Annotated in this window: 59 protein-coding genes and 2 pseudogenes (1 of these 61 running past the window's edge); 31 read left to right on the forward strand and 30 right to left on the reverse strand. The window is 71.3% G+C overall.

Annotated elements, in window-relative coordinates; translation table 11 throughout:
• Positions 1–22: 22 nt before the first annotated feature.
• From C464_RS13445 to C464_RS13455, 3 genes and pseudogenes are all read right to left on the reverse strand, one after another.
• Positions 23–796: pseudogene (locus tag C464_RS13445) on the reverse strand (rhomboid family intramembrane serine protease); the annotation flags it as partial.
• A gap of 519 nt (positions 797–1,315) precedes the next feature.
• The gene (locus C464_RS13450; protein ID WP_006114297.1) at positions 1,316–2,023 is read right to left on the reverse strand and encodes a type I 3-dehydroquinate dehydratase; all 708 of its coding nucleotides are present in this window, start codon (positions 2,021–2,023) and stop codon (positions 1,316–1,318) included.
• Positions 2,024–2,101: 78 nt separating this feature from the next.
• Positions 2,102–3,076 carry a transcription initiation factor IIB gene (locus C464_RS13455; RefSeq protein ID WP_006114298.1) on the reverse strand — a complete coding sequence of 325 codons (975 nt, stop codon included), beginning with the start codon at positions 3,074–3,076 and terminating at the stop codon, positions 2,102–2,104.
• Between the two features lie 258 nt (positions 3,077–3,334).
• Between C464_RS13455 and C464_RS13460 the strand changes: the two genes are divergently transcribed.
• The 3 genes from C464_RS13460 (at position 3,335) to C464_RS13470 (ending at position 5,129) form a co-directional block, all read left to right on the forward strand.
• The gene (locus C464_RS13460; RefSeq protein ID WP_006114299.1) at positions 3,335–4,132 is read left to right on the forward strand and encodes a cobalamin-binding protein; all 798 of its coding nucleotides are present in this window, start codon (positions 3,335–3,337) and stop codon (positions 4,130–4,132) included.
• Positions 4,129–4,722: a DUF84 family protein gene (locus C464_RS13465; RefSeq protein ID WP_006114300.1), complete on the forward strand. Its 594-nt coding sequence runs from the start codon at positions 4,129–4,131 to the stop codon at positions 4,720–4,722. Before C464_RS13460 ends, C464_RS13465 begins: the two co-directional genes overlap by 4 nt.
• Positions 4,723–4,874: 152 nt before the next feature.
• A complete protein-coding gene (locus C464_RS13470) occupies positions 4,875–5,129 on the forward strand; it encodes a DUF7123 family protein (protein ID WP_006114301.1) in 255 nt (84 codons plus the stop codon).
• Positions 5,130–5,145: 16 nt separating this feature from the next.
• On the opposite strand, the gene C464_RS13475 is transcribed toward C464_RS13470, so the two are convergent.
• The 4 genes from C464_RS13475 to C464_RS13490 all read right to left on the reverse strand — a co-directional run bounded on the left by C464_RS13475 (position 5,146) and on the right by C464_RS13490 (position 9,731).
• Positions 5,146–5,757: a winged helix-turn-helix transcriptional regulator gene (locus C464_RS13475; RefSeq protein ID WP_006114302.1), complete on the reverse strand. Its 612-nt coding sequence runs from the start codon at positions 5,755–5,757 to the stop codon at positions 5,146–5,148.
• Between the two features lie 89 nt (positions 5,758–5,846).
• Entirely contained in the window at positions 5,847–7,058 is a 1,212-nt protein-coding gene (locus C464_RS13480) for an SPFH domain-containing protein (protein WP_006114303.1), read from the reverse strand.
• Between the two features lie 122 nt (positions 7,059–7,180).
• Complete coding sequence (locus C464_RS13485; RefSeq protein WP_049911240.1) at positions 7,181–7,594, reverse strand: SRPBCC family protein; 414 nt, start codon at positions 7,592–7,594, stop codon at positions 7,181–7,183.
• Positions 7,595–7,730: 136 nt separating this feature from the next.
• Positions 7,731–9,731: a bacterio-opsin activator domain-containing protein gene (locus C464_RS13490; RefSeq protein WP_049911186.1), complete on the reverse strand. Its 2,001-nt coding sequence runs from the start codon at positions 9,729–9,731 to the stop codon at positions 7,731–7,733.
• Positions 9,732–9,934: 203 nt separating this feature from the next.
• Here C464_RS13490 and C464_RS13495 point away from each other — a divergent pair, with 203 nt between their 5' ends.
• Positions 9,935–11,995 carry an AAA family ATPase gene (locus C464_RS13495; protein ID WP_006114306.1) on the forward strand — a complete coding sequence of 687 codons (2,061 nt, stop codon included), beginning with the start codon at positions 9,935–9,937 and terminating at the stop codon, positions 11,993–11,995.
• Positions 11,996–12,114: 119 nt separating this feature from the next.
• Here the strand turns inward: C464_RS13495 and C464_RS13500 are convergent, their stop codons facing one another.
• Both C464_RS13500 and C464_RS13505 read right to left on the reverse strand, forming a co-directional pair.
• A complete protein-coding gene (locus C464_RS13500; RefSeq protein ID WP_193366020.1) occupies positions 12,115–12,330 on the reverse strand; it encodes a hypothetical protein in 216 nt (71 codons plus the stop codon).
• Between the two features lie 66 nt (positions 12,331–12,396).
• Complete coding sequence (locus C464_RS13505) at positions 12,397–13,176, reverse strand: bacteriorhodopsin (RefSeq protein ID WP_080510461.1); 780 nt, start codon at positions 13,174–13,176, stop codon at positions 12,397–12,399.
• A gap of 178 nt (positions 13,177–13,354) precedes the next feature.
• Here C464_RS13505 and C464_RS13510 point away from each other — a divergent pair, with 178 nt between their 5' ends.
• The 3 genes from C464_RS13510 (at position 13,355) to C464_RS13520 (ending at position 15,814) form a co-directional block, all read left to right on the forward strand.
• Positions 13,355–13,735, forward strand: a complete 381-nt coding sequence (locus C464_RS13510; protein ID WP_006114309.1) for a SlyX family protein — start codon at positions 13,355–13,357, stop codon at positions 13,733–13,735.
• 183 nt (positions 13,736–13,918) lie between these two features.
• The gene (locus C464_RS13515; RefSeq protein ID WP_049911188.1) at positions 13,919–14,971 is read left to right on the forward strand and encodes a Brp/Blh family beta-carotene 15,15'-dioxygenase; all 1,053 of its coding nucleotides are present in this window, start codon (positions 13,919–13,921) and stop codon (positions 14,969–14,971) included.
• A 102-nt stretch (positions 14,972–15,073) separates the two neighbouring features.
• Positions 15,074–15,814: a protein sorting system archaetidylserine synthase gene (locus C464_RS13520; protein WP_006114311.1), complete on the forward strand. Its 741-nt coding sequence runs from the start codon at positions 15,074–15,076 to the stop codon at positions 15,812–15,814.
• 180 nt (positions 15,815–15,994) lie between these two features.
• On the opposite strand, the gene psmB is transcribed toward C464_RS13520, so the two are convergent.
• Complete coding sequence (gene psmB, locus C464_RS13525) at positions 15,995–16,726, reverse strand: archaeal proteasome endopeptidase complex subunit beta (protein ID WP_006114312.1); 732 nt, start codon at positions 16,724–16,726, stop codon at positions 15,995–15,997.
• Between the two features lie 220 nt (positions 16,727–16,946).
• Positions 16,947–17,114 carry a hypothetical protein gene (locus C464_RS19295; RefSeq protein ID WP_006114313.1) on the reverse strand — a complete coding sequence of 56 codons (168 nt, stop codon included), beginning with the start codon at positions 17,112–17,114 and terminating at the stop codon, positions 16,947–16,949.
• 319 nt (positions 17,115–17,433) lie between these two features.
• On the opposite strand from C464_RS19295, the gene C464_RS13530 reads away from it, so the two are divergent.
• Positions 17,434–18,114, forward strand: a complete 681-nt coding sequence (locus tag C464_RS13530) for a uracil-DNA glycosylase family protein (protein ID WP_006114314.1) — start codon at positions 17,434–17,436, stop codon at positions 18,112–18,114.
• A 259-nt stretch (positions 18,115–18,373) separates the two neighbouring features.
• Here the strand turns inward: C464_RS13530 and C464_RS13535 are convergent, their stop codons facing one another.
• The 4 genes from C464_RS13535 to C464_RS13550 all read right to left on the reverse strand — a co-directional run bounded on the left by C464_RS13535 (position 18,374) and on the right by C464_RS13550 (position 22,552).
• The gene (locus tag C464_RS13535) at positions 18,374–19,600 is read right to left on the reverse strand and encodes an asparagine synthase C-terminal domain-containing protein (RefSeq protein ID WP_006114315.1); all 1,227 of its coding nucleotides are present in this window, start codon (positions 19,598–19,600) and stop codon (positions 18,374–18,376) included.
• A 5-nt stretch (positions 19,601–19,605) separates the two neighbouring features.
• Positions 19,606–20,289 carry a PHP domain-containing protein gene (locus C464_RS13540; protein ID WP_049911242.1) on the reverse strand — a complete coding sequence of 228 codons (684 nt, stop codon included), beginning with the start codon at positions 20,287–20,289 and terminating at the stop codon, positions 19,606–19,608.
• 428 nt (positions 20,290–20,717) lie between these two features.
• Complete coding sequence (locus tag C464_RS13545) at positions 20,718–20,990, reverse strand: DUF7513 family protein (protein ID WP_006114317.1); 273 nt, start codon at positions 20,988–20,990, stop codon at positions 20,718–20,720.
• On the reverse strand, positions 20,987–22,552 hold the full coding sequence (locus C464_RS13550) for a Na+/H+ antiporter NhaC family protein (RefSeq protein WP_006114318.1): 1,566 nt from the start codon (positions 22,550–22,552) through the stop codon (positions 20,987–20,989). Before C464_RS13550 ends, C464_RS13545 begins: the two co-directional genes overlap by 4 nt.
• A gap of 354 nt (positions 22,553–22,906) precedes the next feature.
• Between C464_RS13550 and C464_RS13555 the strand changes: the two genes are divergently transcribed.
• From C464_RS13555 to C464_RS13570, 4 genes are read left to right on the forward strand one after another with little or no spacing between them, the layout of a single operon-like run.
• Complete coding sequence (locus C464_RS13555; RefSeq protein WP_006114319.1) at positions 22,907–23,374, forward strand: 30S ribosomal protein S15; 468 nt, start codon at positions 22,907–22,909, stop codon at positions 23,372–23,374.
• Between the two features lie 38 nt (positions 23,375–23,412).
• Positions 23,413–24,609 (forward strand): hypothetical protein, encoded by a 1,197-nt coding sequence (locus C464_RS13560; RefSeq protein ID WP_006114320.1) that lies wholly within the window; start codon positions 23,413–23,415, stop codon positions 24,607–24,609.
• A 1-nt stretch (position 24,610) separates the two neighbouring features.
• Positions 24,611–24,955, forward strand: a complete 345-nt coding sequence (locus C464_RS13565) for a KEOPS complex subunit Pcc1 (protein WP_006114321.1) — start codon at positions 24,611–24,613, stop codon at positions 24,953–24,955.
• Positions 24,952–25,593: a 30S ribosomal protein S3ae gene (locus tag C464_RS13570; RefSeq protein WP_006114322.1), complete on the forward strand. Its 642-nt coding sequence runs from the start codon at positions 24,952–24,954 to the stop codon at positions 25,591–25,593. Before C464_RS13565 ends, C464_RS13570 begins: the two co-directional genes overlap by 4 nt.
• Before the next feature lie 65 nt (positions 25,594–25,658).
• Here C464_RS13570 and C464_RS13575 read toward each other — a convergent pair whose 3' ends face one another.
• Together C464_RS13575 and C464_RS13580 are read right to left on the reverse strand one after the other, a co-directional pair.
• On the reverse strand, positions 25,659–26,036 hold the full coding sequence (locus tag C464_RS13575) for a GNAT family N-acetyltransferase (protein WP_006114323.1): 378 nt from the start codon (positions 26,034–26,036) through the stop codon (positions 25,659–25,661).
• Positions 26,033–26,602 (reverse strand): GNAT family N-acetyltransferase, encoded by a 570-nt coding sequence (locus C464_RS13580; RefSeq protein WP_006114324.1) that lies wholly within the window; start codon positions 26,600–26,602, stop codon positions 26,033–26,035. The genes C464_RS13575 and C464_RS13580 overlap by 4 nt, the downstream gene beginning before the upstream one ends.
• A gap of 113 nt (positions 26,603–26,715) precedes the next feature.
• Here C464_RS13580 and C464_RS13585 point away from each other — a divergent pair, with 113 nt between their 5' ends.
• Both C464_RS13585 and C464_RS13590 read left to right on the forward strand, forming a co-directional pair.
• A complete protein-coding gene (locus C464_RS13585; protein WP_004596453.1) occupies positions 26,716–26,994 on the forward strand; it encodes a DNA-directed RNA polymerase subunit L in 279 nt (92 codons plus the stop codon).
• Between the two features lie 111 nt (positions 26,995–27,105).
• Positions 27,106–28,134, forward strand: a complete 1,029-nt coding sequence (locus tag C464_RS13590) for a glycosyltransferase family 4 protein (protein ID WP_006114325.1) — start codon at positions 27,106–27,108, stop codon at positions 28,132–28,134.
• Between the two features lie 53 nt (positions 28,135–28,187).
• Here the strand turns inward: C464_RS13590 and C464_RS13595 are convergent, their stop codons facing one another.
• Complete coding sequence (locus C464_RS13595) at positions 28,188–28,511, reverse strand: DUF7510 family protein (protein ID WP_006114326.1); 324 nt, start codon at positions 28,509–28,511, stop codon at positions 28,188–28,190.
• Positions 28,512–28,636: 125 nt separating this feature from the next.
• Here C464_RS13595 and C464_RS13600 point away from each other — a divergent pair, with 125 nt between their 5' ends.
• The 4 genes from C464_RS13600 to C464_RS13615 all read left to right on the forward strand — a co-directional run bounded on the left by C464_RS13600 (position 28,637) and on the right by C464_RS13615 (position 33,041).
• Positions 28,637–29,908: a Single-stranded DNA binding protein gene (locus C464_RS13600; RefSeq protein WP_006114327.1), complete on the forward strand. Its 1,272-nt coding sequence runs from the start codon at positions 28,637–28,639 to the stop codon at positions 29,906–29,908.
• The gene (locus tag C464_RS13605) at positions 29,905–31,626 is read left to right on the forward strand and encodes a hypothetical protein (protein ID WP_006114328.1); all 1,722 of its coding nucleotides are present in this window, start codon (positions 29,905–29,907) and stop codon (positions 31,624–31,626) included. Before C464_RS13600 ends, C464_RS13605 begins: the two co-directional genes overlap by 4 nt.
• Positions 31,626–32,387 carry a metallophosphoesterase gene (locus C464_RS13610; RefSeq protein WP_006114329.1) on the forward strand — a complete coding sequence of 254 codons (762 nt, stop codon included), beginning with the start codon at positions 31,626–31,628 and terminating at the stop codon, positions 32,385–32,387. The genes C464_RS13605 and C464_RS13610 overlap by 1 nt, the downstream gene beginning before the upstream one ends.
• A 78-nt stretch (positions 32,388–32,465) precedes the next feature.
• Positions 32,466–33,041 (forward strand): putative phosphothreonine lyase domain-containing protein, encoded by a 576-nt coding sequence (locus tag C464_RS13615; protein WP_006114330.1) that lies wholly within the window; start codon positions 32,466–32,468, stop codon positions 33,039–33,041.
• A 27-nt stretch (positions 33,042–33,068) separates the two neighbouring features.
• On the opposite strand, the gene C464_RS13620 is transcribed toward C464_RS13615, so the two are convergent.
• The 5 genes from C464_RS13620 to mutL form a co-directional block, all read right to left on the reverse strand.
• Positions 33,069–33,536 carry a PhlB family protein gene (locus tag C464_RS13620; protein WP_006114331.1) on the reverse strand — a complete coding sequence of 156 codons (468 nt, stop codon included), beginning with the start codon at positions 33,534–33,536 and terminating at the stop codon, positions 33,069–33,071.
• Positions 33,533–34,693 (reverse strand): thiolase family protein, encoded by a 1,161-nt coding sequence (locus C464_RS13625; protein WP_006114332.1) that lies wholly within the window; start codon positions 34,691–34,693, stop codon positions 33,533–33,535. Before C464_RS13625 ends, C464_RS13620 begins: the two co-directional genes overlap by 4 nt.
• Positions 34,694–34,763: 70 nt before the next feature.
• Complete coding sequence (locus C464_RS13630; protein WP_006114333.1) at positions 34,764–35,507, reverse strand: bacteriorhodopsin; 744 nt, start codon at positions 35,505–35,507, stop codon at positions 34,764–34,766.
• A complete protein-coding gene (locus C464_RS13635) occupies positions 35,504–37,051 on the reverse strand; it encodes a methyl-accepting chemotaxis protein (RefSeq protein ID WP_239640236.1) in 1,548 nt (515 codons plus the stop codon). The genes C464_RS13630 and C464_RS13635 overlap by 4 nt, the downstream gene beginning before the upstream one ends.
• 116 nt (positions 37,052–37,167) lie before the next feature.
• On the reverse strand, positions 37,168–39,465 hold the full coding sequence (gene mutL / locus C464_RS13640) for a DNA mismatch repair endonuclease MutL (RefSeq protein ID WP_006114335.1): 2,298 nt from the start codon (positions 39,463–39,465) through the stop codon (positions 37,168–37,170).
• A gap of 395 nt (positions 39,466–39,860) precedes the next feature.
• Between mutL and C464_RS19925 the strand changes: the two are divergent.
• Positions 39,861–40,142, forward strand: a pseudogene (locus C464_RS19925) (sugar ABC transporter permease); the annotation flags it as partial.
• 68 nt (positions 40,143–40,210) lie between these two features.
• On the opposite strand, the gene C464_RS13645 reads toward C464_RS19925, so the two are convergent.
• Complete coding sequence (locus C464_RS13645) at positions 40,211–41,242, reverse strand: glutathione S-transferase family protein (RefSeq protein ID WP_006114338.1); 1,032 nt, start codon at positions 41,240–41,242, stop codon at positions 40,211–40,213.
• A gap of 359 nt (positions 41,243–41,601) precedes the next feature.
• Here C464_RS13645 and C464_RS13650 point away from each other — a divergent pair, with 359 nt between their 5' ends.
• Complete coding sequence (locus tag C464_RS13650; protein WP_006114340.1) at positions 41,602–42,885, forward strand: NAD(P)/FAD-dependent oxidoreductase; 1,284 nt, start codon at positions 41,602–41,604, stop codon at positions 42,883–42,885.
• 41 nt (positions 42,886–42,926) lie between these two features.
• Here the strand turns inward: C464_RS13650 and C464_RS13655 are convergent, their stop codons facing one another.
• The 3 genes from C464_RS13655 to C464_RS13660 form a co-directional block, all read right to left on the reverse strand.
• Positions 42,927–43,343 carry an Hsp20/alpha crystallin family protein gene (locus tag C464_RS13655; RefSeq protein ID WP_006114341.1) on the reverse strand — a complete coding sequence of 139 codons (417 nt, stop codon included), beginning with the start codon at positions 43,341–43,343 and terminating at the stop codon, positions 42,927–42,929.
• A gap of 3 nt (positions 43,344–43,346) precedes the next feature.
• Positions 43,347–43,502, reverse strand: a complete 156-nt coding sequence (locus tag C464_RS19300; protein ID WP_006114342.1) for a DUF7559 family protein — start codon at positions 43,500–43,502, stop codon at positions 43,347–43,349.
• A 77-nt stretch (positions 43,503–43,579) separates the two neighbouring features.
• The gene (locus C464_RS13660) at positions 43,580–43,975 is read right to left on the reverse strand and encodes a hypothetical protein (RefSeq protein ID WP_006114343.1); all 396 of its coding nucleotides are present in this window, start codon (positions 43,973–43,975) and stop codon (positions 43,580–43,582) included.
• 111 nt (positions 43,976–44,086) lie between these two features.
• On the opposite strand from C464_RS13660, the gene C464_RS13665 reads away from it, so the two are divergent.
• Positions 44,087–45,940 (forward strand): radical SAM protein, encoded by a 1,854-nt coding sequence (locus C464_RS13665; RefSeq protein WP_006114344.1) that lies wholly within the window; start codon positions 44,087–44,089, stop codon positions 45,938–45,940.
• Positions 45,941–45,943: 3 nt separating this feature from the next.
• Positions 45,944–46,843, forward strand: a complete 900-nt coding sequence (locus C464_RS13670) for an MBL fold metallo-hydrolase (protein WP_006114345.1) — start codon at positions 45,944–45,946, stop codon at positions 46,841–46,843.
• 36 nt (positions 46,844–46,879) lie between these two features.
• Here the strand turns inward: C464_RS13670 and C464_RS13675 are convergent, their stop codons facing one another.
• Positions 46,880–47,500 carry an HAD family hydrolase gene (locus tag C464_RS13675; RefSeq protein ID WP_006114346.1) on the reverse strand — a complete coding sequence of 207 codons (621 nt, stop codon included), beginning with the start codon at positions 47,498–47,500 and terminating at the stop codon, positions 46,880–46,882.
• Between the two features lie 86 nt (positions 47,501–47,586).
• Complete coding sequence (locus C464_RS13680; RefSeq protein ID WP_006114347.1) at positions 47,587–48,069, reverse strand: DUF7321 family protein; 483 nt, start codon at positions 48,067–48,069, stop codon at positions 47,587–47,589.
• A gap of 139 nt (positions 48,070–48,208) precedes the next feature.
• On the opposite strand from C464_RS13680, the gene C464_RS13685 reads away from it, so the two are divergent.
• From C464_RS13685 to C464_RS13725, 9 genes are all read left to right on the forward strand, one after another.
• Entirely contained in the window at positions 48,209–49,054 is an 846-nt protein-coding gene (locus C464_RS13685; RefSeq protein WP_006114348.1) for a DUF7319 domain-containing protein, read from the forward strand.
• Positions 49,055–49,149: 95 nt separating this feature from the next.
• Positions 49,150–49,800, forward strand: a complete 651-nt coding sequence (locus C464_RS13690; protein ID WP_006114349.1) for a halocyanin domain-containing protein — start codon at positions 49,150–49,152, stop codon at positions 49,798–49,800.
• On the forward strand, positions 49,797–50,186 hold the full coding sequence (locus tag C464_RS13695) for a DUF7318 family protein (protein WP_006114350.1): 390 nt from the start codon (positions 49,797–49,799) through the stop codon (positions 50,184–50,186). The genes C464_RS13690 and C464_RS13695 overlap by 4 nt, the downstream gene beginning before the upstream one ends.
• A gap of 7 nt (positions 50,187–50,193) precedes the next feature.
• Positions 50,194–51,003: a cytochrome b gene (locus tag C464_RS13700; RefSeq protein ID WP_049911193.1), complete on the forward strand. Its 810-nt coding sequence runs from the start codon at positions 50,194–50,196 to the stop codon at positions 51,001–51,003.
• A gap of 4 nt (positions 51,004–51,007) precedes the next feature.
• Positions 51,008–51,796 (forward strand): cytochrome b family protein, encoded by a 789-nt coding sequence (locus tag C464_RS13705; RefSeq protein WP_006114352.1) that lies wholly within the window; start codon positions 51,008–51,010, stop codon positions 51,794–51,796.
• Positions 51,797–51,870: 74 nt separating this feature from the next.
• Positions 51,871–52,302 carry a DUF7315 family membrane protein gene (locus C464_RS13710; protein ID WP_006114353.1) on the forward strand — a complete coding sequence of 144 codons (432 nt, stop codon included), beginning with the start codon at positions 51,871–51,873 and terminating at the stop codon, positions 52,300–52,302.
• A gap of 4 nt (positions 52,303–52,306) precedes the next feature.
• Complete coding sequence (locus tag C464_RS13715) at positions 52,307–52,585, forward strand: DUF7314 family protein (RefSeq protein WP_006114354.1); 279 nt, start codon at positions 52,307–52,309, stop codon at positions 52,583–52,585.
• Between the two features lie 113 nt (positions 52,586–52,698).
• Complete coding sequence (locus C464_RS13720; RefSeq protein ID WP_006114355.1) at positions 52,699–53,445, forward strand: NAD(+)/NADH kinase; 747 nt, start codon at positions 52,699–52,701, stop codon at positions 53,443–53,445.
• A 143-nt stretch (positions 53,446–53,588) separates the two neighbouring features.
• Entirely contained in the window at positions 53,589–54,032 is a 444-nt protein-coding gene (locus tag C464_RS13725) for a DUF7313 family protein (protein ID WP_006114356.1), read from the forward strand.
• A 45-nt stretch (positions 54,033–54,077) separates the two neighbouring features.
• Here C464_RS13725 and C464_RS13730 read toward each other — a convergent pair whose 3' ends face one another.
• On the reverse strand, positions 54,078–54,917 hold the 3' portion of the coding sequence (locus tag C464_RS13730) for a M28 family peptidase (RefSeq protein ID WP_006114357.1). The gene runs 483 nt beyond the window's last position; only the last 840 of its 1,323 coding nucleotides appear in the window; its start codon lies beyond the right edge, outside the window — the gene reads right to left on this strand; the stop codon is at positions 54,078–54,080.

Here is a 54,917-nt window from a genome sequence, read left to right on the forward strand (position 1 = left end):
GCCATCAGAGATGTGTATAAGAGACAGCCGCGGAGACGAGCGCGATCCCCCACGTCAGGTACTTGATCTTCATCGGGACGACGAAGAAGAGGAGCACCTGCATGTTCGGCCGCCAGACGGTGAGCACGCCGAGGATCGCGAAGCCGGCGCCGCTGGCCCCGAGCACGCCGGTCGACGCCGCGCCCGCGGCGAGCGCGAACAGGATGTGGCCGAGCCCGGCGATCATCCCCGACAGGAAGAAGAACCCGGCGAAGCGCTTCGACCCCACCGCCCGCTCGACGAGCGGGCCGAAGAAGAACAGGACGACGCTGTTGCCGATGATGTGGTAGAGACTGATCGGCGAGTGAGAGAGGACGGCGGTCACCCACGTCCAGACCCGCTGGAGCTCGTTCGCCCGCAGCACGAACAGCTGGTCGTGAAGCGCCGGGCTCACGCCCCAGTACACGACCAACTGCGCGAGGAACGTGACCCACATCGCCAGCAGGATCGTGTACGTCGCGTTCCCCCGGAAGTAGCTCACCAGCCCGCCCGTGCTGGTCTCGCGGTCGACCCGGCGCTTGACGCGGTCGACGACCCCGCCGCCGCCGCCTCGGGCCTCCGCGCCGCCGCCCGCGGACCCGCCCTCGACGCTCTCGTTGAAGCCGCTGTCGAAGACCCCGCCGGGGTCGTCCCACTCGGCGAGCCCCGGACAGTTGTGGTTCTCGGGCAGTCGGTGTTCGGCGCAGAACGTCTGGCCGCACCGTTTACACTGGTACGGGAGGTTCTCGTACTCCCCGCACACGTCGCACGTCGCCATTGCCGACACTTACGCGGGCGGTGGTAAAGCGGTTTGGCTCCATACGTGAGAACGCACCGGGGAGCCGGCGGGGGTCGCGGTAGTTTATATATCGCATTCGACAGCACGGCGACGGCGGATCGCGAATCGTCAGGCGCTCGGTTCTTCATCGCTGCTTCCGCGGAGACCGCCGTCTAAGCCCCAGCCGCTCGTTAATAAATAGTCGGCGACAGATCGACCGCGAACACCGCCAAAGCCCCAGCCGCGAAGCCGCTGTACACTCGCTGTGCTCCTCGCTCGCTTCGCTCACTCACTGCGGTGCTTGCGTCGTCTGTGGCGGCTTCGCGACTGCCCCTTCGAGTCCCACCCGACCGCGCCTCACGCCTCCCCAGCCTCGCCGTTCGCTCCCTTCGGTCACTCACGGCGTCCCTCGCGCGTGCTCCTCGCGGCCGCCTTCGGCGGCCACTCGCCGGCACGCGCCACCGCACCGAGCTAGTTTATAAATGGTTGCCGCAGTCGCGGCCAATTATGTATACATCGTCACTCGCCCGTCTCGCCGTCTCGAAGCCCGTCGACGAGGTTTCGAAGCGTCGCGAGCGGGTACTGCCCCGGCGCGGTCGCGTTCGCGGGGTGGACGGGCGCGTAGCCGATCTTCGAGCCGTAGACCGGGGTGACCGCGCGGGTGTGACGCCCCGGCTCGCACATACACATCGTCGCGACCCGGTGGCCCGCCGCGGTCGCCTCGTGGGTCGCCTCGATCATCGCGAGCGCGTCGCCCGGCGCGGTCGCGGTCGTCGCCAGCTTCCCGACGTCGCCCTCGCTCGCGGCGTCGGCGAGCAGGTCGACGAGCGCGGCGGGCTCCGGGGTGGACTCGAAGTCATGGACCGACGCCACCACCGCGACCCCCGCCTCGCGCGCCGCGTCGCGCAGCGCCGCCGCGTGCGACTCCTCCGCGGGATCCGGGTGCGCCCCGCGCAGCGCGGCGAGTTCGACGTCGACCGCGGCGACCGCGTCGCGGCCGATCGCGTCCGAGAGCGCGTCGTACCGCCCGAGCCCTCCGGCCTCACCGCCCTCCCACGACGCCCGGTTCGTGACGAGCAGCGGGAGGTCGCCCTCGTACGCGTCGAGCTGGGCGAGCGGATCGGTGGCGAGGTCCAGTCGGAACTCCACCGCGTCGGCGTGGTCGCGAGCCGCGGGCTCCTCGGAGAGGTCGGCCGTGCTCGCGGCGAGAACGAACTCCTCGAACATACGCGGGCGTTCCGCGGGTGAGAACTTAGGTGTGTGCCTCCGGGGCGGACCGACCGAGCGGCGGACCCGCGGGTCGCGTCAGGCGACGAGGCCGTCCTCGGCCTCCAGCAGCTCGTGGTATCGGTTGCGGATAGTGACCTCGCTGATGTCGGCCACCTCCGAGACCGCGGCCTGCGTCGTCTTCTCGTTCGTGAGCAGGGCGGCGGCGTAGACGGCGGCCGCGGCGAGGCCCACCGGCGACTTGCCGGAGTGGACGCCCTTCTCCTTGGCGTTGCGGAGGAGGCTCTTCGCGCGCATCTCGGACTCCTCGGAGAGCTCCAGGTCGGAGGCGAACCGGGGGACGTACTGCTCGGGGTCGGCCGGCTTCACTTCGAGCTTCAGCTCGCGGACGACGTAGCGGTAGGTCCGCGCGATCTCCGCCTTCTCGACGCGCGACACGTCGGCGATCTCGTCGAGACTGCGCGGGACGCCGGCCATCCGGGCGGCGGCGTACACGCAGGAGGTGGAGACTCCCTCGATGGAGCGGCCGGGGAGGAGGTCCTCGTCGAGCGCGCGGCGGTAGATGACCGACGCCGTCTCGCGGACGTTGTCCGGGAGCCCCTGCGCGCTGGCCATCCGGTCGATCTCGCCGAGCGCCTGCTTCAGGTTCCGCTCCTTGGAGTCGCGGGTGCGGAACCGCTCGTTCCACTTGCGGAGCCGCTGCATCTTCTGGCGCTGGCGCGCGCCGAGCGACCGGCCGTACGCGTCCTTGTCGCGCCAGTCGATGTTCGTCGAGAGCCCCTTGTCGTGCATCGTGTTGGTCGTCGGGGCGCCGACGCGGCTCTTCTCGTCCTTCTCGCGGGAGTCGAACGCGCGCCACTCCGGGCCGCGGTCGACCGAGTCCGCCTCGACGACGAGCCCGCAGTCGCTACAGACCGTCTCCCCGTGTTCCTCGTCGTTGATGACGTGGCCGCCGCACTCCGGGCAGCTGAGTGTCTCGTCAGTGTTCTCCGATTCCTCCTCGTTCGTCTCCGTTCGGGAGCGACTCCCCCGTGTGTGTAGTCGTTCACTCATAGCTCGGTTGCCCCCGGAAACTGAAACTGCCCGAGAGCGATCTTACGTTACCGTCGGCGGAACACAACTTAAAACGACCGGAACGTGTCGCCCGGATCTCGACAAAAGAACACGATCTATCACGTGTTTTCGCCGGTCTCTCGATCGGCGCTCCCTCGCCCGCCGGCGCTGCGTTCGGCCCCGTCGGCGTTCGCCTCCCTCCCCCGCCTCGCCCCCGGGACCGAAACGGTTGAGACGGTCGCGGCCGGATCGGACGCCATGTCCGCCCCCCGCGTCGTCTCGCTCGCGCCGAGCGCGACCGCGACCGTCGCCGCGCTCGGCGCGGCCGACCGCTTCGTCGGCGTCACCGCCCACTGCGACCTCCCGGACGGTTCCGCCGCCGGGTCGGCGCACGGCCCGGACGCCCCGACCGCCGTCGGCGGCTGGCTGAACCCCGACCTCGACCGCGTCGCCGCCCTCGACCCCGACGTCGTCCTGACGAGCGACGCGCTACAGGCCGACCTAGCCACCGACTGCCGCGACCGCGGCTTCGACGTCGCGCACCGCGAGCCCGCGACCCTCGACGACGCCCTGGACGGGTTCGCGGCCCGCGGGAGCGACGTGGGCCGGCCCGACGCGGGCGAGCGACTCGCGGCCGACGCCCGCGACCGACTCGACCGGATCGCCGAGCGCGTCGCCGGCCGCCCCCGACCGACCGTCTACTGCGAGGAGTGGTCCGACCCGCCGATGGCGGCCGGCAACTGGGTCCCCGACGCGGTCCGCGCCGCGGGCGGCCGCTACCCGTTCGTCGACCCGGGGGAGCGCTCCCGCGAGGTCGACCCCGCCGCCGTCGAGCGGGCCGACCCGGACCGCGTCGTCGTCCACGTCTGCGGGCACGGTGACCGCGTCGACCCCGCCGGCGTCGCCGAGCGGGACTGGATCGACGCCCCGGTGAGCGTGGTCGACGACTCGCTCCTGAACCAGCCGAGCCCCGCCCTGATCGACGGCGTCGAGCGGCTGGCGCGCTTGCTCCATCCCGAGGCGTTTTCGGCCGCGGCCGACGACGCCCGCACATGACGACCCTGCGAGTCGGCGTCGGCAGCGGCAACCCGGTGAAGCGGCGCGCGGTCGAACTGGCGCTCGGCGCGGCGGCGGACGACGACCTCCCCGGCGGCCCGACCGGGGTCGCGGTCGAGTCGATCCCCGTCGACTCCGGCGTGAGCGAGCAGCCGACGGGCCACGCGGAGACGGTCGCGGGGGCTGAGAACCGAGCGACGGCCGTCCTCGGAGCCCGACGAGGCGACGCGGACGGCGACGGGGGGTCCGGCGGCGACGCGTCGTACGACCTCGGCGTCGGGATCGAGGGCGGGGTCGCGGGGTTCGACGGGACCGACGACCGCTACCTGATCATGTGGGCGGCGGTGACCGACGGCGACCGCGTCGGCCGCGGAGCCGGCCCGAGCGTCGCGCTCCCGGCGGACGTCGCCGCCCGCATCGACGACGGGGCGGAGCTCGGCCCCGTGATGGACGACCGCCTCGACACCGACGGGATCGCGGAGCGCGGCGGCGCGGCGGGCGCGCTCACGAACGGCCGCGTCGACCGCGCCGAGGCGCTCGCGGCCGGGGTGAGCGGCGCGCTCGGCCCGTTCGTCACCGCCCTGTACTGACCCTTCCGCGTCGCCGCCGCGGTTCGAAGACCGTACCCAAACCCGCCGCTGGGCGGGGACTCTCGCCCGCCTCACCGCGGAAAACCGCACGATAGCGGCGTGTTAACCCGACCTACCAACCGCCTTATGCTGAGCGGTGACGTGGTACCCGTATGAGCACGGCTCACTCGGACGCGGTCGTAGCCGAACCGGCCGGCCTCTCCGCGAAACAGGCGCGTATCCTGCGGTACCTCCGCGAGAACGCCGCCGACCGGACGTACTTCAAGTCGCGGCTGATCGCCGACGACCTCGACCTCTCGGCGAAGGAGGTCGGGGCGAACATGAGCGCGGTCGTCGACGCCGCCACCGACATTGACGTCGAGAAGTGGGGGTACTCTTCCGGGACGACGTGGATGGTCACGACCTGAGCCGGTCCCGCCGGACTCAGGGGTCGTACGCGACCAGCGACGCGGCGTCGTCGGCGAACGCGACCGCCTCGGCGTCGAAGGAGTCGGCGTACCGGACGACGAGCGTGAGCAGTCGCTCCGGCTCGGTCAGCGCGTAGCCGTCGGTCCGGTCGAGGAGCCCGGCGTCCTCCAAGCCGGCGGCCGCGGCGCTTATCGTCGGCCGCGAGACGCCGAGGGCGGCCGCGAGGTCGGCCCCCGTCGCGTCCGGGTCGCGCAACAGCGCGAGGACCATCCCGCGCGGCGTTTCCCGGCGGAGGTAGCCGAGCGCCCGCTTGTCGGTCTCGTCGAACCGGCCCGCCGGGAAGTACCGGCGGTAGTCGGCGTCTTTCACCGACTCGACCGCGCCCGCCGCTTCGAGCTTCCGGAGGTGGTACTGCGCCTCCCCGGTGCCGAGACGGAGGTCGTCGCGGAGCTTCGAGAAGTGCGCGCCGGGGGTCGTCGGCACGTAGCCGCGGATCGCCTCCCTGGTCTCGTTCGTGTCCTCGCTCCCGGCGTCCGCACTCGCGGTGCCGACGAACGGTGCGGCCGCTCCGACCGCGGCGAAACGGCGGAGCGTCTCGCGTTTCCGTCCGTCGAACCCCTCTGTCACGGCGAGTAGTAATCTGCGCCTCGACAAAAACACTTCGTTCGCGTCAGTTCACCGCGGAGAATCGACGGCTCGACCGCGCTTCGCGTCGATCAGCGCTCCTTCTCCACTTCGGCGGCCGCCTCCTCGTCGTCCATCTCTTGGATGACCTCGTCCGCGGACCTGATACTCGCGCCGGCGTCGCCCGCCTTCACGGCCTCGGCCTCCTTCTCTAACTCCTCGACGTTCATCTCGGCGGACTCCTCGATCTGGCCGAGGATCTCGTCGATGTCGTCGAGGCCGAGCATCTTCCGCGTGTCGGCGTCGAACTCCTTCCCGTCGAGCCCCTCCATCTCCTGGACGTCGGAGCCGGAGAGGGCCTTGCCGTAGCGGCCGACGAGGCTGGTGAGCTCCTGGGGGAGGACGAAGGTGGTCGACTCGCCCTTGCCGATCTCCTCTAAGGTCTCCATGCCGCGCTCGATGATGGCGCGCTCGCCCATCGACTCGGCGGAGCGGGCGCGGAGGACCGTCGAGATGGCGTCACCCTGCGCCTCGAGGATCTGCGACTGCTTTTCACCCTGCGCGCGGATGATGTTGGACTGCTTGTCACCCTCGGCCTGCTCGACCGCGGAGCGGCGTTCACCCTGCGCTTCGAGGATCATCGCGCGGCGNATGTTGGACTGCTTGTCACCCTCGGCCTGCTCGACCGCGGAGCGGCGTTCACCCTGCGCTTCGAGGATCATCGCGCGGCGGCGGCGCTCGGCGGAGGTCTGCTGCTCCATCGCCTGCTGGACGTCCTTCGAAGGGTTGACCTCGCGGACCTCGACGCTCTCGACGCGGATCCCCCACTCGTCGGTCGGCTCGTCGAGCTCCTTGCGGATCTTCGCGTTGATCTCTTGGCGCTTGTTCAGCGTGTCGTCGAGCTCCATGTCCCCGAGGACGGCGCGGAGGGTGGTCTGCGCGAGGTTCGACACGGCCTTCTTGTAGTCGTCGACCTCCAGGAAGGCCTTCTTCGCGTCCATCACCTTGATGTAGACGACCGCGTCGGCGGTCACCGGGGAGTTGTCACGGGTGATCGCCTCCTGACGGGGGACGTCCAGCGTCTGCGTCCGCATGTCGAACGGGTACGTGCGGGAGACGAACGGCGGGATGAGGTTGATACCCGGTTCGAGCAGCTTGCGGTACTCGCCGAAGACGGTGAGCGTCTTCTTCTCGTAGGCGTCGACGATCTCGAACGACTGCCAGAGCGTGACGACGACGAGCAGGAGCGCCAGCAGCCCGACGCCCACGAGCCCGAAACCGAGTTGGAGGGGAATCACGTCCATACTCTCCGTTTAGGGCATCGCACGCTTAATAGTTCGCCCGCCGGGGGCTCACCGGCGCGCCGTCCCCCGGTCGTCACGCGCGGACGACGACTTCCCGCCGGCGAACTCCCGGCGGGCGGGCCTCACTCGCCGTCGAACCGCGCGGCGACGTTCTCCAGCGCCGCCCGGAGCTGTCGCTCGTTGAACCGTCGGATCACGGGAGAGCCGACCCTCGTGAGAGCGTTCTCCGGCAGGCCGTACGTCGCGGCGTACGTCAGCTCCGTGCCGCCGTCGGCGGGTTCGAGCCGCAGGTCGATGGTGCCGGTGAGCCGCCCCCGAAGCTCGAAGACGTGGCGCGCGGGCGGCTCGTGGACGGTCTGGACGATCTCGCCGTCGATCCCGATCCCCGCCATCCGGTAGGTGTAGGAGAGTCGTTTCCCGCCGTTCGCCAGCGGCTCGACGTCCCGAACGTCCGTGAGGCCCGGCGTGATCGCCGCGTGGTTGGCCGGGTCGTCGAGGAACGCGAACACGGTCTCGGGGGCGGCCGCGACGAGGATCGTATCGCTCGCGGCGAACGGGTCGTCGTCCGCGACGGACGCGCTCCCCGCGTCGTCCCGACCGGTCCGGTCGCCGCCCGACGCCGGTCGGTCGTCGGTCACGAGCTGACGCCCCCGCCGGTTGGCTCGCGGCTCATCAGTTCGACCGCGGGTTCACGTACGCCTCGACCAGCTTCCGCTCCGCGGCGCGGAGGTGCTGGTGGAACGTCTGTCGGGTGATCCCCATCCGCTCCGCGATCTCCGACCCGTCGACCGGCCGCGGCCACTCGAAGTAGCCGTTCAGCTCGGCGGTCTTCAGCGCGGCGCGCTGCCGCTCGGTGAGGCGCTCGTCGACCGCCGCCGCGAACTCCGCGACGGTGCGGTCCCGGCTCTCGCGCTCGACGCGCGAGCGGAGTTCGACGCCCTCGTACTCGTCGCGGAACACGTCGAGGATCGACCGGACGTCGTGTTCTGGCGGGGCCTCGATGGTCAGGGTCGCCACGTCCGCCGTGGCGGTCGCCTCGGAGACGACGACGCCGTGGTCGGCCAACTGCGTGAGCGGCGGCGACTCCGTGACGGTGACGGCGAAGCTGGCACCGTCGTTCGTCTCCGAGACCGTCCGCATCGACTCGACCAGCGGGAGCGACTCCACTCGGTCGAGGTTCAGGCCCTCGCCGTCGACGCGGAAGTACAGCTCGCAGGCGTCGTCGTCGAGCCGCGTCGTCCCGAGGTGCGTGACCTCCCTGCCGACGGCGTCGGCGATCTGCGCGAGCGACGCGGTGGGGTCGCGGACCCCGACGACGATCTCGACGACCCGGTCGGTCGTGAGGATCTTCGTCGTCTCCAGCGAGTGGAGGCCGTTCGCGATCATCTTCCCGACCGAGTCGCACACCTTCCGCTCCCGGCGGTCGAGCACGTCCGCGCCGCTGCCGTAGATCCCCAGCAGGCCGTACCGGCGCTCCCCGTAGGTGAGCGGGACGACGAGGAGTCGCCGGCCGCCGGCGCTCTCCGGTTCGAGCGGCCCGTCGGACGCGTGGTCCATCGATCCGGTGCGGAGCTCCTCGCTCTCGAGCGCCTCTCGGACTTCCGCGGGCGTCTCGTCGAGGTCGAACGTCGCGCCCGCCTCGACCGACAGGCCGCTCGCGGCGCGTATCTCGAGTTTCCCGGTCGCCGAGGAGACGTCGCCGATCCAGCCGCCGGCGTATCCCGGTTCGCCGGCGATGACCTCGCACACGCGCTCCGGGATGACGCTCGGGTCCCGGTTCTCGACCAGAATGCGGCTGATGTCGCTGAGCAGTCCGTTCACCCGCCCGAGAACCCTGTCGAGCGAGCGCCGCTCCGTCGCGAGCTTCTCCGCGCGCTCCTGTGCGAGCCGCTCCGCCTCCTTCCGCTCGCTGACGTCGTTCTGGAAGCCGACGTAGTGGGCCAGTCCGCCGTCCTCGTCGTATATCGGCGCGACCGTCAGCTCGTTCCAGAACGGCGTCCCGTCGCGCCGGTAGTTCCGGATCTCGACGGTCACCTCCTCCTCGTTACCGAGCGCCTCCGCGATCTCCTCGACGGTCTCCGGGTCCGTCCCCGGTCCCTGGAGGAACCGCGGGTTACGGCCGAGCGCCTCCTCGACCGGGTAGCCGGTGTGGTCCTCCCAGGCGTCGTTGACGTACACGAGCGGGTAGTCGGAGAGGTCCGGATCGCTGATGCTGATCCCGATCGGCGCGTCCTCGACGGCTCGCGTCACCTCTCCCGCGGACGGTTCGTGCTCGGAGACGTCCTGCCGCGGCTCCGAGGTCGGAACCCCCGAGCAGACGGTCGAGACGTCCGAGACCAGCCGGTCGATCGACGCCGACCCGTTCTTCTGGAGGAACCGGTCGACCCCGTTCTCGAAGGCGGCCTCCGGGACGCCCTCCTCGTCCGTCTCCGTGAACATCACGACCGGCACGCCGGCGTCGGACTCTTCGATCGCGGTCGCGAGGGCGACCCCGTCGTCGCCGGCCAGCGTGTACTCGCTGACGACGCAGTCGTACTCCCCGGTGGTCGCCTTCGCGACCGCGGAGGCCGCGGTGTCCGTGCGGGTCACGTCGAACCCCGCGGCACCGAGCGCCGTCTCGATCCGATCGCTCCCCTCCTCCGGGTGGACGAGGAGAGCCCGAGCGTTCGCCATGACCATCCGTTCACACCGATACGGGTTAATGGTTGCCGGTCTTTCGCGGGGCCGAACATCGGCCGACCGGCCGACCGACGGGGGTCGCCCCGACTCGACTGTCCAGTTAGGCCATGGTTACTTGACGGTCGGTGGGCGTGAGATCGACGTATGGTGTCGACTCCCCCCTTCGCAGGGACATCTCCCGCCCGAACCCGCGAACGATGAACGTGCGCGTTCCGGTGCGAGAGCCGCCCACGTCCGTCCCCGGCGACCGGATCGGCCTCCCGGACGCCGTCCTCGCCGACCTCGGGATCGGCCTCGGCGACTCGGTCGTCGTCGAGGGCGCGCACCGCGTCGTCGCCTCCGTCGTCGCGGTCGACGGCGGGCCGGAAGCCGTCTTCGTGCCCGAGCGACTCCGTCGCACCGCCGGGCTCGAACCGGGCGACACCGCGACCGTGGGGGTGTCGGACCTCCCGGTCGCGTCGTCGCTCACCCTGCGACTCCGGCAGTCGGTCGACCTCGAACGGAGCGAGGACGCCATCCGCCAGCGACTCGACCGCCGCGTGGTCGCGGTCGGCGACGAGGTCGAGGTCACCCGCCTCGGCGGCGCGCTCACGCTCCGGTTCGACGTGCGGACCGTGGCCCCCTCCTCGCCCGCCGTCGTCGGCGGCGAGACCGAGATCACCGTCGCGGACGACGACGGGAAACCGGCCGTCGTCGACGAGTCCCCTAGGAGCGACGCCGAGGACGTCGTCGAGACCGCGACGTTCGAACGGCTCCGAGAGGTGGTCTCGACCCGGTTCGACGCGGCGGAGACCTTCGAGTCGGCGGGCTCGCCGACGCTCGGGCTGCTCCTCCACGGGCCGCGCGGATCGGGGAAGACGACGCTCGTCGAGGCCGTCGCGGCCGTGACCGGCGCGAGGCTTGTCCGCGTCTCCGCTGCGCGCCTCCGGGGCGAGCGCGCCGGCGACCAGTCCGACCAGCTCGACCGCGTGGTCGAGGCCGTCGCGGCCGGCGAGCCGACCGTGGTCCTCCTCGACGACCTCGAAGCGCTCGGGGCCGACGACGGCGGCGGCGCGCTGGCAGACCGGTTTCGGTCGACCCTCGACGAGCTCCGCGCAGTCGACCGGACGGTCGTGATCGGCGCGACGACCGACCGCGGCGGCGTGCCGTCGGCGCTGCGCCGCGGCGGGCGGTTCGACCGCGAGATCGCGGTGGAGCCGCTGACGACCGCGGAGCGGCGCGCCGCGCTCGAATCGCTGTGCGAGGGCGCACCGCTCGCGATGGACGTCGACTTCGAGGCCGTCGCCGCGCGGCTCAACGGGTACGTGTTCGCCGACCTGGCAGTCCTCGCGGACGCCGCCCTGGAGCGGGCGGTCTGCCGCGAGGGCCGCACCGCGGTCCGGATGGCCGACTTCGACGCCGCGGTCGACGACACCGAGCCCACCGGACTCCGCGAGGTCACGGTCGAGTTCCCCGCGGTCGGCTGGGACGAGGTCGGCGGGCTCGACGAGGCCAAACGCGAGCTGGTGCGCGCGGTGTACTGGCCCCTAGAGTACGCCGACCGCTTCGCCGCGATGGGGATCGATCCCCCGTCCGGCGTGCTCCTCTACGGCCCGCCGGGGACCGGGAAGACGCTGCTCGCGCGCGCGGCGGCGAGCCTCAGCGACGCGAACTTCATCCCGGTGAACGGGCCCGAGCTGCTCGACAAGTACGTCGGCGCGAGCGAGCAGGCGGTCCGCGACCTGTTCGCCACCGCCCGGGAGAACGCGCCCGCCGTGGTCTTCTTCGACGAGGTCGACGCCATCTCGCCGAAGCGCCGGGGCGACGACACGGGGGCCGGCGAGCGCGTGGTGTCGCAGCTCCTGACCGAACTCGACGGGCTGGAGCCGCTGACCGACGTCGTGGTGATCGCGGCCACGAACCGCCCGGACAACATCGACGAGGCGCTGCTCCGGCCCGGCCGAATCGAGAAGGCGGTCGAGACGCCGCTCCCGGACCGGGACGCCCGCCGAGAGATACTGGGCATTCACGCGCGGGAGATGCCGGTCGCGTCCGGCGTCGACTTCGACGCCCTCGCCGACCGCACCGCCGGGTACAGCGGCGGCGACCTCTCGGCGCTGGTCCGGGAAGCCGGGCTGCTCGCGATCGAGGACGCCATCGTCGACGACGGGCCGCCCGTCGAGCCGACGGTCGGGCCCGACCACTTCGAGCGCGCCTTGGCCGAGACGTCGCCGTCGACCCGCGACGGCCGCGCCGACGCCGAACGATCGTCTGAGTGAGTTCGCCCGCCGGTACAGCGCCGACGGCCCCGAACGTCCCTGACGATGTTCTCGCGACGTCGATGACGCTTGCGCGGCAGCGACGACGTTTCGGCGACGGCGGCGGGCCGCCGCGCGGTCTACTCCTCGTGGAGGTTGAGAACGAAGTACGCGACGCCGACCATCGCGAGTAGCTCCAACGCCGCCATCGTCCAGAACGTCACGCCGAATCCCGCGCGCGATTCGAACGTCGGGATCAGGAAGATCCCGGAGAGGGCGATCACGAGGCAGACGGCGAGCCCGACGACGGACCGCGTGTTCAGCACCGGTGTCTCTTGAGTATTGGTGTCAGTCATGTCGAAAAATGATCGGTGAAAACGGTTTGAACCGTGCGGTTCGGTCGCGTCGGGTCGGCCTGCCGATCAGTCCGCGGCGGAGGCGTCGGCCCCGGCCGACGGCTCGGGGGCCTCGGTCTCGCCGAGGATCGCGCGGCTACGGAGCAGGACGAACCCGAATCCGACCTTCGCGGTCACGTCGAGGACCATGAACGCCAGGGTCTCGACGCCCAGACCGACGACGCCGGCGCCCTCGGTCCCGACAATCCACAGGATCGGGTACGCCGTCCAGAGGACGGCGACCAGTGCGGTCAGCGTGTTGAAGGTACTCTGGACCTCTTCAGAGCGCTGCGCGGCGGCGCTGCGCAGACTCGTCAGGAGGTAGTACAGCACGAACAGGAACGCGATCGTGCTGAACAGCCACCAGGTGTACCGCGCGAGCGGCGTCTTCGAGAGCGCGCCGATGAGACCGGTGACGATCATCAGCGCGTCGACGCCGATGAGCGTCCCGATGCTGACGCGGTCAACCTTCGCCAGCAGGGCGAGGTCGAGCAGCAGCAGCGGCGTCGTGAACAGCCAGTCCGCGTACCGGGCGTAGTAGATGTCGAGCACCGCTCCGCTGGCGAGTTCGACTTCGGTCACACCGATGCCGAAAAACATCGCCAGATACGCGGCCGACGCGATCCCCGGCACGAGGATGGTGATCGCGTAGTACTCACGGGCCTCCTTATCCGTTACGCCCCACCCCTGGGCGATGAAATAGAAGGTCCCGATGATCATTAGTAGCGTGCCGATACCCAACCAGAGTGTCTCGGGACGACCATCGCCGAGGAGGTCGAATCCCGCCTGTAGCGCTATCGGGTCCATACCCATATCTACATATAGCATATACCCTATTCAGATCGATGCCAACCCAGTCAGGTACGGGCGTCCCCCGGCGGCCGATCGCGGGAGTGCTTCGCCGGTCGCGTTCCGCGGCACATCGCCCACCAAGGGGAACGTAGTCGGCCCGAAAGTAATGACCCTGGGGCTCCACGGATGTCGTATGGCAGACGACGACATCGAGGCCGAAGCGGAATCGACCACAGAAACCACCGCGGAGCGAGAGGCGGAAACGGAGACCGCCGAGGATGTCTCCATCGACGTCGAGGCGATCGACGCGTACGAGCAGCGGATCGAGGAGCTGTCCACCGCGGTCGAGGAGCGCGACGAGACCATCGAAGAACTCAGGTCCGTCGTGGAAGAGCAGTCGGAGCAGATCGACAAGCTCGAAGACCAGTTCCTCGACCTGTCCGCTCGCGTCGCCGACGGTCGGAACCTCGGCGTCTGCCCCGAGTGTAACGGGCCCACCGAGAAGAAGGAGCGCCTGTTCAGGTCTGACACGATCGAGTGTACACGCTGCGGCGAAGTGATCCACACGTACTGACCGCGCCCGCGTGCGAAGACCGAACCAACATCGCTCGTTCGGGCCGCCGACCACCGGCATCGCTCGTTCGGGCCGCCGGCCGTCACAACTCGGGCCGCCGACGCCGACCGCCGCGCAGCGGTCTTATAAAATACCCAATAATGACGACGAGGCCCTAACCCCGTAACGACCGTACATACGACCATGGCTACGTCGACGGCGAGTCCGGTGCGGCGGCTTCTCGGTGAACCGGAACGGACGGCAATCGGCGCGTCCCGCGCGGCGTTGCTCTTGCTCGCGGTCGGGTTCGGCGCGCTGTCCGCGGCCGGGACCGAGGTGTCGCTCCGGACCCAGATGATCGCGTACCTCGTCGGGATGGTCGCCCTGAACCTCCCGCACGGGGGGTACGAACACTTCTCGAACCTCCGGCGGCGGGGGCTCCCGTTCGGCGCGCGGTACGTCGCGCTCTACCTCGGCTTCGTCGCGTCGTTCGTGGCGCTGTTCGTCGTCGCGCCGCTGCCCGCCCTCGCGCTCGCGTTCGGCACGGCGGTCGCGAAGGGCGGGCACGGCGGCCTCCACGTGATGGACGCGCTGGTCGGCACCGAGCATCTCCCGACCAAGCCGCAACGGGCGCTCGCCGCCCTGATCCGCGGCGGGGCCGTGATGATCGTCCCCGCCGTCTTCTGGACCGAGACCTACTACAGCTTCACCGGCATCATGCTGGGCGTCTTCGACGGCCGGCTCGCCGGCCCGGCCGCCTCGAACCCCGAGGCGTTCACCACGGCGCTCGGCGCGGTCTTCGGGCTCGGCGTGGTCGCCCACCTCGGCGGCGGTCTCGTCACCAGCCTGCGCTCGACCGGCGGCGTCAGTCGGTCGTGGCTCCTCGACGCCGCGGAGACGCTGCTGCTCGTCGCGTACTTCGCGCTCGTGCCCGTCGTGGTCGCCATCGGGCTCTACTTCCCGCTGTGGTACTCGATCCGGCAGTCGGCGCGGAGCATGGTCGTCGAACGGGAGCAGCCGGACCGGACCGAGGGCGTCTCGCTCGTCGTCGCGTGGGGGGTCCTCGTCGTCGGCGCGCTGATCACGGCGACCGTCGCGGCCGGTCTGTGGACCGTCGCGCCGAACCCCCTCGCCGGCGGGTCGCTCCTCTCGGGCGCGGTCGCCTTCTACACCATCTTCGTCTGCGTCATCGCGATGCCGCACGTCGTCGTCGGCGAGTGGCTCGACTTCGGGCGCGGCATCTGGTACGTGCCCTGACCGCGGGCGCGCCCGTCGGCGAGACGCTCGTTCGTTCGACCCGAACGGCCCGCGGTCGACGAGATAACAAGCCCTAAAACCCGGCTCGTCGACCGATACGGTATGCCTCTGCGGTTCGCACGGCGGCTCGGGCTCGCGGACGCGGTGACCGTGGCCAACGCCGCCGTCGGCTTCCTCGCCGTCGTCGCCGCCACGGTCGACGTCGCGCTCGCGGCCCGACTCGTGCTCCTCGCCGCGGTCGCGGACGGGCTCGACGGCGTCGTCGCCCGCCACCGCGGGTCGACGCCGGCCGGCCCGTACCTCGACTCGTTAGCGGACGTCGCGTCTTTCGGCGTCGCTCCCGCCGCGCTCGTGGCCGCGGTCGTCCGAGACGGGCGCTCGCTCGCGACGGACCCCGTCCTCGTCGCCGCCGGGATCGGCGCGGGCGCGCTGTTCGTCGCCGCCGCGGTCGCCCGGCTTGGGCTCTACACCGTCGACGAGGACGGGGCGCGGGAGACGGTCGGCGTCCCGACCACGCTGGCCGCGACGGTGCTCGCGGCGGCCGTCATCGCGGGCTACACCGCCCCGCCGCTCCTCGTCGGGGCGACGGCGGCGTTCGCGCTGCTCATGGGGTCGACGGTACGGTACCCCGACCTCCACGCGCAGGACGCGCTCGTGATGGGCGTCGTTCAGGCGGCGGTGATCCTCACCCCCGCCGGCCACATGGCGACGGGCGCGCTCCCGGCGTGGATCGGCGAGGGGTTCGCGTTCGCGCTGCTGTTCCTCTCTTCCGGCTACCTCCTCCTCGGCCCGCGCTTCTACTGGGGCGACGGCATTCAGGCCCCGCCGAGCCTCCGCCGGTGAGTTCGGAGCGGCCCGACGACCGAGGTCCGGCGACGACGGATCCGGCGGCAGCGCGACGGTTTCGGGTCGACGACGGCTTCGGGGCGGGGTGACGGCTTCCGGTAGGACGGCACACCCGAGGGTAGGCAGCCGAAGAAACTCGCAGTAACGAGCGGTCGACGAGTTCGGGTCGCCGAGCGCTTACAGCAGGTCGTCGAACTCTTTGTACCGGGTGATGTCGACGCCGTCATCGGTGACGACGGCGACGTTGATCCCGTTCCCGGAGGCCAGGTCGCGCTCGACGGCGGACTGGATCGCCTTCGCGGCGATGGTCTTCGCCTCGTCGATGCTGACCTCGTCGTCGTACTCCTGCTCTAAGACACCGAGCGCGTACTGCGACCCGGAGCCGGTGACGGTGTACTCCTCCTCGGTCGTGCCGCCGAGGGCGTCGATGGAGTAGATGTGCGCGCCCTCGTCGTCGACGCCGCCCAGGATCGGCTGGACGACGAAGAACGCCCCGGAGCGGAGCAGGTTCCCGGTCAGGGTCGACAGCGCCTCCATCGACATGTCCTTGCTGCGGCGAGCCTCGTAGAGACTCGTCTCGGCGCGGAGCGTCGAGATGAGGTTCTGCGCCGCCGAGACGGAGCCGGCGATGGTCAGGGCGCCGCGCGGGTGGATCTCCTCGACCTTCTGGACATCCTTCGAGGAGACCATGCCGCCGAGGGAGGCGCGCATGTCGGTCGCCATCACGACGCCGTCCTCGGCCTTGATGCCGACGGTCGTGGTCCCGGTCTTCATCTCGCCCTCGCCGTCCGCCTTCGCGGCGCGGCGTTCGCTGTGTTCGAACTCGCCGAGCTCAGGTCCGAAGACGGGCTGGTCGCGGCCGAGGTCGGCGGCGGGCCCGTCGGAGAGGTCGCCAGTCGGTGTTCGCATTACGCCTTCATTCGCCCGGCGCGCAGATAAAGGCAACCCTTCGGGGGCCGCCGACCGGTTCCGACGGGCCTATCCGTCGCCGGGTCGCGACCGACCGACTGCGAGGGGAGACGCGGGGCCGAGGAAGAGCGGTGACGGGGTCGCGACACCCGGCGCGAGCGGTCTCGCCGTCGCTCGGCGTCGGGTCGGCCACGGAGAACGAGCTACTATCGTCGCGCGATCACTCCTCGTCGACGGCCTCGGTGGTCGTCTCGACGAGCCGACCGACGGGGACGTTGACGCCGAGGTACTGACGCGCGAAGACGGCCACCGGGAACAGCGAGATCCCGACGGCGACGGTCGCTTGGTGCAGCCCGAAGAGGGCCGCGGTACGGATGCGGTCGAACATTGGACTTCTGTCACACCCCATCAGGGGGATATATAAATATCTTCCGTGGCTCGCGTCGAGGCTACCCCGCCGCTGTCGTGCGATTTCGGGTCGTCGATTAACGATCCTGAAACTTCTCCCGCTCCGCGTCGATCGACGCGTATCCCAAGCCGGTCGGACCGCGTTTATTCCCATAACTTACGAGAATCTACGGCGGCTCGTGCGCCTCGCATCGACGCCTCTCGCACGGCGCGGCGCGACCCCTCCGACCGGGGCCCGGGCTGCGTCGCCCCGGCCCGGACCGAACGGGATTTAACCGAGTGCGCGCCTATCGTGTCGCGTGAAGAACGTCACGGACCAGATCCGGAACCCGTTCGGGATGCGGCCCGACTGCCCCTCGTTCGTCCCGGGTTACGGCGACGCCAACGCCGACTTCCACGTCGTGGGCGACCGCCCCGGCGTCCACGGCGGGACCGCGGCGGGAGTTCCCTTCACCGGCGAGCCGTGGTCGCCGGCGTTCCTGTCGACGCTCTCCGAGGCCGGACTGATCGCGGGGCTCGCGGCGGGCGTCGCCCGCGACGGCGTCGCGACCGACGGCGACCCGACCGCGGTCGACCCCGTCCGAACCGACCGGACGTTCCTCTCGTACCTCCACATGTGCGAGGGCGAGTCGGTCCCGGACGAGGGGTCGTACGACGACATGGAGCGGTTCTTCGACGCCGAGCTCCGCGCCATCGCGGCCCACGTCCTGCTCCCGGTGGGCGCGCGAGCGACCGAACACGTCTTAGAGACGTACACCGCGCGGGCGTGGAAGACCGAGATCGACATGGACGCGCTCCACGGCGAGGAGCTGCTCGGCGCGGGCTGGCTGGTCGTGCCGGTGAAAGACCCCGCCGATTGGACCGACGGCGACGCCGACCGGCTCGTCGGGTCGCTCCGAGAGCTCCGGTCGACCGACTTCCGCCGCGAGAGCGACCTCGGTCGGTTCGTCGCGGGCCACGACCCGTACCTCGTCCGCTGACGTCGCGGCCGCTCGCGGTCACCGCGAACCGGGCGGCTTCCGCTCGGATGGACGTGCGTTTTCTCCGGCAAAGCGAGTCGCCAATGCGCGGATCCGGCAGTAATCGGTCGGCTCCGCGAACGATCGTTTCCTGCCCGCGCCCGAACGTGTCATATTTGTCGCTACTGCCCGTATTTTATATCCGTCCTGTCGATCTATCCACAGACGCCCGGTCGATCGGGCGTCGGCCGCAGGACTGGTACTCCACGCGGCGACTTGGTCAGTTCCGGCCCTCTCCGGCCGGTTTTTCCTCGGCGCACAGCGCCGCGACGTACTTATCGACGTGGTCGTCCATCCGTCGCTTGTAGCCGGCCCGCCGCGCGAGCCGGTCGAGCTCGCGGGAGACGTACGTGCCGTACTGGACCGCCTTCTTGTCCGCGGTCCGGACCGACTCCGGGACGCGTCCGGCCGCGACGCGCCGGAGCGCGACCTTGCGCTCGTCGCCGCCGACGAGCAGGTCGTCCGGGAGCGCCAGCGCGGCGGCGACCACGCGGTCGTCGAGCAGCGGCGTCGCGGGCTCGACGCCCGCGGCGCGGAGCGCGAGCACGTCCCGCTCCAGCTGGTCGGGCAGCGTGCGGACGGTCTCGGTCCGCGCGCCGCGGACGGTGTCGGCCTCGACCCGCGGGTCCTCGGCGGGGTCGACGACCTTGCTGTAGCCGCCGAACAGCTCGTCGGCCCCTTGCCCGACGGCGAGCCGGTCGACCCCGTCGGCCGCGGCCGCCTCGGCCGTCAGGAACAGCGGCACCGCGATGGCGACGTCCATCGGGTTCCGCCGGCCGGTCGCGGCCGCGACCGCGCGGACGGCGCGGGTGAGGTCGTCGTGCGTTATCTCGACGACCCGGAGGTCGCGGCCCATCGCCTCCGCGGCCGCGCGCGCGGCGCTCACGTCGTGGCTCCCCTCGAAACCGGCGACGTAGCAGGGTGCCTCGGGGGCGGCGGCCGCGACGAGCCCGGAGTCGACGCCGCCGGAGAAGGCCACCGCGAGATCGCCGCCGTCGGTCTCGGCGGCGCGCGCGCCGGGCGCGAGGTCGCCGAGCGCCGCGCTCACCGCGTCCTCGACCGCCGCCAGCGCCGCCTCCCGGTCCGTGGTCGCCCCCGGTTCCGGGAGCCGCCAGACGCGCTCCGTGCCGGTCGCCGAGACGACGACGCCGGCCGGGACCGGCTCCGGGTCGTCGAGCGCGCCGCGGTCGAAGTCCCACGCGCCGGGCGCGGTCGGTCGCCGATCCGCCTCCGGATCGCGAGCCTCGCGCTCGACGAACACCGGCTGCCGGCCGAGGACGTCGCGGACGAGGACCGGCCCCTCGCGGTCCGGCGGATCGGCGAGCAGGCCGGCGAAGCCGCACCCGCCGGGGAGGGGGTCGCCGTCGCGGAGGGCGGCGCGGACGCGGTCCGCGGCTAGGCCGCGGAGCGTCGAGTCCCCGTCCGTCGGGGAGTCCTGCGGCGACATCGGAGTCACCGGATCGCGTCGATGGCGCGGAGCGCGCGGCGCTTGGCCCCCCCGCCGAACTGCCTGAGCGAGACCCGCCACGGCGTGCGCTTCCCGACGACGCTCGTCCGGCCGTCGGCGATGCCGTCGAGTATCGCGGCCGCGGAGCGCTCGTCCGCGCCCACCTCCGTCACCGCCTGCCCGACCATCTCGGAGATGTGGGCGTCGCTGCCGGCGGTCATCGGGAGGCCGTTGCGGACGGCGAACTTCTCCGCCTGTCGGTTCGAGCGCCCGGTGAACAGCCGGGAGTTGTACACTTCGAGGGCGTCGGCGCTCGCGAGCTGCTCGTTGCTGACGTGCGCGGCGACGCCGTGGCGGGACTTCTGGAAGGGGTGGGGGACGACCGCGATCCCGCCCTGGTCGCGGATCCGGTCGAGCGTCTCGTCGAACGGGAGGCCGCTCTCGACGCGCTCCTCGATGCCGAACGCGAGGACGTGGCCAACCGCCGAGGTCACCTCCATGCCGACGATGCCGACGAGGCCGTAGTCGGGGGCCTTCTCGGCCGCCTCGATGCTGGCGTCTATCTCGTCGTGGTCGGTGACGGCGAGCGCGTCGAGCCCGACCGCGGCCGCCTGCTCCAAGAGGAGGTCGACCGGGTCGCGCCCGTCGTACGACAGCGCGGAGTGCGCGTGGAGCTCGACCGATAGCACGTCCCCCGATTCGAGCGTGGTCATAAAAAGCGCCCCGGTTCGAGCCCGTTCCCGTCGATTCGCGGCGGCTGAACCCCGATACGGCGATGTGATACTCACCCGTCCATCGCGGTGGTGCGTGCCGCCGAGCGGCCGAAGGACGCGAGGAGCACGCGCGAGGGAGTCGGTCGCCGAGCGGAGCGACGGCGACCGACGAGGCTGGGGAGGTGTGAGGCGCGGTTGCCGTGCGGTGGGCTGGGGCTCAAAGGGNGGAGCGACGGCGACCGACGAGGCTGGGGAGGTGTGAGGCGCGGTTGCCGTGCGGTGGGCTGGGGCTCAAAGGGGCAGGCGCGAGGCGGCGTTCGCGGTCGATCTGTCGTCGACTACTCAGCACCGAACAGCGGGAGCGAAAAACCGAAAAACCAAAAATCTGAACCGTTCGACGCTATTTAAAAAGCGCTCTCGCCCACCGTCTCCCGGTACGTCGCCCGGCCGGTGTGCGCCGAGTCGTCCCACGACTCCACGTCGACGACGACCCGCGTGTTCACCGCGTCCGCCGGCGCGTCGGCGATCCGCAGCGTCGAGTCGCCGATGCGGGCGACGACCTCGCCGGTCCGGTCGCCGTCGCCGGTGACCATCACTTCGATCACGTCGCCGGCGGCGTAGCCCGGCGCCGACCCGCGGAACGACCAGCCCGCGAGGAACTTGTCGAAGACGCTCACGCGCGAGACACCTCCTCGGAGGCGCGGTCGGGAATGTACTCCCGCCCGAAGCCGGTGATCGCGGCGAGGACGAAGATCGTCACGAGGAACCAGCCGTGGAAGACGTACGGAACGACCTCGATCGGGTTGACGACCATCTCGGGGCCGTACTCGGCCCCGAGCCCGTCGGGGCCGACCATCACCTGATAGCCGACCAGCACGCCGCCCGCCCACGGGAAGATGTAGCCGAGCGCGGAGGTGTTGGCGTCCAAGATGTTCGCGCGCCGGTAGCCGTTGATGTTGAACTTCTCGCCGATCCGGGCGACGTACGGGGCGATCGCGATCTCCGCCGCGGTGTTGATGGTGATCATCCCGTTGATCGTCGCGGTGCCGAGGACCATCGTCAGCTCCGCCCGGCGGACGGTCGTCGCGACGCGGTCGAGGAGGAACGTCTGGATCGCCTCGAAGCCGCCGCCGCGGATCATGATCTGCGCCATCGCGACGATGAGGAGGGTCAGGACGATGAGCGGGAAGAACCCGACCGCGCCGACGTAGAGGCTCCCGCCGACCCCGGCGGTCTCGCCGACCTCGACGACCGGCAGCCCGGAGAGCGCGCCGGCCTCCGTGACCGTGAACGCGACGATGTCGCTCGCGCTCGATAACCCGAACAGGAGGTTGAACCCGACCGCCACGAGCAGTCCCCACGAGATCGCCTCGACGATGTGGCGGCCCGCGACCGCGGTGACGATGACGGTGCCCATCGAGAGCAGGTGGACCAGCCCGAGGGCGTTCGCGGACTCGCGGAGCGCGACGGCCCCCTCCAGCTCCACGCCGGACATGGCCGAGCCCGCGATCAGGTACGCGGCCAGCGCGGGGACCGCCGCCGCGATGGCGTACTTGAACCGCGAGGCGACGACCCCGCCGATGTCGGCGTCCTGCGTGACCGCGCTCACGATCGTCGTGTCGCTGACCGGCGCGAGGTTGTCGCCGAAGACGGCCCCGGAGAGGATGGCGGCGAACAGCAGCACCGGGTTCGCGCCGACGAGGACGCCGGCCGGGAAGAAGAGCGTCACGAACGCGACGGTCGCCCCGTACCCCGTCCCGATACCGGTCGCGAGGAGCCCGCAGAGGACGAACGCCGCCGCGGGGAACGTCGCGGCCCCGACGTTGAGCGCGTCGGCCGCGAAGATGAGCCCATCGACGAAGCCGCCGGCCTGGAGCGTCTGGGCGAACATCCCGGCCCACAGCCACGCGACGATGGCCGTCGCGGCCACGCGCTGGGTCATCCCCTCGAAGATGGTGTCGGCGTACGCCTTCCAGTCGCCGCGGACGAGGAACATCCCGAGCGTCGTCCCGATCAGCGCGCCCACGACGAGCCCGTTGGTGTCCCCGATCCCGAGGACGCCGCTCTGGAAGATCGCCCAGCAGATGAAGAAGACGAGCGGGACCGTGCTCGCCCACTTCCCCCCGCGGAACTCGATCCGGGGGCCGTCGCTCCCTTCGTCGCCGACGCCGAACTCGCTGCCGTCCGGGGGGTCACCGCCGTCGGTCGCGGGCGGGGCCCCGGCTGCCGTATCAGTCATTTGTCTCTCACACACCTCCGCAGACCGACGCCCCACGTAAATCCCCGTGTCCGCTCCGTCAGACGGAACGGGGGCGTTCGCCCGACGGAGTCGCCTCGGCGAGGGACAAGAACACGCTTAAGACCCCCGACGGCGACCCTCCTGACGGGAACAGCACAGCTGCAGATCCGACGCGCCGGGGCCCTTTCGCCCGCGGCTTGGGAATGTAGCAGTGCGCCGACGCCTCCGGCGTCGCGGTCGGGTGGTCCGCTCGCGCGGACCGTCCGATCGAATCGCTCGTCCGCGAGCGATTCGTAGCCGCGCCGCGCGGAGTCGCGGTCACGTTGCGGTTGTGCCGTTCCAACCAGACAGACAATGGCACGAATGCACACGCGCCGTCGCGGTTCGTCCGGTTCGGACAAACCGGCGACGGACGAGACCCCGGAGTGGAGCGACGTCGACGCCGAGGACATCGAGTCCCGCGTCGTCGAACTGGCGGAGCAGGGCCACGACCCCAGCGTCATCGGCCTCAAGCTGCGCGACGAGGGCGTCAAGGGCGTCCCGGTCCCCGACGTGAAGCTGGCGACCGGCAAGAAGGTCACCGAGATCCTCGAAGCACACGACGCCGACGCCGACATCCCCGAGGACCTCCGCAACCTCATGTCGCAGGCGATCCGCCTGCGCGAGCACATGGAGGAGAACGGGCAGGACCACCAGAACAAGCGCGCGCTCCAGAACACGGAGTCGAAGATCCGCCGCCTCGCGAACTACTACCGCGGCGACGAGATCGACGAGGAGTTCACGTACACCTACGAGAACGCCGTCGAGCTCTTAGAGGAGTAACGCGGCCGTAGCGCGGCGACAGGAGTCCACGACACACCATGACCGAAGCGACGTCCGCCACGCCCGCCCCCGACGCGCTCGCCGGCGTCCTCGCAGACGCGCCGTTCGTCCGGCTCGTCGCGACCGACGACGGCGACGCGCTGGCAGCCGCCGGACTGCTCGCGCGAGCGCTCCGAGCGACGGGCACGCCGTTCCAGGCGCGGGTCGCCCGCGATCCGGTCCCGGCCGACGTCGACGACGGCGTCGCGGTGGCGGTCGGCGTCGACCGCGGCCCGCACGCGATCCCCGGGACGGGACGCCCGGCGAGCACGGCGGCCTTCGCGGTCGCCCGCGCGCTCGGCGTCGAGCCCGACCCCGTGGTCGCGCTCGCCGGCGTCGTCGCGGCCGGGTCCGTCCCCGGCGCCGACGGGTCTGGCGACGCGCTCGACGCCGCGGAACGCGCCGGTCGCGTCGAGCGGCGGCCCGGCGTCGCGCTTCCGGTTGCGGGCGGAGACGGCGGCGCGGACGCCGCGCCCTCGCGGTCCGAGGCCCTCGCGGCCTCGACGCTCGCACTGACGCGGTACTCCGGTGATCCCGCGGGGGCGCGCGACGCGCTCGACCCCCTGGGACTGCCCGCCGACCCCGACGCCGACGACCGCCGGCGCTTCGCGTCGCTGGTCGCGGTCGACGCGGTCGACGGCGACGACGCGAGCGAGCGCGCGGCCTCGGCGGCCGAGCGCGCGCTCCGCCCGTACGCGACGGACGGCCCGTTCGAGACGGTCGGCGGTTACGCCGACGTGCTCGACGCGCTCGCCGCGGAAGCGCCCGGGACGGGGATTGCGCTCGCGCTCGCGAGCGACCCCGACCCGTCGCTCCGGACGGCCGCGCTCGACGCGTGGCACCGCCACGGACTGGCGGCTCACCGGGCGCTCGACGACGCGACGGTCGGCCGGCACGACGGCTGCGTCGTCGCCCGCGTCGACGCGCCTCCGACGGTTCTACCGACGGTCGCCCGACTCGCCCGGGACTTCCGGTCGCCGGAGCCCGTCGCGGTCGCGCTCGACGAGGGCGCTGGCCGGCTCGCGGCCCTCGCCACCGAACCGGTCGGACTCGGCGACGCCTGCCGGACCGCCGCCGGCGAGGTCGGCGGCGACGGCTGGGGGTCCCCCGCCCGCGGCGGGATCGCCGTCGAGCCCGACGGACCCGGAGAATCCGACGTCACGGCGGCGCTCGCCGCGCTCCGGGAGGCGATCTGAGATGGTCGACGCTCCCGAGCCGGCCGGCGACGACGCCGACCGGACCGCGACGGTCCGGACCACGCACGCCGACGCCGCGACCGTCGCGGCCGCACTCGGGCCGGACGAGACCGACTCGATGCGGACGCGCGTCGACGGCGACGTCGTCGCCTGTACCGTCGCGCGCCCGACCACCGGCGGGCTCCAGTCGACGCTGGACGACCACCTCGTGAACCTGCGGGTCGCCGACCGCGTCGTCGAACGCGCACGCGACCACGCCGCCGCGGACGACGTCACCGCCGCGCACGACTCCGACTCCACAGACGAACCGCAGACGACCGACACCGACACACACACCGACACATGAGCGAACGATCCGTATCCAAGAGCAGAGAACAGAAGCGCTGGTACTCCGTGCTGGCGCCCGAACAGTTCGACCGACAGGAGCTCGGCGAGACCCTCGCCGAGGAGCCCCAGCAGGTCGTCGGCCGCACGATCACGACGACACTCGACGAGCTGACGGGCGACTCCAACGCGAACAACACGAAGCTGACGTTCAAGATCACCGACGTCGGCAGCGACTCGGCGTACACCGAGTTCATCAAGTACGAGCTGACGCGGGACTACCTGCGCTCGCTCGTCCGCCGCGGCGCGTCGAAGGTCGAGGCGTCGATCACGGTGCTGACCACGGACGACTACCGCATCCGCGTCCAGCCCGTCGCCCTGACCACGAAGAAGGCCGACCGGTCTCAGGAGAAGGCGATCCGCCGCGTCATGATCGACAAGGTCCACGCGGCCGCCGAGGAGCGCACCTTCGAGGCGTTCGTCGACGCGATCGTCGACGGGAACCTCTCGTCGGCCATCTACGGCGACGCGAAGGAGATCTACCCGCTGCGCCGCGTCGAGGTCCAGAAGCTGACCCTCGAAGCGCGTCCGCGCGAGGTCGCCGCCGAGGAGGAGGCGTCCGTCGACGTCGACGCCGACGAAGTCGCGGTCGACGAGTAACCGGGCCGCCCCCCGCGGGCAGCCGTTCTCCGTTTATCCTCGTCCCCAGCGGCAGCGCCGGGAGCTCACGCCGCGTCGACGCGGTCGAGCAGGTCGCCGGCGACGCCCTCGCCGCGGTACGGCTCGCGGACGGACAGTTCACCGACGTGGAGCCGGTCGCCCGCGGCGAACACGGGCGCGGACGACGCGACGCTCGCGGCGGCGTAGCCGACGAGGCGGCCGTCGTCGCTCGTTCCGCCGTCGCCGACGGCGACCCACGTCACCGCCCCCTCGTCGTCGAGCCGGTCCCGTCGGTGCTCGACGCCCGCGGCGACGAGATTGACGTCGTCCGCGAGCGCGTTCCGGTCGGGCGATCGGCTCCATCTCCCGGGCGAACGGCGGCCACAGGTCCTCGACCAGCGGTCGCACGTCCCCTCGCGGAGCCGCCTGACCGTGGGGGTCATTCGGGATCGAGCGCCATCGTCATCTGTTTCCGGTAGTCCTCGAACCCGATCCGCTCGTAGAACGCCACGGCTCGCTCGTTGTCGACGTCGACGTCGAGCCGGACCTGTTCGCAGTCGTGGTCGCGGGCGTCGGCGACCGCGCGCTCGACGAACCGGTCGGCGAGGCCGGTGCCGCGGTACGGCTCCGCGACGTATATCTCGCCGATAACCAGCCGGTCCGGGCGGTCGAACGGGTCGGGACACTCGTCGACGCTCGTCATCAGCAGTCCGACGAGGTCGAGGTCGGGGTCGGTCACGTCGGCGGTCGCGGGGTCGACCGCCGCGTCGGCCGCGCCGTCGGCGGCGGTCGCGGCGATCCAGCCCCGACTTCCCGCCTCCGCCAGTTGGTTCCGCGCGAACTCCACGTGTCGCTCGACGAAGCGCTCCTCGGACCAGTCCGCGAGGTCGTGGGCCGCCACGGCGTCGGCGAGGTCGCGGTTGTACGGGAGCCACAGGTCGGCCGCGTATCGGCGGAGGGCCTCTTCGTCGGACGGGAGCCGTCGGATCGCGGGTCGATCGGCGGACATACCCGGCGTCTCGGTCGGCGGCTGAAGTGCTTTCGGGGCGCGTGCGATCCGTCCGCATCCGGTGATATCCGGGAGACGAAACCTTGAAACGCCGCTCGCACGACCTCACGGGTATGGAACTGCGGGTCATCGAGAAGACCGACACGGAACTCCACATCGAGATCGCGGGCGAGGACCACACGTTCATGAACGTGCTGAAGGGCGCCCTGCTGGAGTCGGACGACGTCGCGGCCGCGACCTACGACATGAACCCCGAACAGTCCGGCGGTCAGACCGAACCCGTCCTCACCGTCAAGGCCGAGGAGGGCGACCCGCTCGACGTGCTCGCGGACGCCGCCGGATCGATCACGGAGCGCACGGACGCCCTGCGCGACGCGGTTCGCGCCGCCTGACCGCGCCCGACCCCCTTCTCCGCCGGACCCCTCCTCGTTCTCTCTCGCGCCACGAGGGGCATACCTAAGTAGCGACTCCCGAAACGGGGGTGTATGCCGCCGAGCGTACTCATGCTGGGGTGGGGGTTCCCGCCGAACATCACCGGCGGGCTCGACGTCCACGTAGGGGAACTGTTCACCGGGCTCCGCGACGAACTCGGCGTCGACGCCACGCTCGTGTTGCCGGCGGAGTTCGCGCCCGACGACGAGCCGGGGCTCGAACCCGTCGAGACCGGCGGGGGAGACGTCGCGGCCCGCATCGGGGAGCTCTCCGACCGCTTCGCCGAACTCGCGCCCGACCACGACGTGATCCACACCCACGACTGGTTCGGGTACGGGCCCGGCCGCGCCGCCGCCCGCGAGTCCGACGCCACCTGGGTCTCTTCGTTCCACTCGCTGGCGAGCGACCGCAACATCGACCCGCCGAGCCGCGAGGTCGAGACCGAGCGCCGGCTCGCGAACGCGGCGGACACCAACATCGCGGTCAGCGAGATCGTCCGCGGAGACATTCGAGAGCTGTACGACGCGGACTCGCGGGTCGTGTACAACGGCTTCTCGACGCCGAAGTTCTCCGGGAGGGACGTCCGCGACGACCTCGGTATCGACGGCGAGATGCTGTTCTTCGTCGGCCGCCACACCGACCAGAAGGGGATCTCGCACCTCCTGTACGCGACGAAGAAGCTCCGCGGTCGCGGCGTGACTCTGGTCGTCGGCGGCTCCGGGCACCAGACCGAGCAGCTGAAGCGGTTCGCCGAACTGCTCGGCATCGACGACCGCGTCGAGTTCGTCGGCTACGTCCCCGAGGCGGAGCTCGGCGACTACTACGCCGCCTCGGACGCGTTCGTCTCGCCCTCGTACGCCGAGCCGTTCGGGATCACGATCACGGAGGCGCTGGAGGCGGGCACGCAGGTCGTCGCGACCCCGTCGGGCGTCGCGGAGGTGCTCCCCGACGGTTGCCTCGTCGAGGTCGAGACGGACTCCGAGTCGATCGTGGACGGGCTCGTCGAGGCGCTCGACCGCGAGGAGCCCCCGGAGTACGAGCGCCGCGAGTGGCTGGACGTGGCCGAGGACACGCTCGCCGTGTACGAAGACGTCGCCTGAACCGTCCGGCCGCTTCCCCCGGACGCCCCTCGCTCAGTCCCCGTTTCTCTCGCTCAGTCCCTCTCGCCCCGGAACACGTCGAACTCGGTCACCGGCTCCGGGTGCGTGACTCTGAACCCGTCGGCGGTCTCCATCACGCCGCGCGTGCTGCCGGTCGCGCCGCCGTACGGGCTCTCCTCGCCGCCGGCCCCCGCGCCCTGATACGGCGAGGTGTACGGCGACCCCCCGACCGGGTCGTCGAACCCCTCGGGCGGGAGGTAGATCCGCTCGCCGCCGTCCGACCGCACGACGACGGCGACATCCCTCGTCCCGGTCACGTCGATGACCGTGCGGTCCTCGGTGATCCGCGCGTCGACGTTCACTTCGGTGTCGTCCATGTAGGGGCCTGCGACCGGGAGCGGTTTAGCCCTGCCGGCGTCGCCCCGTGGGTCGCGGCGTCTCTGGCCCGGAATCGCCGGCCGGTGGTGAATCCTTTTGTGCGGCCGCGCCGAATCTCGCACCGATGGATGTCAACAGCCATGCCGAGGAGCTCGCCTCCGACCTCGGCGTCGACAAAGAGGAGGTCAAAGCCGACCTACAGAATCTACTGGAGTACAGCGTCCCGATAGATGAGGCGAAACAGAGCGTCCGTCGGAAACACGGGGGCGGCGGCGGGTCGACCCCGACTCCCGACGCCGTCGACGTCGGCGAGATAACCACCGACCACGACGGCGTGACGGTCACCGTCCGCGTGCTGACGCAGGGGACGCGCACGATCCGGTACCAGGGCGACGACCTCACGATCCGGGAGGGAGAGATCGCCGACGAGACCGGCGTCACCTCCTACACCGCGTGGCAGGACTTCGGCTTCGAGCCGGGCGACTCGCTGACGATCGGCAACGCCGGCGTCCGCGAGTGGGAGGGGGAGCCGGAGCTGAACCTCAACGACTCGACCACGGTCGCCATCGCCGACGAGGCGGTCGCGGTCGACCGCGAGGTGGGCGGCGACCGCAGCCTCGTCGACATCGCGGCCGGCGACCGCGGGCGCAACGTGGAGGTCCGCGTGCTGGAGGTCGACGAGAAGACCATCTCCGGGCGCGACGGCGAGACGGAGATCCTGGAGGGCGTCCTCGGCGACGAGACGGCGAAGCTTCCCTTCACCGACTGGCAGCCGCGCTCCGAGATCGAGGTCGGCGCGGACCTGCGGATCGAGGACGTGTACGTCCGGGAGTTCCGCGGCGTCCCCTCGATCAACCTCACGGAGTTCTCGACGGTGACGCCGCTCCCCGACCCCGTCGAAGTCGCCGAGGACGCCCCGCGGCTCTCGGTCGCCGACGCCGTCGGCTCCGGCGGGATGTTCGACGTCGAGGTCGTCGGCAACGTCTTGGAGGTCCGCGACGGCTCCGGGCTCATCGAGCGCTGTCCGGAGTGCGGCCGCGTCGTCCAGAACGGGCAGTGCCGGAGCCACGGCGACGTGGACGGCGAGGACGACCTGCGGGTGAAGGCCATCCTCGACGACGGCACCGACACGGTCACCGTCGTCCTCGACGACGAGCTCACCGCCGAGGTGTACGGCGGCGGCCTCGACGACGCGCTCGCCGCCGCGAAGGACGCGATGGACAAGGCGGTCGTCGCCGACGACATCGCCGACTCGCTCGTCGGGCGCGCCTACCGCGTCCGCGGGAACCTCTCGGTCGACGACTACGGGGCGACCCTCGACGCGGTCGAGTTCGAGCTCGCCGACGACGACCCGGCCGCCCACGCCCGCGCCGCGCTCGCGGAGGTGGGCGAATGAGCGACGATGGCCCGGGCACGCGGGAGGTCGCCTACCGCGTGTTCGCCGCCGAGTTCGACGACGCCTCGCTGTCGTACTCCGAGAGCGACGAGGAGCGCGCCCCGAACTACGTCGTCACGCCGACCGGCGCGCGCGTGAACCGCCTGTTCACGGCGGGCGTGCTCACCGAGGTCGAGCGCGTCAACGACGAGACGCGGCGCGGCCGCGTCGTCGATCCGTCCGGCGCGTTCGTCACCTACGCCGGCCAGTACCAGCCGGAGGCGCAGACCTTCCTCGAACGCGCCGACCCGCCGGCGTTCGTCGCGCTCACCGGTAAGGCGCGCACCTTCGAGCCCGAGGACTCCGACCGCGTGTTCACCTCGGTCCGCCCGGAGAGCCTCAACGAGGTCGACGCCGACACCCGCGACCGCTGGGTCGTCTCCGCCGCGAGGGCGACGCTCGACCGCCTCGCGGTGTTCGCGAAGGCCCTCGATTCCGACCTGCGCGGCGACGACCTCCGCGCGGCGCTGGAGGCCGGCGGCGCGCCGGCTCCGCTGGCCGCCGGGATCCCCAAGACGCTCGACCACTACGGCACGACCGCGGCCTACGCCGAGGCGGTCCGCCGGCTCGCGGTCGACGCGCTCGAACTGATCGCGGGCGACCGCGACGAGGTCCGGTCGCTCGACCTCGCGCCCGACGAGGGGGACGCGACCGCGCTCGGCCCGCTCCCCGACACCGACGTGACGATCGCGGAACCGGCCGCGACGACCGAAGGCGACGGGGCCGCGGCCGAGAGCGCTCTCGATCCGGAATCGGCCGCCGGCGAGGACCAGTCGGAGCCGGCCGCGGCGTCGACGGCGGACTCGGAATCGATGGTGGAGCCGGACGCGACCGTCGACGCCGAGTCGACGGCGGACTCGGAACCGACCGTCGACGTCGCGCCCGCCGCAGAGGCCGAACCCTCGGCCGACGCCGGGTCGACCCTCGACGATACCGCCGACCCCGCGGCTGGCGAGCCATCCGCTGCGGAGCCGAGTTCGACCGCCGAACCCGACCCGACCGACTCCGTCGAAGCCGCGTCTACCGCCGACGCAACCGACTCCACCGAGACGGCGGACGACGACGGCCTCGGCGACTTCGACGCGGGCGACGACGAGGAGGCGATCGGCGATTTCGACGCCGGTGGCGACGAGGAGGAGATCGGTGACTTCGACGCCGGTGGCGACGAGGACGACATGTACCAGCTCGACGACGAGGAGCGGGAAGAGATCGAGTCGGAGTTCGGCACCGACTTCGCGACCGGCACCGAGGTCGACGAGCCGGGCGAGGCCGACATCGACGTGCCCGACCCGGAGGAGCTCGCCGAAGAGCCGGCGGACGACCCCGCGGCCGCCGCGGACGACGCGGCCGCTTCCGGCGTCGCGACAGACGAGAGCGAGACCGGCGACGGGGAGCCCGTCGAGGCCGCCACCGAAGCCGACGAGCCGGCCGGCGGCGACGCGGGGTCCGACGCCGGCGCGGCGACGGAGGGCGACGCCGAGGACGTCGACCTCGAAGCCGCGGCGGTCGCGGCGATGGACGACCTCGACGACGGCGACGGCGCGCCTCGCGAGGCGGTCGTCGAGCGCGTCGCGGACGACCACGGCGTCGATCCCGGCGCGGTCGACGACGCCATCCAAGACGCGCTGATGAGCGGGCAGTGTTACGAGCCCGGCGACGGGCTGCTCAAGCCGATCTGATGGCGCGGGTCGAGCCGGTCGTCGGCGAGCCGGCGGCCGTGGCCGACCTCGGCACGGAGCGCGCGCTGCTCGTCGCCGACGTCCACGCCGGCATCGAGGTCGGCCTCCGGTACGAGCGCGGCGTCGAACTCGACTCCCGGGCCGACGCGCGCCACGAGCGCCTCTGCGGCCTCGTCGCGGAGACCGACGCCGACCGGCTCGTCGTCCTCGGGGACCTCGCGCACCGGATCGCCGCGCCTGACGGCGACGAGCGCGAGGAGCTCGAGACCCTGATCCGCGCCGTGACCGACCGCGTCCCGATGACGCTCGTCGAGGGGAACCACGACGCGGGCGTCGCGGAGGCGTTCGCGGACGACCTCGACGTGATCGACGCGGCGGGCGGGTCGATCGGCGGCGGCGTCGCGGTCTGCCACGGCCACACTTGGCCCGACCCCGCGATCGTCGAGGCCGACGTGATCTGTACCGGTCACGAACACCCGCAGGTCCGACTGGAGGACGCGGTCGGCGGCTCGCGCGTCGAGCGCGCGTGGCTCCGCGGCGCGCTCGATCCCGCGGCGTTCACCGAGTCGGGCGAGCGTCCCGACCGGGCGGGCGATCCGCCTGAACTGGTCGTCTTCCCCGCGTTCAACGAGCGCTCCGGGGGAACGTGGGTGAACGTCGACGGACAGTCGTTCCTCGCGCCGTACCTCCCCGCCGCGCTGCCCGCCGCGGACGCGTACCTGCTCGACGGGACGCGGCTCGGAGACTACCGGCGGGTCTGATCGGTGATCACCGCAGACAGCGCCCCGCCGTGTTCAGGCCGGCGGGACAGTTTTGCCTGCCGACCCGGAACCGGCTCTATGGTCACCGACCGCGCGCCCACCGCGATCGACGAACCCGGCTGGAACTGGCTTCGAGTCAAACACGTGACCGGGTTCCCGCGACAGGCCCGTGACGGCTACTTCCCGGAACACGGCGTGACGCGACCTGCGGCGACGACCGAGGCCGACCTCCCTCCGGTCGGTGCGGAGGCGGCGTCGCTTCCGGCCGACCCCGAGACCGTCCGCGACGCCGACCGGCTCGCGCTGGAGACGACGTACCTGAGCGGAAAGTGGCTCGTCGAGCGCCCGCCGGAGACGGTTGACGGTCTCTGGGAGGCGGTGGTCGAGGACGTCGCGGCCGAGCGGTTCTGGGACGCGAAGGTCACGACCGCCGCCGGCCGCGAGGCGTTCGGTGAGGCCGAGCACGCGGTGCTCGTGTTCACGCCCAACTACTTCGACCGGGAGGACGTCGAGCGCGTCCGGCGTCGGCTGCGGGGCGTTCACGGCGTGACCGAGCCGATCCGATACCGGCCCGACGCCTACACGCTCGACGGGGTCCACGAGGAACGGCTCGGCGAACTCGCCGAGAGCGGCGCGTCGCGCTTCCGGGTCTGACCGGGCGAAAACGAGACCGCTGCGGGACTACTCGACCGGGCGGAACCGGAACCCGTCCCAGTCCTGGCTGTCGGGCTCGCGGATGCCGGCACCGGGCTCGCGGAGTTCGTCGGCGTACACCGGCTCGACGCGGTCGCCGATCTCGACGTCGAACTGCTCGCCGCCGTCGCCGTCCGCTGCGTCCCCCGTTTCGTCGCGCTTGGCGATCTGTCCGAGCGCGCGGACCGGCGGACCGTCGTAGCCGTCGCCCATCTCGAACTCGACGATCGCGAGGGTGTTGGGCTCGCGGACGCCCGGCGGCGTCGCGGTCGAGGTCGTCCACGTGACGACCCGGCCCGCGTACTCGCGGAGGTCGACCGTCCCGACGCGCTCCGCGCCGTTCGGGCCCACGGTGTGGGGCGGATGCGTGACGGTGCCGTCCGCGTACTCCGCCGCCTCGAAGGTCGGTTCCCCGCCGTCGCTCCCGCTCGTCTCGTCGCTCTCGTGGTCGCTCATTGGCTTCCCTCCAGGACGGTGGTGGTCACGCAGTTCCCGAACCCGCCGACGTTACAGGCGAGCCCCGTGTCGGCCTCGACCTGTCGCGGACCGGCGTCGCCCGTGACCTGCTTGAATATCTCGTACACCTGCGCGACGCCGCTGGCCCCGAGCGGGTGGCCCTTCGATTTGAGCCCGCCGGAGGTGTTGATCGGGAGGTCGCCGTCGCGGTCGGTGACGCCCTCCTCGACCGCCTTCCACCCCTCGCCCTTCTCGAAGAAGCCGAGGTCCTCGCTCTGGAGGAACTCTAGGATCGTGAACATGTCGTGGAGCTCAGCCACGTCGACGTCGTCCGGGCCGATACCGGCCATCTCGTAGGCGATATCGGAGGAGTCGACGACGCCGCCCATCGTCGTGGGGTCCGCACGCTCGTGGACGACGTGGGTGTCGGTCGCGCCGCCGATCCCCGAGATGACGGCGTAGCTGCCGTCGGGCGCGTACTCCTCGGCGACCGGTTCGGGGCAGAAGACGAGCGCCGCCGAGCCGTCCGTGATCGGACAGAAGTCGTACAGGCGGAGGGGGTCCGCGACGATCGGCGAGTCGAGGACGGTGTCGAGGTCGACCTCCTTCCGGAACTGCGCGTGGGGGTTGTCCACGCCGTTCTCGTGGTTCTTCACCGCGACCTTGCCGAGGCTCTCTCGGGGCGCGTCGTACTCGTCGAGGTAGAGCCGCGCGGTGAGGCCGGCGAACGAGGGGAGCGTTACGCCGTGTTTGTACTCCACCGGATGGGTGAGCGACGCGATCACGTCGGTCGCCTCCGCGGTCGTCCGGTGGGTCATCTTCTCGCCGCCGACCAACATCGTGAGGTCGCTCGCGCCGGAGGCGACCGACTGCCACGCCGCGTACACGCCCGCGCCGCCGGAGGAGGAGGTCTGGTCGATCCGCGCGGTGTAGGCCGGCTGGGCCGCGAGATCGTGGGCGAGCGCGTTCGGGACGCCGGTCTGTCCCTCGAACTCGCCGCTGGCCATGTTCGAGACGTACAGGTGATCGAGGTCGTCGCCGTCGACGCCGGCGTCGTCGAGCGCGGCCGCGCCCGCCTCCGCCAAGAGCTCCCGCACCCAGGCGTCGCGCTGCCCGAACCGGGTCATCGACGCGCCGACGATCGCTACGCGTTCCATACGACCGACTCCGTCGGAGTCGCCTAAAACGTACCTCTCTGCGACCGCCGCGGTCGGCGTCCGGGCGGGGTCAGTCCGCCGCGGTCGGAGCGTCGTCGCCGACCGGAGCGCGACCGTCCTCGGCGGCCGCCGTCGCCGCCGACGTCACGTCCATGAACGCCCGCCGTCGGGTGTAGAAGAAGTAGACGTACGGTATCTTCGCCAACACGTCGAGGAAGGCGTACGTCAGCGCCGCGCCCACCGCGCCGGTGAAGCCGATTCCCGCCGGCCCCATCAGCCAGACGAACGGGTACGCCAACCACAGCAGCCCGACGTGGTTCTTCAGCAGGCTGAACAGGCCCCGCTGCATCGGGTCGTCGGGGACCGCCCGCGGGAAGACCACGTACAGGTACGCGAACAGCGCGACGTGGAACATCGCGGCGACGCCGAACAGCACCCACCTAAGCGTCCCGCCCGCGGCGACCGCTCCGGCTCCGAACGCGACCATCAGCGCGTCCGCGATCATCACGCCCGCGATGGCCCGACGGGACGCGCCGGCGACGTAGCCGATGAACCCGACCAGAAGCGGCGTGGTGATTATCCAGTCGACGTAGCGGAGACCGACGAGCTCGGACCCGTTGATCGTGACCGTCCCGATTCCGAACGCCATCCCGACGTAACAGATCCCGGCGAAGCCGGGGATGAGCGCCAGCGCGGCGAGCCGACCGCGGTGGGCCGATCCGCCCAGCTTCGCGTACAGCGCCGCGGTGATCCCGACGCCGACGAGGAAGGCGACCGCCGCGATCGAGTACGCGGCGCTGACCGCGCCCGTCATCGCGCACCCCCGTCGGTCGTCGCCCGCGAGTGCGGCGTTCCGGCCCCCGCGGCCGGGGAGTCGGGGGCGGACTCGCCCTCCTCGACGGTGAACGCCGCGACCCGGTCTTGGAGGGTCGTCACGGCGTCGGTCTGGAACTCCCGCAGCGAGTCGGAGACGTCCTCGACCACCGACTGTCCTTCCTCTATCTCCGTCGCCGCCTGCTCCGCCGTCTCGGTCGTCTCCGTGCTGAGTTCCGTTATCTCGTCGACGGAGTTCGCGGTGTCGTGTACCGTGTCCGCCTGATCGGACGTCGTCCGCCGGATCTCCGCGAGCGATCCGTTGATCTCGTCGACGGAGTCAGCGATCGTCTCGATGTCGCTCAGCGTCGACTCGACCGTGTCGGTCCCCGTCTGAACGCGCTCCTGTGTCGACCGGATCGACACGGTGACCTCCTCGGTCTGGTCGGCGATGTCGTCTATCATCTTGTCTATCTCGTTCGCGCGCGACTGGGTCTCCTCCGCGAGCCCCTTCACCTCTTCCGCCACCACGCTGAACCCGTCGCCGGAACCGTCCGCGCGGGCCGCCTCGATCGAGGCGTTCAGCGCGAGCATGTTGGTCTGCTCGGCGATTTCGCCGATGATGTCGACGATCTCGGTGATCTCTTCCATCCCGTCTTGGAGCTGCTCGACGCGGTCGACGGCCTGTTCCGCCTCCGCCTCGACCTCGGCCATCTCGTCGAGCGCGCTCTGCGAGGAGCTGCGGGCGTCGTCGCTCGTCGCCGCGACCGTCTCGCTCCGGTCCGACAGGTCGTCGACGGTCGCCGCGATCTCCTCGGCCGAGGCGCTGACGGTCTCGATGTCGGCCGCGATCGACTCCAGTTCGGCGCGCTGGTCGCTCGCCTGCCCGCGGATCGACGTCGCGCTCCCCGTCGCGCTGGCGACGCGCTGTTCGACCTCGTTGCTCATCTCCGCCATCTCGCCCGCGTCGGCCTCGATCCGGTCAGCCATCTCGTGGACCGTCTCGACCGTCCCCTGGAGGTCGTCCATCATCCGGTTGAACGACTCGCCGACGGTCGCGAGGCTCTCGTCGGTCTCGTCGACGTCGACGCGGCGCGTGAGGTCGCCGGTCGCCGCCTCCTCCATCACCTCGGCGTACCGATCGGCGGTCCGTCGGTATCTGTCCGCCATCTCCGTCGCCTCGGTTCGCGCGTCCTCCAGCTCGTCTCGCGTCCGTTCCATCTCCGCCAGTCGGTCCTTCAGCGACACGCGCATCTGCTCGATCGATCCCGCCAGCTCGCCGAACTCGTCCGTCCGGGTGGACCGGACCTCCTGATCGATGTCGCCGTTCGTGACGCGCCGCGTCTGCGCCCCGATCTCCGCGACGCTGGCGATCGTCTCGGCCGCGTTGATCGAGCCTAATGTCAACAGTCCCGCGACGGCCGCGACGATCGTCGCGTTCGCGTCGCCGGTGACCAGCCCGACGGCGACGATGAACGCCCCCGTCGCGACGTATCCGACGCCCAATTTCGCCCCGTAACTGTTTTTCACCGCTGCGAACGTCATGTGTAAGCTAACAGGGAAACCACCGTGTTAAACGGCAGCCCGCCGCTATCAGCCGTGATATTCGGGGTCGGACCGATTTGCTCGCCCGAACGCGGCCCCGGACCTCTCCCGAGCCGCTACTCCGCCCGCCGCCCGCCGTGGCCCGGGTAATCGCGTTCGAACCGGGATCCGATCTCCTCGCGGTCCAGCCGGATGATAACCGGCCGCCCGTGCGGACAGGCGTAGGGGTTCTCGCAGTCGTCGAGCCGTTCGAGGAGGTCGACGACCCGCCCCTCGGTCAACGAGGTGTTCCCGGTGACCGAGGGGTAACAGGCGAGGTCGGCGAGCAGCTCGTCGACGACGTCCGCGACCGGTTCGTCGCCGGCGGCGGCGTCGTCGACCAGCGCCGACAGCACGTCCCGCAGGAGGTCGGGGTCGAGCGCGGCGTCGAAGACGGCCGGCACCGCCGTCACCGCGACCGCGCGGTCGCCCGCGCGCTCGGCCCGGAACCCGATCGCGGCGAGGTCGTCGACGAACTCCTCGAACAGCGCCGCCTCGCGCGCGGTCAACTCGATTCGGACCGGCTCCGCGAGCGCCTGCGCGTCCGCGCCGTCCGCGAAGACCGCCTTCAGCCGCTCGTAGTTCACCCGCTCGTCGGCCGCGTGCTGGTCGATCAACGCGAGCCCGTCGGACGACTCGGCGACGACGTACGTCTCGTGGAGCTGTCCGAGCACCCGCAGCGAGGGCAGCGAGTCGAACTCGCGCTCGCTCTCGGTCGACTCGCCGTCGAGGGTCCGCTGCCGCGTCGGAGACCGGGCCGAGGAGTCCGCCCGCGTTGCGGTCGGCGTCTCGGTCCCGCCGTCACCCCCGGTCCCGTCGTCGACCCCGTCCTCGGTGTCGTCGACCCCGCCCTCGGCGTCGTCGACCTCGCTCCCCGGATCGTCGGTCGCGGCCGTCGGAGCCGCGTCCGCCGCCGGGGACTCGTCCTGCCAGTTCCGCGGGGAGGGTCGCGCGCCGCCGTTCGCGCCGGCGTCTCGGTCGCCCGCCGCCGACTCNGTGGTCGGAGCGTGCCCCGCGCCAGCGGTGCCGTCCTCGCCGTCCTCGCCGTCCTCGCCGCCCACGTCGTCGACGGCCCACGCGTCGTCGTCCGCCGGATCCGCCTCGGTCGCGACCGACGGGTCGGCGTCGGCCCCGACCGTCTCGACTCCGTCCCCCTCGTCGGCGGTCGACTCGGGGTCCGTCGACTCCGCCGACGGGGCGGACTCGCGTCCCTCGCGCGCGGCGCGCTCGTGGTCGGTGTCCGCGCCGCCGACGGCCTCGGTGTCCGGCGTTTCGGGCTCGACGGCCGTCTCGTCGGGCGCTGACCGCCCGCGGGGTGCCGTCGACCGGATCAGCCCGTGATCGAGCAGGGCCTCCTCCACGGCCGACTCGACCGCGGCCCTGACCGCCGGCTCCTCGTCGAAGCGGACCTCCAGCTTGCGGGGGTGGACGTTCACGTCCACGTCGCCGGCCGGGACCTCGACGAAGAGGACCGCGAAGGGGTAGCGGTCAGGGGCCAGCTGACCGCCGTACGCCTCCAGCGTCGCCTCGCGGAGCGCGCTCGCGGTGACGTACCGCCCGTTGACGTACGTCGAGAGGTACTCGCGGGTCGAGCGGGTCGTCTCGGGGTGCGAGACGAGGCCCGTCACGCGCCGGACCGGCGCGCCGTCGTCGCCGGGGTCGTCGTCCGCGCCGGCCCCGTCCGGCGACCAGGCCACGTCGATCATCGACTCCGCGACCTCCCGGCCGTAGACGGCGAGGACGGCGGAGCGGAGGTCGCCGTTCCCCTCGGTCGCGAACGTCTCGCGCCCGTCGTGTTCCAGCGAGACCGCGACGTCGGGGTTCGCCAGCGCGTAGCCGGTGACCACGGTGTTCACGTGGTCGAACTCCGTGGCGGTCCGCTTGAGGAACTTCTCGCGGGCGGGCGTGTTGTAGAAGAGGTCGTCGACCTCGACGGTCGTCCCCGCGGGACAGCCCGCCGGGCGGACCTCGCCCACGTCGCCGCCCGCGACGGTGATCTCCGCGCCCGCCTCGGCGTCAGGGGGGCGCGACCGGACGGTGAGCCGCGAGACCGCGCCGACGGTGTACAACGCCTCGCCGCGGAAGCCGAGCGTGGCGACGCCGCGGTCGAGGTCCTCGATGTCGCCGATCTTCGAGGTGGCGTGCTCGGCGACGGCCGCCTCCAACTGGTCGCCGGAGATGCCGACGCCGTCGTCGCGGACGCGGATCCCCTCGGTCCCGCCCGCCTCGACCGAGACGGCGACGCGGCTCGCGCCCGCGTCGAGGCTGTTCTCGACCAACTCCTTCACGACGCTCGCGGGCCGCTCAACGACCTCCCCGGCCGCGATCCGCTGGACGGTCCGCTCGTCCAACCGCTCGATGTCTGGCGGCTCCATTCGTACGCTCCGTCTGACGAGCGCGCACTTGAAGCCGTTGTCGGGCGGGGTGGCGACGGGGCGGGAACCCGGGCGGCGGCGCTAATCACGACCGGACCACGACGGCGCGTGCCGACGAGCGCCCGTAGGCGCGAGCCGCACGCATGAGGTGCGGTGCTGTGCGGGACGCCTTCGGTGGTGCCCGCCGGGACCCACCGATCTCCGAGCACGGCACGCAGAGAACGTACGAACGATCGGTTCACGGCCGAGAGGGCCGGCTCGGAGATCGGCTCTACTTACGCGATCGCCGCGGCGATCGCCTCGTCGGTGCGGAGCACGTCCTCGCCGGTCTCGGCGTCGAACAGGCGGCGGTCCGCCTCCTCGAAGACGACGCCGACCTCGTCGCTCACCTCGGGCTGGTCGACGGCGCGAGCTCCTTGGGGACGATTCTGGAGGTGATCCTCCCGCTGACGAAGCCGAGGCTCGCCGTCGTGCTCATCTTCGTCTGGCTGGCCGGGTGGAACGAGCTCATCATCGCGCAGACGCTGCTACGCCCGGAGAACTACCCGCTCTCGGTGAAACTGTACAACGTCGCGACCGAGGGCCGGTTCTCGACGCCGTGGACCCGCTTCGCGGCGTTCGCGAACCTGTTCGCGCTGCCGGTCGCGATCGTCTACTTCGCGGCGCAGCGCTCCGTCTCGCGTTTCTCGTTCTCTCTTCTCGTCCCTTCGTCTCGCCTTCCGCGGTCTCCCGGAACCGTTCGCGATCAGTCGTCCGCGGTCGGCGTCGGCGGCGAGCCCGCGAGCCGGTCCCGGTCGTGGTCGGCCTTGAAGTCGAGGTCGGGGCCGCGCGCGATGATACCCGTCGGGGTCACGTCCGGGTGCGTGGTGTAGTAGTGTTCCTTGATGTGACTCATGTCGACCGTCTCGGCGACGCCCTCCGTCTGGTAGACGTCGCGCAGGTACGGCCAGAGATTGTCGTACTGGTGGACGAACTTCCGGTTACACATGAAGTGGGTGTGGTACACCTGATCGAAGCGGACGAGCGTGGTGAACAGACAGACGTCCGCCTCGGTGAGCGAGTCGCCGACGAGGTAGCGCCGGCCGGCGAGGTGCTCGTCGTAGCGGTCGAGCGCGTCGAAGAGGTCGTCCATCGCGTCGTCGTAGGCCGCCTGCGAGGTGGCGAAGCCGGCGCGGTAGACGCCGTTGTTGATCGGCTCGTAGATGTCGGTGATGACCTCGTCGACGTCCGCGACGGTCGCGTCGTCGTCCGCGTCGGGGAGCAGCGAGACGCCGTTCCCGAGGTCGGCGAACGCCGTCGAGAGCATTCGGAGGATCTCCCGCGACTCGTTATTGACGACGGTCTCTTCCTTCGTGTCCCACAGCACGGGCACGGTCACGCGACAGGTCGCGTCGGGGTCGGCCGCGACGTACAGTTCGCGGAGGTAGTCGCTGTCGTGGAGGTGGTCGCGCGTACAGGCCTCCTTGTCGGGGCTGAACTGCCAGCCGCCCTCGCCCCGCCACGGGTCGACGACCGAGACGCCGATCGCGTCTTCGAGGCCCAGCAGCGACCGCGCGAGCAGGGTGCGGTGCGCCCACGGGCACGCGTACGAGACGTACAGGTGATAGCGACCGGCCTCCGGCTGGAAGCGCTCGTCCGGTTCGGCGTCGACGTCGGCCGGCACGTCGCTGCCCGCGACCCAGTTCCGGAACGTGGTCTCGCCGCGCTGGAAGGCCCCCTCCTCGTCCGTCGTCTCGTAGGTGTCCGTCCGCCACTCGCCGTTCACGAGTTGATTCATACGCGATCCTTCGGCTTCGGCCCCTATAACGTGGCCGGGGACACGCGTGTCACCCGCCGGACGGAGAGGAAGCATCCGCGTGCCGACCGCTTCGCACCCCACCGACCGACGACAGATCGTCAGAAGACACCTCCAAAGCCCCAGTCGAGCCCCACTCCCGCACCGCAACCGCACCTCACGCCTCCCCAACCTCGCGGTTCGCGCTCTCCGAGCGCTCACCGCNCCCCCCCCCCCCCCCCCCCCCCCCGCCCCCCGCGGCCGCCGCTTCGCTCCGGCCGCTCGCACGCACGCGCCACCGCAGCCCGTGGGTGTCGTCGTCGTCCCGGTGGCTTTTCCTCGTCGCTCGCGTGTCCCGACGCATGACCGACGCAGACGAGGCGGCGCCGACGGTCGCGGTCGTCGGCGGCGGCGCGGTCGGCGTCACGACCGCCCACGACCTCGCGGCGCGCGGCGCCGAGGTGACCCTCTACGAGCGCGACGAGTTGGCGGCCGAGAGCTCCGGCCGCGCGGCGGGCCTCCTCTACGACGCGTACGCCGAGGACATCGACGCCGCGATCGGTGCCCGATCGATCGAGCGGTTCCGCGCGTTCGACCGGTCGCTGCCCGGCTTCTCGTTTTCGCCCTGCCCGTACGTGATCGCGGTCCGCGAGGGCGACCCGGACGCCGACGCCGTCCCGGCGATGGTCGATCGCATGCGTGGCCACGGCCGCGAGGTGTCCGTCGTCGACCCCGCCGCGCTCGGCGAGCGGTTCCCGTCGCTCCGCACCGACGACCTCGCCGTCGCCGCCGTGGCCGAGGGGGCCGGCTGGACCGACCCGCCGAGCTACGTCCGCGCTCTCGCCGACCGCGCCGCCGGGGAGGGGGTCGCGATCGAGACGAACGCCGCCGTCGCGCTCGGGCCGCGGACCGACGCGGGACGAGCGGTCCGGATCCGCGACGCCGGAAGCGACGGGAGTTCGGGGACCGAGACGCGCGCCTTCGACGCGGTCGTCGTCGCCGCCGGGGCGCACACGCGGTCGCTCCTCGCGGCCGCGGGCGTCTCCGTCCCGGTCGTCCCCTACCGCGTTCAGGCGCTCGTGGCGCGGCGCGACTACGCCGGGCCGATGGTCTACGACGCCACCGCCGACGCGTACCTCCGCCCGCACCTGGAGGGCCTGCTCGCGGGCGACGGCACGGAGCCGGTCCCGGCCGACCCGGACGACTACCGCCGCGCGGCGGACGACTGGTTCCGCGAGGATATCGCCGGCGTCCTCGACGAGCGCCTCGGTCGCGTCGACCGCCCCGACGACGCCGGGCGACCCGACCGCGGCGAACGGGTCGACCGCGACCTCGGCGACGCGCGGGCGTGGGCCGGGCTCTGCACCGCGACGCCGGACGGCGACCCGCTCGTCGGCCCGATCGACGCGGCGGGGGCCGACCCGACGCTGTTCGTCGCCGCCGGCTGGCAGGGACACGGGTTCATGCGCGCGCCGGCCGTCGGCGAGACGACCGCGGAAGGCGTGCTGGCGTCGCTCGCGGGCGTCGCGTTCGACGACCCGGACTCACCGTGGGTCGGCGCGTTCGACCCCGAGCGGTTCGACGGCGACGAGGCGTTCGAGATCGCCGAGGGCATGTCGCTGTCGAACCGGACGGAGGAGAGGTGAGGAGAAGTGAGGTCGCCCGAGCGGGCGGGGCCGAGCGGCGGTCAGTCGTCCTCTTCGACGACGTCGACGTCGCCGGAACCGCCGCGCTTGGGGATCTCGACGTGGAGCGTTCCGTTGCGCGTGAGCGTCGCGTTCGCGCCCTCGGGCGTCACGTCGGCGTCGCGCGGCAGGTCGACGCTGCCGGACAGCGAGACGCCCCGGCCCGGGAACACGAGGTCGTAGCCGTCGTAGAAGTCCCGGAAGCGTTCGAGCGAGACCTCGACGGTGCGGTCGAGGAAGGTGACGTCGACGTCCTCGCCGCGGACGCCGGGGGCGTCGAAGACGACGAGGTAGGCGTCGTCGCTCTCGAGGAGGTCGGTGGAGAGCGGGCGGCGCTCCTGGACGCGACCCCACCCGCGGCCGAGGCGTTCGAGGGCGCTACGGAGCGCGGACCGACCGCTCTCGACGAGTCCGCTCACGGCTCACACCTCGATTTCGACGAGGTCGCTCCCGCCGCAGTACGGACACGAGAGGTCCCCGACCGCGTGGTCGTCGGGCACGTCGTACGTGTAGTGGTTCTCGAACATGTCGAGCTCGCAGTCGTCGCTGACGCACTTGACCTCCATCGTCGATGGCATACGCGAACGTAGTGTCGGCGTCGGTTTAAACGGCGTGGCGGCGGCGAGCCGGGGACGCGAAACGCGCGGCGCGGCGATCAGACGCCGGCGCCGCGCATCCGGTCCGGAACGACGGTTCGCTCGGCGAGTAACACGACGGCGGTCCCGAGCGCGACGCCGGCGACGAAGCCCGAGGTGCCCGGGAAAAGCGCCGGGGCGAACGCGAGCGACGCCCCGAGCCAGACGGACGCAACGAGGAGACCGACGCCCCAGGCGACGTACGTCAGCGTCTCGCGGCGGTCGCTCGGAATCCGGTCCCGCGCCAGCCACGCCGTCGGGCCGAGGACGACGGCGGTGCCGGCCGCCCACGCGGCCGCGGCTCCCCACGGGCGCGGCTCGGCGGCGTAGAACCGTCCCGCAACGAAGAGGGCGAACCCGGCGAACACGACGTATCGGACCGCGCGCAGCCGGGTCGAAGTCGTCTCGGAGGGCATACGACTCGATTCCGCAGCGGCTGAAATAAATTATTCCCCGCCGCACCGCGCCGAGTTCCGTCCCCGGCGTTCCGCACGCTTTTCCCGTCTCGGTCGAGTACGGACGGTAACATGACCGATTCGCCCGCGTCGGCCCGGGGGTCGCTCCCGGCCGACCCGAACGACCTCTCCGTCACCATCGTCGACGGCTACGTCGACGAGCCGGCTCACTTCGGCGTCCCGCCGTACCTCTCGACGTACCCCCGGTACACGGCGGGCGCGCTCGTCGACGCCGGCGTCCCGGAGTCGGCGATCACCTACCACACAATCGACGAACTCCGCGAGGACCGGTCGAAGCACGCGGACGTCGCGGACGCCGACCTCATGATCTACGTCGGCGGGATGACGGTCCCCGGGAAGTACGTCGGCGGCACGCCGGCGGAGCCCGACGAGGTGCGCGAACTGGGCTGGACGGCCGACGGCGTGACGCTGCTCGGCGGCCCGGTGCGCTTCGGCGTCGGCGAGGAGAACGCGGGCGCACAGGAGACGCAGCGCGACGACCTCGACTACGACTTCGTCGCGATGGGCGACGTGGAGGCCGCGGCCCACGACCTCGTCCGCGAGGGGTTAGAGGGGTACGGCAACCGGATGCGGACGAACGAGGAGGTCGACCGCTGGGCCCGACAGGGGGCGTTCGTCGTCGAGCAGCACCCGAACCACCCCGACTACCTCATCTGCGAGATGGAGACCTCGCGCGGGTGCGCCTACCGCTGCTCGTTCTGTACGGAGCCGCTGTACGGCGACCCGGCGTTCCGCGCGGCGCGGTCGGTCGTCGACGAGGTCGACGCGCTCTCGGACCGCGGCGTGCGGCACTTCCGGCTCGGGCGGCAGGCCGACATCCTCGCGTTCGGCGGCGACGGCGAGGCGCCGAACCCCGACGCCCTCCGGGAGCTGTACGGCGGGATCCGCGAGGTCGCGCCCGACCTCCGGACGCTCCACCTCGACAACATGAACCCCGTGACGATCACGGACTACCCGGAGGCGTCCCGGGAGGCGATCCGCGTCATCGCCGAGCACAACACGCCCGGCGACACCGCCGCGTTCGGGCTCGAATCGGCCGACCCGGTCGTCCAAGCGGAGAACAACCTCCTCGTCACCGCCGAGGAGTGCCTGGAGGCCGTCCGCGTCGTCAACGAGGAGGGCGGCTGGCGACCGGGCGACGACCCGGAGACGACGCCCGGCGACGCGAGCCGCGTCACGGGGCCGTCGACCGGTCCGGACGCCTCGCCGCGGCTGCCGAAGCTCCTCCCCGGGATCAACCTCGTCCACGGGCTGACCGGCGAGCGCCCGGAGACGTACGAACACAACAAGCGCTTCCTCCAGACGGTGTACGACGAGGGGTTGATGCTCCGCCGGATCAACATCCGGCAGGTGATGGCGTTCGCGGGCACGGAGATGGCCGAGACGGGGGCCGAGGTCGCACAGGAGCACAAAGACCAGTTCCAGGCGTACAAACGCGAGGTGCGCGAGACCATCGACAACCCGATGCTTGACCGCGTCGTGCCGCCGGGCACCGTCCTCCCGGACGTGTACCTGGAGTACCACCAGGACGGCAAGACGTTCGGCCGCCAGCTCGGAACCTACGCGCTCCTCGTCGCGGTGCCGGGCGAGCGCGAGCTCGGCACCAGCATCGACGTGGCGATCACCGACCACGGCTACCGCTCCGTCACCGGCGTCCCGTACCCGCTCGACGTCAACGCGGCCTCGATGGCCGAGCTCACCGCGATCCCCGGGATCAACCGGAGCCGGGCCGGCGACGTCGTTGTCGGCCGCCCCTACGACTCGGTCGACGCTGTCGACGCCAGGGTCGCCGACCTCGGGGCGTACGCGGTCGCCGGCGACACCGACGTGCCGATTCCCGGGCGGGAGCGTCCCGGCTCCGGCCCCGGACCGGCCGCGAGGTCGTCGCTCGGTCGCGGGGACTGAGGTATGTCGGACGGACGCGACACGGAAAGAAAGGGCGAGCCGAGGGGGGACGACCACGGTGACGCCGACCACCGCGAGCCCGTCGCCGTCTCCCGGATCGAGGTCCCCGTGGACACCCGCGCGCCGGGCGGAACCACGAACGCGTACCTGCTCGACGGCCTCCTCGTCGACCCGGCGGCCCGGACCGACGCGCTCGACGCCGCGCTCGCGGACCGCGGCTCGACCGACGCGGACGCCCCGTCCGTCGAGGCGATCGCGGTCACTCACGCTCATCCGGACCACGTCGGCGCGGTCGCCGACTACGCCGCCCTGACGGACGCGACGGTCGTCGCCCGCGAGGGCCACGCGGACCGGTTCGCCGCGGCCGCCGGCGTCGACCCGGACGAGACGGTCGCACCGGGCGAAACGGTCGCCGACACGGCGGTCCGCGCGGTCGACACGCCCGGGCACGCGCCGGACCACCTCGCGTTCGCGGCCGGCGGCCGGGCCGCGGGACCGGAGCGATCGGTGTTGTGTTGCGGCGACCTCGCCGTCGCCGAGGGGAGCGTCGCGGTCGCCGCGCCCGAGGGGGACCTCGCCGCCTACCTCGCGAGCCTCGAAGGCGTGCGCGACGCCGGCTACGACCGCCTCCTCCCCGGACACGGCCCGCCGATCGACGACCCGGCGGCGGCATGTCGGCGGCTGATAGCCCACCGACTGGACCGCGAGCGCGACGTGATCGCCGCGATCGACGGCGGCGCGGCGGACGTCGACGCAGTCGTCGACGGCGCCTACGAGAAGGACGTCTCCGGCGTGCGTGACCTCGCGCGGGGGACGGTCGCCGCGCACGTCGAGAAGCTGGTCGCCGAGGGGCGGATCGACGAGGCATGGCTCGGTCGCTTGGCTGACGGAGACTTCGGCTGATCCGCTCGGCGCCCCAGCCGCTTCCGCCGGACCGGCCTACGGCTCCGCTTCGATCTCGCCGACGACCTTGGACAGCGGCGTCTCCGTCACGTCGACGAAGCGGCCGCCGGCTGCGACGATCCCGCCGTCGGTCTCCGGGTCGTCGCCGACGTGGACGAGCCCGGTCGTCGCGGTCCCGAGTGCCTCCGCCGCGGCCTCGAACGCGGAGGGATGGGGTTTGCGCCAGCCGCAGCCGACGCTCGTCGTGACCGCCTCGAACTCGCCGCGGAGCCCGGCGCGGATCAGCGTCCGCGGGACGAGCTCGGGGACGGCGCAGTTCGAGAGCAGCCCGACCGGGCCGCGCTCGGCCGCGCCCCGGACGGCGTCGAGCGCGCCGTCGCGTCGGGCCACGTCCGGGTCGAACGCCGCGATCACGGCGTGTCTGGCGACGTTCCGCTCCGCGTCGACGCCGCGGGAGTCGAGCGCCCGGGCGACGTGGGCGGGGAGGGGGACCTCCGCGCCGGCCGGCGCTTCCACGTGCTGTTCGCCGTACGCGACGTGCCAGTCGTCCGGGACCGCCACGCCGCGGGACTCCAGTTCGCGCGCGACCGCTTCCGCGGGGTCGGACGGGTACTCGACGTCGACGAGGGTCCCGAAGAGATCGAAGGTGACTGCCACGATACCACCGTTAGGGACAAACCCGGATTGAACCTGTCGGTCGGGGGTGTCCCTCCCGACGCCGACCGCTCGCGGCGGAACTCCCGTCAGAACAGCGAGCCGAAGTGGAGCGTGAACAGCCGGTAGAGCCCGGTTACCCACGCGCACAGCCACAGGATCATGAAGCCCGCGACGCCGGCGCGGAGCCGCTTCCGCCAGTGGCCCATGTCTTCGTGGAGCTCGTCGATGTCGACGTCGAGGTCCTCGTAGGCGTCGGCGTTGCGCTTCGCCTGGAAGATGCGCACGATCCCGGTGAGCGCGAACGCCAAGAGCGCGTACGCCTGAACGCCGAAGAAGGCGTGGAGGATCGCCATCCCGCTCACCTGATCGAGAACCCGCGGGACCATCCAGGTGACGATCGGCGTCGTCGTGAGGACCAGCCCGACGACGATGTACCGCAGGTGTCGCATCAACACGTTCCACGACACCGTCTCCGCGTCGATCATGATCCAAGCTCCGTACAGCAAGAACGGGAAACTCGCCGTCACGGACAGCCCGGCGACCGCCGCGATGACCGACTCGTCGACCATACCGACGGTACGTTCTCCGGCGCGTAAAGCCCCCCGATCCGCGTCCGTCGAGGCGCTCTCCCGACGCGCGGTGGCCGGGTTCCCGACCCCGAGGCACGGACGAAAACAGTTAGCGTCAGGAGCACGTACCGACGGCGTAATGGAAGACACCTCGACGCGGTCGGAGCCGGATTCGCCGCCGCCGGAGTCCGCCGACCCGGCGGCGGACGGCCCGGACGACGCCGATCCGGAGACCGAAGCCGGGGCCGACGACATCGAGGCGCTCCGCGAGCGGGTCGAGTCGGAGTACGACTTCGACGACTTCGGCCCGTCGGACATGGCCCGGATGAGCGCCGAGGAGTGGGACGCCGCCTTCGACCCCGACACGTGGATCACCGGCGACCGGCTCCTCGACCGGGTCGACGCCGAGCTGAAGTCGCGGATCGCGACCCGCGACGTGTTCGGCGTCTTAGAGCGCGTCCGCGAGAACGGTGAGGAGCGCATCCTCGTCTACTCCGACGAGGGATACGCCATCATTCGGCCCACGGGCGAGGTGCGCGGCGAGGGGACTGTGCTCCGAGACATCGAACCGGTCGTCGCGCTGGCGGCGATGGACTCGTACGAGGTTCCAGAGCCGCCGGACGACTGGTCGCTCCCGCACCCCGACAGCGTTCCGGAGGGGTCGGGCGAGTTCGGCAACCTCCTGATACAGGCCGTCGCCGCGGTCCAAGTGCTTGCCGGCGCGGCGCTCCTCGTCGCGACCGCCGTGACCGACCTCGACACGATCGTCGCGCCGGCGATGGGCGTCGTGTTCCTGCTCGTCGGCGTGTTCCTGTTCGCGATGGTGGCGAACGCGCGGCTCTCCGACCGGTTCCGATCGGAGGAGTACCGGGACCGTCTGCGGGCGCTCCGCGAGGCGAAAGAGCGTCCCGGGTTCGTCCCCGTCGAGGACGGCGTCGTGACCGACGAGGACGCCGCTGCGACCGACCGCGACCGGGACGAGTAATCCGCCGATTTCGGCGGTCTCAGGCCCTACAGACACCTCCACGTCGGCGGTTTCAGTCGGTGGGTTTAAGCGCACCCCGTCCTGAGTGAAACTGTATGAAAAGGCGGGACTTCGTGCGGACGGCCGGCGGCGCGACCGCCGCCGTCGCGGCCTCCGCCGGGGCGACCGGAACGGCGGCTGCACAGGAGGTACAGCCCGACTGGCCGAGCGGGGCGGCCGACGGCAACGTCGGGTCGTACACCGACGCCCGCGGCCAAGACGAGGTAACGATCTCCGTCGGGGCCGGGAGCAACGGCCTCGCGTTCGATCCGACGCTGGTGTGGGTCGACGAGGGGACGACCATCGTCTGGGAGTGGACGGGAGCCGGCGGCGACCACAACGTCCAGACGGTCGACGGCGGCGGTCCGGCCAGCCTCGACAGCGGGAGTCCCGTCGGTGAGGAGGGAGCCACCTACGAGTACGAGACGTCCAGCGAGGACGCCGGCATCACCCACTACCACTGCGTGCCCCACACCGCGGTCGGCATGCACGGCGGCATCGCCGTCGGCGAGGACGTCGCCACCGTCGAGGTCGGCGGCGGCGGCAACACCGGGTGGCCCGAAGACATCGCCAAGGTCGGCGTCCCGCTCCACGCTCACTGGGTCGGGATCTCCGCGATCCTCGGGATCGGCCTGACGTTCGTGTTCACCTTCTACATGCTCAAGTACGGCGAGTCGGCGCACACCGGCCACGGGGGTGCCAGATGAGCTCCGGAAACTCGTCGTACGGCGACATCCACCGGTACGAGCCGGCCCGCGAGAGCACGGCGGCCGCGATCGCGATCGTCCTGCTCACCGTCATCGAAGTCGTCTTCGTCGCGCTGTTCACCTACGGGCTGATGTCGGCGTGGGCGTCGACGGAGGCCGGAAACATGTACGTCGGCGCGCTGCTGGCGTTCATTTTCATCGACCTCGCGTTCATCCTACTGCTCTACCGGAAGGAGTTCCTGCCGGACGTGATGATCGTGAAGAAGCGCCGGCGCAAGTGGGAGGATCTGTACATCCGCGAGGAGGACAAAGACGGCAAGACCTTCGACACCGGCGGTCTCACGGACACGCTGAAACGCGCCGTGTACCCCTACTACAGGAAGTGATTCGACAATGAGTCTGAAAAAACAAGACGACATGGACCACAACGCGTGGCTCAAGAGTCAGGACCTCACGGCCATCGAGACGGCCTTCCTGACCACGCTCATCTGGCTCGACAAGCGGCTCCGCATCGTCGACTACCTCGAACTGCTCGAGACGATGTACTACCGCGCGAACCTCCAGATGCCGAAGAGCCACACCGAACAGTACGACCTCGACAACAAATTTTGGTACTGGTACCCGCTGTACTCGCTCGGGTCCCTCTCGATCATCGCGTACCTGCTCGCGGCGGTATCCGGAGCGCTCCTCGGGTTCTACTACGCGCCCTCGACCGCCGGAGCGGTCGCGCAGGGCGACCCGACTGCGGCGTACGACTCGATGGTGATGATCATGCAGGACGTCCAGTTCGGCTTCATGCTCCGGTCCATCCACCGCTGGTCCGCGCAGTTCATGGTGGCCGCGGTGTTCCTCCACATGCTGCGCGTCTACTTCACCGGCGCGTACAAGGAGCCGCGCGAGGTCAACTGGATCCTCGGCGTCGTGCTCATCGCCCTGACGCTGCTGTTTGGCTTCTCCGGGTACGTTCTCCCGTGGAAGCAGCTGTCCTTCTGGGCGGCGCAGATCGGCGTCGAGCTGGCCCTCGCGACCCCCATCGTCGGCGAGTGGGCGGCCCAGCTGCTGTTCGGCGGCTTCACCCTCGGACAGGCGACGCTCGTGAGAATGTACATCCTGCACGTGTTCGTGCTCCCGTTCGTGGTCACCGCGCTCATCGCGGTCCACGTGGGCATCGTCTGGGTGCAGGGCATCGCGGAACCGCACTAATCCGATGACCGACGACACCACCCCCATGACCGACGGAGGCACCGACGACGAGGCGCGGACCGACGGCGGCCCGCCGGCGACGGTCCCGCCGGACGACGAGACGCCGACTTGGTCCGAGCGCAAGGAGCACAGCCAGGGGCTCGCACAGCTCACCTACCAGTACTTCGAGCGCTCTCGGCGCGAGGACGAGGACCTGCGCACGGAGTCGACCTACGTCGAGCGCGACGTGCTCGGCTTCCCGACGTGGCCCCACGAGACCATCCGGAACCTCGCGATCACGTCCTTTTTCATCGGGATCATGCTGCTCGTGGCCTCGATCATGCCGGGGCACTTCGGCGACCCGGCGAACCCCGGCTCCACGCCGGCGATCATCCTGCCCGACTGGTACCTCTACTGGTCGTTCGGTCTGCTGAAGCTCGACCCGATCAACCCGGACCTCGCGGTACTGGGCGGAAACATCATCATGTCGAACGAGCTGATGGGCCTCGTCGCGCACGGCGCGATCTTCGGCGTCATCACGCTGGTGCCCTTCCTCAACAAGGGGAACGCGCGGCGCCCCGTCGAGGAGCCGGGCTGGGCAGCGCTCGGCGTGACCGGCGTCATCCTCGCCATCACGCTGGCCGCGCTCGCCATCCAGAACTTCTTCCCGGTCCAGCTCGAGCTGCTGTTCTCGCTCACGTTCATGCTCCCGGTTGCGGGCGGCGTGGTCACCTACGCGGTGCTGAAGACGATGCGAGAGGGGTACATGTACGACCTCAACCGCCGCTACTTCATGCTGCGGCCGCCGAAGTAACGCCGACGAGACCGCTGTCGCGGTTCCGCGACCGACGCGCGGTCGCGGCCGCCGTTCCCGACGTTCCGTAACCCATGTCATCATCAACAGACGGCGACGCGTCGCAGTCGTTCGACGAGACGGGCGACCCGATCGCGGCCGACGACGACGCCGACCCGCGAAACGAACCGACGGGCCCGCGCGACGGGCCGAGCGGCCGAGAGGTGGTCGTTCCGTTCCGGCTGTACAAGGCCGTTACCGTCTTCTCGACGCTCGCCGCGGTCGTCACCTACTTCGTCGGGTTCACCCTCATCGACGCCGCGACGCTCCAGATCAGTTTCGTTCGGACGACCATCGTCTACCTGCTCGACAACGCCGGAATCCTGCCGCCGGAAGACGTCCTAGTGGCGTTGCTGGCGATCACCGGCGTCGGCTTCATCCTCCTCGGGACCGCGGTGTACGTGCTCGGGACCCGGTTCCGCGGACAAGGGATGGGAAAGTCTCAAGACGACTCCAGCGAAACGTGAGATAATGGCAGACGAGTTCATGAAGGGCTTCGCCCTGTTCGCGATCGGCGGTCTCGGGTGGATCACCTTCGGCGGCTGGTACCGGACGCCCTCGTACTACGAGGTGGTACAGCTCGTGAACCCGCCGGAGGGCGTGAACACGGCGTACGGCGAGATCGGACTCCTCGCGGGCGACGCCTTCTTCTGGCTGATGGTCCTCGGCGCGCTGACGTTCTGGGTTCTCATTCCTGTCAGCCGTCAGCTCCGCGACGCCCTCAACGACGACGACGCCGCCGCGAACTGAACGCGACGCTCTCGTCTCGCTTTCTGTGGTCTGCCTCGACGCCGCCCGAGCGGCGCGGCCGCGCCCGCCGACGAACCGGGAGCTTTTCACCGCCGCTCGCCCGAAGCTCGCGCATGAGTGAGTCGACGCCCCGCCTCGCGGTCCTCGGCGACGCCGACCCGACGGCGGCGATCCGGTCGGCGGCGACCGCCGCGGACGTCCGCCTCACGGACCGCGCCGAGGCCGACGGCATCGTGGCCGTCGGGGACGCCGCGTTGCGGGAAGCGATGCGCGCGGTCGCGAGCGGCGACGCGCAGTCGGTTCCGATCCTCCCGGTCGGCGACGCCCGACATGCGGTCGATCCCGCCCTCGCGACCGAGCGCCTCGCGGACGTCGTCGACGAGATGGGGGGATCGGTTGAGGCGCTCGACGGGTTCACACGCGCCGCGCACCCGGTTCTGTCGGTCGAGGCGGCCGACGACGGGACGGCTCTGTTCGCGGCCGCGGACGTCGCGCTCGTGACCGCGGAGCCGGCCCGAATCTCGGAGTACGGGATCGCGTTCTCCGACGGCGACGAGGTCTCGATGCGGGCCGACGGCGCGGTGGTCGCCACCCCGCTCGGCAGCGACGGCTACGCGGCGGCGGCCGGCGGGCCCGTGGTGTCGCCCGGCGGCGGCCTCGCGGTCGTCCCGGTCTCGCCGTTCACGACTCGCCCGGACACGTGGGTCGCGTCCGGCGGGCTCCGCGTCACGGTCAAACGCGGAGAGGAACCGGTCGCGCTGGTGGTCGACGGCGTTCGCCGCGGAACCGTCGCGCCGCACCGCGCGGTCCGGATCGAGATCGCAGCGACGGTCGACCTGCTCGCGCCGACGGCGCAGTGAGCCGGCGGTCGACGCGATCCGGAGGGGCCCGAGTCGGCTCCGCTGCCGCGGCGATTCGTCGCTTCGCTCGCCCCCGGTCCGGACCTTCTCGCGGGCGCGGCGATCGGAAACACTCTAATACGTCGTGAACGGAAGTGGTGGATATGGACCCACTGCAGTTCCTCGTTCCCCTCGACTGGCTGGCTGCCGTCGGGCCGGTGCTGCCGTACGCGATCTTCGTGATGACCGTCGCGAACCTCGCCACGCGGCACCTCGCGCACAGGCGGCACGTCGAAGAGGGACAGGACGCGGACAGCGTGGAGGCGTACACGCCGCACGTGTTCACCAACGTCGGCCTCGTCCTCCTGTCGTTCCTCTTCATCCTCGACTCGCCGGTGAGCGGCACGATCCTGTCGGTGCTCGTGCTCGCGATGTTCATCGCCGACTTCTTCGAACTGGAGGCGCGCAACGTCGAGGCCCGCAACGACATGGCGATCGAGGCACCGAAGAGCTCGATCGCCGCCTCGCTCGTCGTGTTAGTGTGGTCGTCGTACTACGCGCTGTTCTTCGTCATCGAAGGGATCTGGAACCAGTTCGTCGTCGCCTGACGAACTCCGACCCGGACCGCGGTTTCTCCGAGCACTCGACGCCCGTCAGAACGGCCAGTCGCCGGTGAGTTTCATCCCCGTCGCCTTCCCCTCCGCTTCGAGCGCCGCGGCGATGTCGTCGGCGTCGCGCCGGGGGATCGACACGGCCGCGTCCGCGAGGTCTACGACGAGCTCGGTCAGGAGGATCGCCTGCTCGCGGAGGTTCCGCGACTCGAGTTTGTCGAGCGTGTCGGCGTGGGTGTGGCCCCAGCCGCGACCGCGCCCCTCGGTCTCGCCGGAGACCATGTACCCGGGGATTCCGCGCTTCACGAACGGCCAGTGGTCGCTGTGGGGAACCAGCTCCCCGCCGGTCGAGACCGGGTGGTCGAAGCGGTCGCTCACGCGCTCGGCGGCGGCCGCCAGCGCGTCGAAGTCGTGGTGGTCCAGCCGCAGCGTCCGGCCGAACACGTTGCTGTCGACGTTGACGACGGCGCGGACCGCCCCCCGGTCGGCCGCCTCGGCGGCCACCGACGAGCCGACGAGACCGACCTCCTCGGCACCGAACGCGGCGAATCGAACGCGCACGTCGAGCTCCGCCTCGCGTGCCGCGAGCGCTCGCGCGACCTCGACGATGGTCGCGGTTCCGGCCCCGTTGTCCATCGCGCCCTCCGCGAGGTCGTGGGCGTCGACGTGCGAGGAGACTATCAGGTGCTCGTCGGTGTCGGGGCCGAGTTCGGCGACCGCGTTGCCGCTCGTCGCCGTCGGCGTCTCGCAGTCGACCGCGACGGTCAGCTCGTCCCCCTCACGTCGCCGCGCGAGGCGCGCGCCGGTCTCCTTCGAGACGCCGACGGCCGGAACGTCCCCGATGGGCGCGTCCGCGGTCCCGACGCTCCCGGTCGGCGGGAG

It is taken from the genome of Halorubrum coriense DSM 10284, assembly GCF_000337035.1.
Taxonomy (GTDB): Archaea; Halobacteriota; Halobacteria; order Halobacteriales; family Haloferacaceae; genus Halorubrum; species Halorubrum coriense.

Coding starts and splice junctions, on each gene's coding strand:
- C464_RS13605 (WP_006114328.1), top strand. CDS start 29,905: ATGAGCGACGATGGCCCGGGCACGCGGGAGGTCGCCTACCGCGTGTTC.
- C464_RS13590 (WP_006114325.1), top strand. CDS start 27,106: ATGCTGGGGTGGGGGTTCCCGCCGAACATCACCGGCGGGCTCGACGTC.
- C464_RS13600 (WP_006114327.1), top strand. CDS start 28,637: ATGGATGTCAACAGCCATGCCGAGGAGCTCGCCTCCGACCTCGGCGTC.
- C464_RS13660 (WP_006114343.1), bottom strand. CDS start 43,975: ATGCCCTCCGAGACGACTTCGACCCGGCTGCGCGCGGTCCGATACGTC.
- C464_RS13580 (WP_006114324.1), bottom strand. CDS start 26,602: ATGTCCGCCGATCGACCCGCGATCCGACGGCTCCCGTCCGACGAAGAG.
- C464_RS13455 (WP_006114298.1), bottom strand. CDS start 3,076: ATGAGTGAACGACTACACACACGGGGGAGTCGCTCCCGAACGGAGACG.
- C464_RS13690 (WP_006114349.1), top strand. CDS start 49,150: ATGAAAAGGCGGGACTTCGTGCGGACGGCCGGCGGCGCGACCGCCGCC.
- C464_RS13500 (WP_193366020.1), bottom strand. CDS start 12,330: ATGACTGACACCAATACTCAAGAGACACCGGTGCTGAACACGCGGTCC.
- C464_RS13515 (WP_049911188.1), top strand. CDS start 13,919: ATGGCTACGTCGACGGCGAGTCCGGTGCGGCGGCTTCTCGGTGAACCG.
- C464_RS13715 (WP_006114354.1), top strand. CDS start 52,307: ATGGCAGACGAGTTCATGAAGGGCTTCGCCCTGTTCGCGATCGGCGGT.
- C464_RS13585 (WP_004596453.1), top strand. CDS start 26,716: ATGGAACTGCGGGTCATCGAGAAGACCGACACGGAACTCCACATCGAG.
- C464_RS13510 (WP_006114309.1), top strand. CDS start 13,355: ATGGCAGACGACGACATCGAGGCCGAAGCGGAATCGACCACAGAAACC.
- C464_RS13555 (WP_006114319.1), top strand. CDS start 22,907: ATGGCACGAATGCACACGCGCCGTCGCGGTTCGTCCGGTTCGGACAAA.
- C464_RS19300 (WP_006114342.1), bottom strand. CDS start 43,502: ATGCCATCGACGATGGAGGTCAAGTGCGTCAGCGACGACTGCGAGCTC.
- C464_RS13450 (WP_006114297.1), bottom strand. CDS start 2,023: ATGTTCGAGGAGTTCGTTCTCGCCGCGAGCACGGCCGACCTCTCCGAG.
- C464_RS13705 (WP_006114352.1), top strand. CDS start 51,008: ATGACCGACGACACCACCCCCATGACCGACGGAGGCACCGACGACGAG.
- C464_RS13720 (WP_006114355.1), top strand. CDS start 52,699: ATGAGTGAGTCGACGCCCCGCCTCGCGGTCCTCGGCGACGCCGACCCG.
- C464_RS13535 (WP_006114315.1), bottom strand. CDS start 19,600: ATGTCGCCGCAGGACTCCCCGACGGACGGGGACTCGACGCTCCGCGGC.
- C464_RS13635 (WP_239640236.1), bottom strand. CDS start 37,051: ATGACGTTCGCAGCGGTGAAAAACAGTTACGGGGCGAAATTGGGCGTC.
- C464_RS13625 (WP_006114332.1), bottom strand. CDS start 34,693: ATGGAACGCGTAGCGATCGTCGGCGCGTCGATGACCCGGTTCGGGCAG.
- C464_RS13615 (WP_006114330.1), top strand. CDS start 32,466: ATGGTCACCGACCGCGCGCCCACCGCGATCGACGAACCCGGCTGGAAC.
- C464_RS13565 (WP_006114321.1), top strand. CDS start 24,611: ATGGTCGACGCTCCCGAGCCGGCCGGCGACGACGCCGACCGGACCGCG.
- C464_RS13575 (WP_006114323.1), bottom strand. CDS start 26,036: ATGACCCCCACGGTCAGGCGGCTCCGCGAGGGGACGTGCGACCGCTGG.
- C464_RS13520 (WP_006114311.1), top strand. CDS start 15,074: ATGCCTCTGCGGTTCGCACGGCGGCTCGGGCTCGCGGACGCGGTGACC.
- C464_RS13710 (WP_006114353.1), top strand. CDS start 51,871: ATGTCATCATCAACAGACGGCGACGCGTCGCAGTCGTTCGACGAGACG.
- psmB (WP_006114312.1), bottom strand. CDS start 16,726: ATGCGAACACCGACTGGCGACCTCTCCGACGGGCCCGCCGCCGACCTC.
- C464_RS13505 (WP_080510461.1), bottom strand. CDS start 13,176: ATGGACCCGATAGCGCTACAGGCGGGATTCGACCTCCTCGGCGATGGT.
- C464_RS13620 (WP_006114331.1), bottom strand. CDS start 33,536: ATGAGCGACCACGAGAGCGACGAGACGAGCGGGAGCGACGGCGGGGAA.
- C464_RS13550 (WP_006114318.1), bottom strand. CDS start 22,552: ATGACTGATACGGCAGCCGGGGCCCCGCCCGCGACCGACGGCGGTGAC.
- C464_RS13610 (WP_006114329.1), top strand. CDS start 31,626: ATGGCGCGGGTCGAGCCGGTCGTCGGCGAGCCGGCGGCCGTGGCCGAC.
- C464_RS13570 (WP_006114322.1), top strand. CDS start 24,952: ATGAGCGAACGATCCGTATCCAAGAGCAGAGAACAGAAGCGCTGGTAC.
- C464_RS13650 (WP_006114340.1), top strand. CDS start 41,602: ATGACCGACGCAGACGAGGCGGCGCCGACGGTCGCGGTCGTCGGCGGC.
- C464_RS13630 (WP_006114333.1), bottom strand. CDS start 35,507: ATGACGGGCGCGGTCAGCGCCGCGTACTCGATCGCGGCGGTCGCCTTC.
- C464_RS19295 (WP_006114313.1), bottom strand. CDS start 17,114: ATGTTCGACCGCATCCGTACCGCGGCCCTCTTCGGGCTGCACCAAGCG.
- C464_RS13670 (WP_006114345.1), top strand. CDS start 45,944: ATGTCGGACGGACGCGACACGGAAAGAAAGGGCGAGCCGAGGGGGGAC.
- C464_RS13495 (WP_006114306.1), top strand. CDS start 9,935: ATGAACGTGCGCGTTCCGGTGCGAGAGCCGCCCACGTCCGTCCCCGGC.
- C464_RS13560 (WP_006114320.1), top strand. CDS start 23,413: ATGACCGAAGCGACGTCCGCCACGCCCGCCCCCGACGCGCTCGCCGGC.
- C464_RS13460 (WP_006114299.1), top strand. CDS start 3,335: ATGTCCGCCCCCCGCGTCGTCTCGCTCGCGCCGAGCGCGACCGCGACC.
- C464_RS13595 (WP_006114326.1), bottom strand. CDS start 28,511: ATGGACGACACCGAAGTGAACGTCGACGCGCGGATCACCGAGGACCGC.
- C464_RS13700 (WP_049911193.1), top strand. CDS start 50,194: ATGAGTCTGAAAAAACAAGACGACATGGACCACAACGCGTGGCTCAAG.
- C464_RS13465 (WP_006114300.1), top strand. CDS start 4,129: ATGACGACCCTGCGAGTCGGCGTCGGCAGCGGCAACCCGGTGAAGCGG.
- C464_RS13725 (WP_006114356.1), top strand. CDS start 53,589: ATGGACCCACTGCAGTTCCTCGTTCCCCTCGACTGGCTGGCTGCCGTC.
- C464_RS13645 (WP_006114338.1), bottom strand. CDS start 41,242: ATGAATCAACTCGTGAACGGCGAGTGGCGGACGGACACCTACGAGACG.
- C464_RS13680 (WP_006114347.1), bottom strand. CDS start 48,069: ATGGTCGACGAGTCGGTCATCGCGGCGGTCGCCGGGCTGTCCGTGACG.
- C464_RS13490 (WP_049911186.1), bottom strand. CDS start 9,731: ATGGCGAACGCTCGGGCTCTCCTCGTCCACCCGGAGGAGGGGAGCGAT.
- C464_RS13695 (WP_006114350.1), top strand. CDS start 49,797: ATGAGCTCCGGAAACTCGTCGTACGGCGACATCCACCGGTACGAGCCG.
- C464_RS13470 (WP_006114301.1), top strand. CDS start 4,875: ATGAGCACGGCTCACTCGGACGCGGTCGTAGCCGAACCGGCCGGCCTC.
- C464_RS13685 (WP_006114348.1), top strand. CDS start 48,209: ATGGAAGACACCTCGACGCGGTCGGAGCCGGATTCGCCGCCGCCGGAG.
- C464_RS13665 (WP_006114344.1), top strand. CDS start 44,087: ATGACCGATTCGCCCGCGTCGGCCCGGGGGTCGCTCCCGGCCGACCCG.